Source organism: Streptomyces sp. G7(2002), assembly GCF_028870195.1.
GTDB lineage: Bacteria > Actinomycetota > Actinomycetes > Streptomycetales > Streptomycetaceae > Streptomyces > Streptomyces nigrescens.
In genome coordinates this window covers 9211236-9268110 of sequence record NZ_CP102609.1, presented here as the reverse complement: position 1 = coordinate 9268110, position 56875 = coordinate 9211236, and the positions used below count along the sequence as shown (strand labels likewise).

Genomic DNA, 56875 nt, shown 5'->3' with positions numbered 1-56875 from the left:
CCGCATCGCCCTGGCCGGCGGACCGTACACCCCCAGCGAGCGCCAAACCCTGGCCGCGGTCGGCCGGGCCCTGCTCCTCAGCCACGAGGACACCGAACGACTGCTGGCCATCGCGGCCCGTACGCCGTCGTAAGGCGCCGTATGTGTCCTCTCCCTGATAGCGAGTGCGACGAACAGTGCGGCCGGCCTCAGAGTAAGGAAGGAAGACGGCGTCAGGAAAACAACGCCGTCGCGACGGGAGAAGGGCCTCCCCATGCACCACGCGCACGCCCGTCCCTCCGCGACTGTCCCCCCCCCCGGGGCCCCAAGGACGCGCCCCCGCCGGCACATCGACACCGGCGCCGCTTCCGCTTCTGCTTCCTGAACCGGGATGCCGGCGCGCCGTGATCGCCCTGCCCGCCGAGAAGAACCACGTGCGCACCGTACGCCGCTTCGTCCTGGCTCACCTGAACCGCTGGGGTGTGACCGAAGAAGACCGGGACCGCATCGACGCCGGCGTGTGGCGGGCTGAGGGAGAGGGCCGGGTGACCCGGCCCTCCTACCCGGCTGTTACGACCAGCCCTGCTTCACCTCGGCGGGGGCGGTGTTCCAGCTCTTGGGTATGAACGTGATGACGTAGGTTCCGCGGTCGAAATCCGCGTACCCGGCAGACCAGTTCCGGAACTTGCTCTCATATACGTTCATGGGGCCCAGGCCGCCGTTGGGCGCGTGATAGTGGTTGGCGTGGGTCCATATGGTTTTGTCGGCGTCCGATTCCGTCTGAGCCCCAAACCAGCCGTAGTCGAAATTGACCCAACTTTCGCCAGGTTGGGCGGGACTGCGCGGAATATTCCTGTCCTTCGACATGTCTACCAGGCCTGTGCCCTGGTCGGGGCGGAAGGCATCCGGGTCGCCGTACTTCCTCTTGTCAGAGGAGCCCCGCTGGTCCTGCCCGCTCCAGAAGTGTTTCGAGTAGACCACCGCCTTCATCTTGGATGGGTCGTAGTTACCTCCATCCCTTTCCTTGAAGGACGGCGTATTCCTCAGCGCCGAGTAAAAGTTCGAGCGACCGTCCTCGTAGCGCAGAGCGTCATTTTTGTTCGCGAGCTCCGTCTTGAGGTTGTCGATGTAAGTCCCCTCGTCGTGCGCACTATCCAGGGCCTTGTTCATGACGGACGCCACATCACGCGCCCGCTTGAAACCCTTCCCCTCGTCGAAACTGTCCTTGACGATGCGCCCCTCAAACTCGGCTTGCGTCTCATTGGGGCGTGGCCTGCTGTTTTCCAGGTCACTCTTGTACTTGTTCTCGTCGAAGAACGCGAACGCCAATTTATTCGTCGGGTAGGGGCCCGAATTGACCCAGGTGATGCCGACGCAGCCGTAGGACAGCTTTTCTCGCTGCTCTTCGGTCATTTGCTGTTGGATGCCGTCGCGGTGACTGTAGACCTGCTGCCACTTGCGTATGTAGTTGTTGACGACCGTAGTGGCCCTACCTCCGTAGGCCCGGTACGCGTCAGGCATCCGGTTGAGCGGCTCGGCAGGAGGGGTCACCCTCTCGTCGGCAGCGTCGGGGGCCCGGAAGAGCGCACTGACGCTCGGCGGCAATTCCGCCAGAGAATTGCCAGGTTGACCCGCAGTCAGGGCCCTTTTGTTCAGTGCGTTGATGTTCTTGACGTCCTCCGCCGTCAGGCCGTGCGTTTCGGCGTAGGACCCCTCCCTTTCCCCGTCGCCGCCGCTGGCGGCATGGCTGACCGACGGCATGACTCCAGCGGTGAATATCGCCGCACTCACAGTGGCGAAGGCGAGTAAGCTCCGACGCTTGTACATGAAAATCAGTGACTCCCTTGTTGTGGATTCTCGCGAAACGGGGCATGCGAGCGAACGACGCAATGAGGGGTTGCGGTAAGCAGCCGCTCCGTGACCTCAGCCGCGCTGCCCTGGGTCGCTGCGCCGGCGACAGGAAGGAACGCCGCCACGAGGCGGAAGGAGATGCGGCAAAGGCGGGAGACGGCGGTGGCGGCGTGGCCGTCGCCGGTCATGACCTGGTGGCCGGCGGGCCCCCCGGGTCGGGCGGCACCGGCGCCTCGCTACATCAGCGTCGCCGCCGAGGCGACGACGCGGGCCCGGTCCGGGGGGCCGAGGTTGCCGTAGCGGACCTCGACGCGCGGGTGGGAGTGCATGAAGTCGGTGTCGCCCCGGCGGACCTGGCCGGGATGGCCGACAGCGGCGGCCGCCTGGGCGACGGGGGCCGGGCGACCGCCTGGGCTCCCTGGGCGAGGGGCAGGACGGGGGCGCCGGTCACGGCGACGGCAGGGAGAGCACGCAAAGCCATGGTGCGTATCACGTTCGACTCCTGAGTGAGTGATCAGGTGGATACGAGCAGTGATCATGCCCCGGGCGCCAACTCCCCGGCAACGTCGCCGTCTTACAATCGGCCAATCTGTCACGTAGGACGTATCTGTCCACAGTCCGCGGACCCTGACCGGTTGCGCCATCCCACCTCCCCACGCTGGTTGGAAGCGTCGTCCTTGCAACCCGGCAAAGGTTCGCGGTCAGGGCACTAGGTACGGAGACTCATCTACCGGCGACCCTTGTCCTGCACGCTTCGGGTGTATCTGCTGTTGTGCGACGGTGTCGCGCCGCCCAGAACGAAGAGTGACGCGCGGGACCGGGAGCGCGCGGCGCAAACAGAGCCGAAGCCAGAACCACGAAGTCCTGGGGCTGTTGTGTGGCTGCAGATCGTGCAGAACGCTGACGAACGGCTGAAACCCAGTCCATGCTGGAGGCACACTGCGACACCGACCAAATTGCGCATGTCACATTTCGACGTGATGGAGCGACCTCGGAGGGCAGTTGTCTCATCTGACCAGGAGAAAATGAAGCAGGAGACCGAAGGAGTGCCCGATGAGCGACATGACTGATGAGGAGATCGTCCGCGCCGTACGCGGGTTCGCGGCGATGCAAGCCGAGCGCGAGAAGCTGGCCGAGCGGGTAGCGGGGCTTCGTACCGCGGTGTCCCCAGAGGACTTGGCCGAGCGCAATCGTTTCGGCGAAGCCATGGCGAAGATGGACGCGAAGCTCCTTCTGGAGTCCGTTGAGGTGCTGGACCGCATGGGTATGACAATGGCCGCACAGGCTTGCTTCTACGTTGCCAAGAAAGAGGGTCTCGCCACGCAGCTTTGACGATGAGGCCGCCTCAACTGAGCTTGCGCTTCCTCGCCCAGCTGCCAACAGCTCCAGCCCCTCATCTGGTCCAGAGCCACTGTGTGGAGCCGCCTCCACGAGACAAACCCCGACAGCCTCGCGGAGCAGGACCTGCTCGATCAGCACCCCAGCCCCCGTACCGGCAGTGCCGCGCATGGCCGCGGGGGCCATGCGTGCCCCACTCCGTCAGCTGCCCGGGGTGTTCTTGGTCTCTGCTCCCGAGCCTTCTTGACCTTGCGGGAGGGGCCTTGACCTCGCTCGACCCGGGTGCAGCCAGGGCGGCTATCGACACGGCCTGCCGGCGGTGCCGATCGTCGCCCTTGGCGAACACCCCGTCGGCAGCATTGTGCAGGCCCGCAGGTCTGCGGACGGCACTGGACAGAGACGAGGACGTCGAGAACTGCAGCCGAGCCCGGCCACGTTTCCGTTCCTGCAGTGGCTGAGGGTGCCACCCGCGACTGGGGCAGCCGTCAGGGTGGGCTGCGAGCCCTTCTGTTCCACAGGCGCACGGTGCGGTGGACGCAGCCGATGTCCACCATGAAGGGCGCCGGCTCAACGCCCCCCAGGGTCTCGCCGTAGTGCAAGACGGTGGCGGGGCTGGCGAACCCGCAAACACGCGCGGCTTCGGCCGCCACACCTCCTCTTTCGGGTCGCCGTCGAGCCGCGCCGACTTCGGCGTCCTCTACGGCCTGTCCGGCGGATCTTGTGACCGTCGTGGCCTCGGGTCGTTGCCATGGGTCATGGGCCACTCCCGCCGCAACGGGCCTACCTGCGAAGACGCGGGATCAAAGGCGGCCGTTCCCGTCCCGGCGGACCGGGCCCGCAACCGCCCGCAACTCGGCTCCCAAGGCGGTCGGCCACCACGTTTCGACCCGGTCGACTACCGCGACCGCCATGCCGTCAGTGCGGGAGCAACCGCCTCAGCGCCACCGGGCCGTGACCACGACGTACGACAAGCTTGCCGTCCGCTACGAGGCAACCGTGTTGGCCGCAGTCCCCAACGGGTGACAGCCTCCCCGGACGAACATGTGGCATCGCCAGGAGGGTTGGCCTACAGGTCGAGCTGGTACTCGTGGGCCGTGTGCGTCGGCAGGTAGCCGAGCTCGTCGTTGACGCGCCGCATGTGCGGGTTGTTGTCGGCGGTGTCGGTCAGCAGGCCGCCGAGGCGGGGGTGGCATTCGCGGGCCTGGACGATCGAGGTGGCCTTCATCCAGCGGGCGAGGCCGCGGCCGCGGTGCTCGGGCAGCACCGCCGTGCCGTAGTGCTGGGCGTCGCCCGTCCCGCTGCCGGGGACAACCAGTTCGGTGAAGCCGGCGACGGCCCCGTCCGAACGGTCGATGGCCGCCACGGTGTGGAGGATATCGCCGCGTGCGGAGACGGCAGTCGCCGCCGCCCGTACCCGATCGAGGTCCCAGACCACCGTGCCGTAGTCGACGGCGCCCATCGGCATGTCGTCCATGGCCCGGCGCGACGCCACGAAGGTGTCGGCGAGTTCGTTGGGCACCGTCCCCTCCCATGCCGTCAGCCGGTAGCCGGCGTGCGGCGTCTCGGAGATGGCGGTGAGTGCGGGGAGGTCCGCCTCGGCCAGCGGCAGCCGGGCGTAGGTGAGGGCCAGTGCGGCGCGAAAGCCTCTGGCGGTGAGGAAGGCGGCGCCGGGGGATCCGGCCGCGGCCTGGGCGATGACGGTGCTCCGGCCGTCCCGGCGGGCAGCGGCGACGGCCGCGTCGAGCAGCAGGGTGCCTGCCCGCCGGCGCCGTTCGGCAGGGTGGACCTGAACGTCCACTTCGGCGAGGTGGCGCTGGCCCTCCCTGGTGAACAGGCGCAGGAAGGCGTACCCGGCGGGGCTGCCGTCGGGGCCGGAGGCCAGCCAGGCCAGGCGGCGGCCCGCGGAGGTCTCCTCGGGGTCGGTCAGGGCGGTGATGCGTACGGACAAGCTGTCTCCGTCAGGGGAAGGAGTGGGAGGGTTTGGATCCGGCCCTGGGCCGGGGCTGTCACTGGGCCCAGGGCAGGATGCGGGTGCCCTCGGTGCCGGGCACGGAGGCCACACCGTCCGCACGCATGGCGACATGGGCCTCGGCCGCCCGCGGGGCGTGGACCTGGCGGAGCACGTCCGGCGGGAGAACAAAAGTCTGCCCGGCCGAGATCTTCTCGGTGCGGCCGTCGCAGGTGACGTCGAGGACGCCGGCGGTCACCATCCAGACCTGTTCGCGGCTGATGACGTGCTCGGGGCCGGTCTGTCCGGCCTCCATCGCGACGGTCCAGGTACTGAGTTCCATGCTGCCCCGGCTGGGGGCGGCCAGACCTGTCATGCGGGCGTTCGGAGACTCGGTGACGTTCTCGGCGGTCGGGGTGATCACGAGCATGGCGGACTCCTCCGGCTCCTCGGTCTGCGTGGGCTCGTCCGGCGCGGCCCATTCGACGAACTGGACGATGATGCCGTTCGGGTCGGTCAGCTGGAACAGCCGCTCGCCCCAGGGCTCTTCGCGCAGCGGCATGGTGATCGGGGCACCGGCCTCGCGCAGGCGGCGCTCCTCGGCCTCGATACCGGTGACGGTGAGCGCAAAGATCAGACCCGTGGCCCGCTGGTCGCGCTGCTCGGGCGGGAGCACCTCGCTGCCGCTACGGAGCAGCACGATGTCGGCGGCGGCATCGCCGCGGGTCAGGGAAGCGAAACCGTCGGCGGCCATGGCGACCTGGTAGCCGAGGTGCGTGCAGAAGAACTCACGCGAGGCGTCTACGTCGGCGACGGTGAGGGACAGGGTGGAGGTGGTGACGTTCAAGGCAACTCCTGGCAGGTACGGGCGTGGCAGGTTCGGGCGGTGAATCGCGTGCGGGGTCCTGGGCGGGTGCGGTTCTAGTCGGACGCCTTGGCGTAGGTGAGGACGACGTTGCCGCCCTCGAACACGCGGCTGTCCGCGAGCCGGAAGGTGTACGGCGAGAAGTCGGCACGGAAGAGCGGGATGCCGGTGCCGGCCACGATCGGGTACTGCTTGACGATCAGCTCGTCGATCTCGGGCAGCAGTTGACCCGCCAGATCGGCGCCGCCGCAGAGCCAGATGCCGAGCCCGTCCTCCTGCTTGAGCTTGCGAACCAGGGGTGAGCGGATCCTCGTCGGTGACCTCGACGGCCGGGTCCGGGCCGGTGGCGAGCGAGCCGGAGAAGACGATCTGTCGCAGCTGGGCGTACGGACTGGTGAGGCCCATGGCCAAGCCCGGGTCGTACGTGCCGCGCCCCATCACGACTGTGTCGAAGCGCGTGTTCGGCGTGTCCGCGATGCCGAGCGCCGCGCGGCCCGGGGTGGGGAGGGCGTCCGCGAACTCGGTGGTCAGGAAGGGCAGGTAGTCCTCCGTGATGTGCGGGGTGAAGAAGTCGAAGTCGCCGCCGGGGGCGGCGATGTAGCCGTCGATGGTGGTGCCGATGAAGTAAGTGAGCTTGCGCATCCACATCCGTTCACTCGGGATAATTTTGCAACGGACGTAACTTTAGGCAGAGGCGCCTACTCCGTCAAGAGTATTTTTACGACCGATGTAAGATTGCTCCATGACTACCGAGATGGGGCTCCGTGAGTCCAAGAAGCAGGAGACCAGGCAGCTGATCTCCGACTGCGCCACCAGGCTCTTCATCGAGCAGGGCTTCGAGCAGACCACCATCGCCGAGATCGCCGCCGCGGCCCGCGTGTCCAAGAAGACGGTGACCAACTACTTCCCCCGCAAGGAAGACCTGGCCCTCGACCACCACGAGGCGTTCACCGAGGGCCTGGCCCGGACCGTCGCCGAGCGCGGGTCCGGCGAAGAGCCGCTCACCGCCCTGGGGCGGACCTTCCGCACCGCCCTGCAGGAACACAGCCCCGTCGTCGGCTTCACCGGCCCTGCGTTCGCCCGCATGGTCGCCGACAGCCCCACCCTCACCGCCCGGCTGCGCGAACTGCACGACCAGCGAGAGGAGGCACTTGCCGCAGCACTGACCGCCGCCGCCCCTGACCCCGACCCGGCCATCGCGCCTCGGGCCGGCGCCGCCCTGATCGCCGCGGCGGACCGTCTGCTGTTCCGGCGCATCCAGGAACTCACTCTGGCCGGCCACACCGACGACCAGATCGAGGCCACGCTGATTCCGGAAGCCGACCACCTCCGCACTCTTCTCGCCGCCGCCCTCGGCAACCACCCCACCGGCAGATGGCAGTCCGACACCCGCGGCCCGACCGCCTCAGCCGGCCGGAGCCCCGCGTAGTACAGGACGGCGTACAAGGCCACCAGGCGCCGCCCACGACAGCGATCCGATATAGGGGACGGCGGTGAGCAACTGTCGGACCGTACGGCGTTCATAAGGACGCGCCGGTCGACCAATCGTTGGAGCCGACGCGCTTGCGGCAGGCGCGCTGTAGCGGGTTCTCCGGGACCCCTCTCCCCGCGACCACGGCGTGTTCAAGGGCGGTGTTCAGGACACGGCGCCGTCGCTTGGACGAATCACCCGCCGATGGGGCGCCGTCGAGCTTGTAGCTGACGCGCTACAGCACCTCCTCGAACACCGCGGCGTCAGCCATGTCGCCCAACGGTCGGTCGTCGTGACCCACTCGTGCGCGGCCTTGCGTTCCGCCCGGCGGGTCCTCCCCCTCGTTCGCGGGCACGATCCCCCACCGGAAGGCCAGTCGGGAGCGTCGCCCCCACGCGCAACCATGGCAAGGGTCACGGCCGCGAGACCGTCGGCCATGTCTTCACGGTTCTCGGCCGCAGCCGTGCGCCACCGCCCGGCCATGCACTTCCGGCAGAACTCGCTGCCTCGAAACGGATTGATGGCTGTGGGGCCCCGGGCCATGCTCACTCGGACCGCGCTGCCCAGGTCAGGCGGTTTGCGGGCTGCTGGAGGGGTTCATGGCGAGAAGCAGGCCTCGGGCACGGCAGATCTGGGGGCACGGCACCACGCCAACGTCGGGGACACCTCTCGCTCGGCGTCGGTCAGTTGGTGGTCGCGGGTGGCTCTGCGCCGGGGATGACCACAAGGTTGTCTTCGGGGTCGTCGTCCAGGCCCACGACCCCGAGGTCGGCCAGGGCGCCGAGCCCGGCCTCACGCAGATAGCCGGTGAGCTTGTTGTCGCCCCGGTGATGATCTCACTGGAGCGTCCGGGCGGGCCGCGGCGATCCAGATCAGGTTGCCCGTCTCGTCGTTCAGGGTGAGAAAAGGCAGGCCATGGGGGTTGCCTTCCCGGAGAAGTTCTTGCGGTTGTCCATCCCGGTGCGGCGGCGGGTGCGGATCCGGGTGCCGCCAGGCGGGTGCGGCCCCCACCGGCTTCGGGGAACTGGTCCTTGCCCGGGCCCGGCCCATCCTCCGGGCGTCGACGGCCCGCTCGCCGACACCGCCCGCGCCGCCCGCCGCGTGGCGCCCCCGGAACGCGTCCGCCTGGGTCCGCCGACGCTCCCTTGCGGAGTTCATCTCATCCTGCTGTACGGGAGTTCATGCCCCGCACCGAAGTGACATCCCGCTCCCTGCACTCCCCCGTACCGCTCCTGGACGACCGGACGGGGGCCGCCTGGAAGCCGCTGTCCTCGGCGACAACCCCGATCAGGAGCTCCAGTCGCAGGGCGGCGTGGCCCTCGCCCCGCTCGTCACCGAGCCGGGCTGCACCCTGCCCCCACGGCCCGTCGCCGGCTTCCCAGAAGGAGGTGGCCTCGGCCAGGTCCCGGAGGAGCCTCCACGTTTTCAGGGGATTGACAGATGAACCGGGACAGTTGAGTAGCCTGGTGTCCCGCGCACGAACGATGCGCGGGACACCAGGCTCTCAGACGCCGGGCGAGGAGGACGGATCGACGCTGGGTGCGGCGGACTGCTCGATCCCGTCCGCCGCGGACACCCCGTCCCCGGACACCGCCGGCCACGACCGGGTCCGGCGCTTCTGGTCGGCCCGCCGGGTGCCGGCCGCCCTGGTCGCGCTGGTGCTGCTGGCCGCCGCGGGATTGCTGCTCTACGACGTGGCCGCGGTGCGCGCCGACCGCCCCGCGATGGCCTGGCGCCGTCGGCTCGCCCGTGAACTGGCCACCCGTCACCTCGACAACCCCTGGGTGCTGGGCGCCGCCGCGGTCGTCCTGGTGCTCGGCATCTGGCTGTTCGTGCTGGCCGTCACCCCCGGACTGCGCCAGGTGCTGCCGATGCGGCCGGCGGCGCCGGACCTGCGGGCCGGGCTGGACCGGGCGGCCGCCGCGCTGGTGCTGCGCGACCGTGCCATGGAGGTCGCCGGCGTCCAGTCCGTACGGATGGCCGTCAGCCGCCGCAAGGCGAAAGCGCACTGCGTCTCGCACTTCCGCGAACTGGACGAGGTCCGCGCCGACCTCGACACCTCGCTCGGCGAGGGCCTGCGGCAGCTGGGACTGGCACACGAGCTCCGCCTGACCGTGGACATCCGGCGCCCGAAGAAGAGGTGAGCGAGCGATGCGCAGGGTCCGCCGGGACAGTCAACCGGGTGCTGCTCGGCCTGACCGGTGTGCTGCTGTTCGGCGCGGGCGGCCAGGTGCTGCTCGGCGGCCTCGACCTGCCCGCGAAAAATGCTCGGCCTGCGCTCGCACTGGCAAGGCACGGCTCAGATCACCCAGGGCATCCTCGCCCGGGCGTGTAAACGGATGCGTCGCCGGGATCGGCCCCGCCACCGAGTGGTGGGGCCGATCCGGGCGACCGCGAGCTGCGCGGCCAGTTCCCCTCGAGCGTGCGTGCCCCCCACCCGGCACCCGGTGGGGTGATACCGATATGTGCGACAGATGGGCGGCAACACAGAGTTTCGGAACGTGACCTACCGTTCCATGCAATTAGCCTCTGTTCTTGAAAGTGTCCTTTGCTTTCTCCTTGGCCTCACGAGCGGCACCCTTGCTCTGCTGCGCTTGACCTTTGACGGTCATACCCTCGTTACCGACGGATCGACCGGCTTCTTTCTTCACTGTGCCTTTGACCTGCTCGGCCTTCGCCTTCGCCTTTTCACTCGCACTCACGATTCGCCTCTTTCTCGCACCCAGCTACTAGAAGCAATAATCGCACACAGCGCATTCGAACAGTTCGAGTCGACAGGGAAAGGGGCCGATGTTATGCCCATGCCATATGGCCCCACGAAATCCGCAGCAGGCTCTGTGCTGCGTTCGGCGCGCGTGACCCGCCTGCCCCCAGCCGACACGTAGAGGGCGATTCGCAAGCCTGAAGCCCGCGGCCGCCCGGGGCCGTGACCGCCACCTGCGCTATCCGAGGCTCCACCGACAAGCCAGGCGACGGCACGGAGAAGGGGTGACAACAGTTAGCGACGGCGCCGCCGATAGCCCTCAATACGTCTGCAATGGTCTTGAGGATGGTGATCCTCCCCGTGGCTGCCCGACAAGCGCCGGCGGCGTGCCGCTCGACGCTTGTCGCGGGGGACACAGGGGCACTCTCTGCGCATGCCGTGCTGACAGCGAGCTTGGAGGCCGACTCGGCCATCTCGGCGAGTGGCTCACGGCTCGTGCGCGATGATGCCGGGCTGGTTCACCTACCGCTGGGCAGGCCGATGTCCGAATAGGTGTCGCCTATGACGGCGTCCATCACCGTCGGGTCGGCCATCCCGAGGAGAGGTGCTGTCCTGCCGTGCCGCTGTTCCCAGGTCGCTCCTCGCGTCAGGACGGTCGACGCGGTCGTTGTGGTCCGTGCCGCGTGCAGCGGCCGCATCGTGGCGCTCTCCCTTGAGCGCTCGACGCATTGCGTGCTTCCTCCGGGCGGTTCGGCGCATGCCGCCGAGGAGCAGACTCAGCCCGAGCACTGCCACCGCGCCGACGATGGCGCCGAAGAGGAACAACATGCCGGTGGATCCGGTCATGTGGTACCCGAAAACCTTGAACGCTGCCGTCAGCTCGTGTGCGCTACCCATGTTGGTAACAACGGCGGCGACGCCAACGACTACCGCAGCGATCAAGAGGATGACTCCGAGAATCACAATCATGACGAGCTCCTGACATTTACCCGAAATCGCTATTCTCAGGCTGCACCCATCCGCTCGCAGGCACCACCAGACGCCTTCTTGTTCAGCACGTTGCGCGCGATGCGACAGCCCAGGTACGGATCGCCCTGCTCATGACTGTCACTCCACACCCATCACGGCGCCCGTGACGAAGGAAACTCAGAATCAGGGAAAGGCAGTCCTTTCATCAGCAAGCGGTTGAAGCACGATCGGTACCGTTGAATTTGAGACGCGCAGTTCCTCTGTCGCCAGTTGCTCTCCCTGCTGCCACTTACTTTGGCGACCCTGCTTGTGATCCGAAAAGATCATGGCGAGCGCCTGCATGACTTCAGCAGCCAATTGATCAGCGGTCGGCTTCGGCGGTAGCGCCTGACGGTGGCGACGGCGGGCCCGCCTCCGTCGGCCGCGAGGTGAATGATCCGGTGGTGGCGGGTGCGCCGGTCGCTGCACACACCAGGCCGCGAAGTCTGCGGCGGGCGCTGGGTTCCAAAATGGCTGAGGTCAGGTGATTCACGCTTCGTCTGACGAGCCGGACGATCTTCGTCTCGACCGCACTTCGGGCACCAGTGAAGACTAGTACGTGCCGTACCGCTGCGAGGTCTGCGGGCGTCAGTTCGCGGGCACCCACCCAACCTTCCAGCACAGCAAGGGATGCCTCGTCGCCGTTGGCCGCGGCGCGTTGCGCGGGCCATTGGCTTTATCGAGCAGTAGTTACGTCACTTGTCGAAGTAGTTTGGGTTCTGGCTCAACTTTTGTGGTCGGTCTACGCTGAGTGACAGCTGAGCCTGGGAGCTGAAGGTCAAGCTGTCACTGCGTTGAGGTGCATGCGTATGTAGCTGGAGTGGTCTGGTCCCTGGCGCCGATGTCCAGTTGGGCGCCACCCATGCCGGAGGTAGAAGGCTTGCGCGCGGTGATTCCGATCCCACGCCTCCACCTGCCCTATGAGCAGAGCTGCTTCGTCTAGATACTGGATGAAGATCGCGTGTAGTCGGCTGCCGATTCCTTGTCCCCAGTGGGTTGGCAGGACGTGGATCTGATAGAGCTCGCCGACAGTTGCTGTGTCCGCCTCCGTGTTCGAGGACAGAGGCGGCCCCATAGCTACGACGCCCGCCACCTCGCCGGCGTGAAGGGCATAGAGGACCCTCTTGTCACCCGATTCAATGGAACGTGCCCATCCCCTTTGTCGATGCGCCGCTCCGTCGGCGGTATCTATGTTCGCTTCGGGCAGCCCGCCGGCTCGGTAGTAGGCGGTACGGGCTTGTGTGTGCACGTCAACGATCTTGCCCAGGTCGCTCAGTTCTGCTGGGCGTATCGATAGGTTCGCCATGACCATGTACGACGCACTCACTGTGATGCACGGTTCTGTGTTCTTGCAAGCTAACCGAGTTGCCTGCATGGGTCGGCGTAATTGCCTCTTCGCCACGAACAGCGATGGCTCCGCATCAGACATCCGCGACGCGGTGATGACTGTCAACCCAGGAGAACGCGCTTGCGAAGAAGTTGGAAGCCGGCTCGGCCGTACATCTGACGCTTGATCATTTTGATCCGACTGGCATGGCCTTCCACGATTCCCGAGTTCCAGGGGAGGGTGAGGCCCGCGATGACAGCGTCGATGTCACGTTCAAGTCCGTTGACGAAGGTGTGCATGCTGGGCAAGTTGTCGGCGCGGACCGCGGCGATCCATTCGAGGAGCCGGTCACCCTGGAGCTGGGTGAGAATCTGTGCGAAGTCACGGACGTGCCTGGTCAGGGCTTCCAGTTCAGAGCAGTGCACCAGGACGGACTTGAGTTTGAGCCGGTCATTTTCCTGGAGAGTATCGGGGTGGGTCAGGATCCATTTGGTGACCGTCCGAGGGGTTGGTGGGCGAGCGTCTGTGGGTGTGGATCCGCGGAACGGGCGGAGGTAGGCGCGCACGGCTCCGTATCCGCCGGCGTATCCGTGAGCTTTGATCTCCTCCCAGAGGGTCCAGGCGTTCGTGCAGCCCTCGGCCCAACGTTCGTGCAGATAGGGCTTGAAGTCGTCGAGCTTCGTGGGGCGGTTCTGCCATTGACCTTGAAAGAGGTCTTCCGGGGATGCGGCGTCGGCGAGGCGTTTGACGGTCCGGTGGGTCATGCGGAGTTGGCGGCCGATGGCTCGTCTGCTGTGGTCTTTGGCCAGTAGCGCGTGGACGATTGCGTGTTTCTCACGGGTGCGGTCGGCGAACCGGTGTCCTGTTGGCCACGGTGATGTGGTCGATCCATCGGCCGCGTCAGGGGCCTTGACCGGCTCCTGACGCGGCAGGGTGAACGGCGCCCGTAGGCAGGCTCGATGCCTCGATACGCACCGCTCAGCAGCCTCGCCGAGGTTGCGCCAAAGGTGAAAACGGTCGGCGACCTACAGAGCCGTAGGTGCCCCGGCTCGGGCGCCTTCGGCGAAGAACGGGGCACCGTCGCGACAGATCACCTCGATCCCCGGACGTTCGCCGAGCCTGGCTGCGAGCGTTTCTGCTTCGCGGTCAGGCAGCAGGTCCACGGGTCGGCCGGTCTCGACGTCGACCAGCACGGTCCCGTAGACCCGGCCCTTGCGCATCGCGTATTCGCCGACCAACTACCCGCGGAGTCCGTGGACGTGGCTCCGGGAGGGCATCGACCAGCCGCAGCACGGTGCTGCGGCTGACACGGATCCCGAAAACGTCCGCGATACGGGCACCGGCACGGCCGGCGAGCGCGAGACCGACCTCGGCCAGTGCCGACCGCAGCCGTTCGGTCCACCGACCGTAGCGGCGAGTCAGCCCCGGGACCTGCTCGGCGAACGTCCGCCGTCCGCACGAGGCATCCGCGCAGGCGAACCGCCGGACGTGCAGACACAACACCACCCGCCGCCCCGCACTAGGAAGATCGGCGGGAAACCGCAGATAAGAGCCATGCGCGCGGCTCGACCAGGCTCCACAGCCCGGGCACAGGGCGCCAGCTGACCGGCATCTGATCCCAATACGGATCCGCATCGCCATGGACTTCCGCAGACTCCACCGCGGCTTCTGGAGTCGACAGGAACAACAGCTCCTCCAGCCGGAGCATGACCTCGTTCACGGTCCAGAACTGTCAACCACGACATGCTCTAGGACAGCTGTTTTCAGGCGACCTCCTCAGAGCCATGGCCAAGATCAACCGTCACGCAGAGTGGGCGCTTCACAGGAATTGATCCAGAACCGGAACCCGTCGACAAACGCCGTTCCAGAAGTGGAGGCTTCCGGTCTGCCCGGGGTCACCGAAGGCGCCGTGGAGATCATCGCGGAGCAGGAGGCCGACGTCGATCCTGCCGTGGCCGGCGCCGATGACGCGCAGACCGCGAATGCCCCGTAGATCGTCCTTGCCGTCGGTCGAGAAGAGCCCCCACGCGATCAGGTCAGCGAGGCGATCGGGATCGGCGTCGGCCGCGAACCGGATGACAGGTCGGGTCTCGTAGGGGATGACACGCATGATGCGCAGTGGCCTGACGGTGTAGGTGGTGGGGTGCTCCAGCAGGGCACTGTCGGCGAGGGCACAGCATGGCCGCGGAGCTCAGACACTGGAACAGCGGTCACCCCCACATCGGTGGGGAGGACAGCGACGTCGCGTTCGTCCATGGGGTGGGCTCCGGATCACCCCCGCGGGCGCGGGAAGCAGAGACCTCGTCCGGGAGACGGCGAAGCGCATGGGACCACCCCGCTTCCGGGACAGGCCCACCAAGAACGTGACGGCCAACCGACCACGGTGTTGCAACAACCTCTGGAATCCGCCCTCCTCTTGGCGAGGCCTCGTCGCGTGCGGCATGGGAGCAGCAGCCCCGAGGTCCTGTTCGTCACCCACTCTGCTCTGCTGTACTGCCCTGCGGCTAATTTGTGTGCAGGAGAGGTACGCAGGCCCGTGGTGGCAAAGGTGCACGAGGGACAGGAGGTCGGGAAGAGTGTCGCTGCGCGCAGGTGATCCAGCCGAGATCGGCGGTTATCCGCTTGAGGCGCGACTCGGCTCGGGCGGCATGGGCACGGTCTTTCTGGCCCGTACGAGTTCGGGGCGTCGTGTCGCGATCAAACTGATCCACCCTCAGTTCGCGGCGGACGACGAGTTCCGCATCCGCTTTCGGCAGGAGGTGGCGGCGGCGAGGCAGGTGAGTGGCGCGTTCACCGCCGCCGTGGTCGACGCTGCCCCTGAGGCCGAGCAGCCGTGGATGGCGACGACCTATATCCAGGGGCACACGCTCGCGCGGCACATCGCCACGAAGGGCCCGCTGAGCGGAGCGGAGCTGAGGAGGCTCGCCATCGGGCTGGCGGAGGCACTGCGGGACATCCACCGGGTGGGGGTCGTCCACCGTGACCTGAAGCCCTCGAACGTCGTACTCTCGCCCGAGGGCCCACGCGTCATCGACTTCGGTATTTCGCGCGCCGTGGACCAGCAGACGCTGACGATTACAGGGCGGGTCATCGGTACGCCGCCCTTCATGTCGCCGGAGCAGTTGCAGGCGCCGCGCGATGTGGGGCCGCGGTCCGATGTCTTCTCGCTGGGGACTCTGCTGGCCTACTCAGCGACGGGCCACGGGCCCTTCGACGCGGAGAGCCCATACCTAGCGGCGTATCAGGTGGTGCACAGCGAGCCGTCGCTGGAGGATGTGCCGGCGGCCTTGCGCACGGTCGTCGAGTCGTGCCTGGCCAAGGAGCCCAACGGGCGGCCCTCGGCGGACGAACTCCTCGTGCTGCTACGGGACCTGCCGGCCGACCTCGGCCAGATCGATGCGAGGGGAGTTGGCGCGGGCCGCACCCGCGACATGGTCACCGAGCATCACTTCGCCACGCCGGCCACCCCGGCGCCGGCGACCCCGACCATCACCCCGGCCGCTCCCGATACGGGGAGCGCCGACACCCCCATCGGCCGGCGACTGCGCCGCCGATGGCGTCCCGTGTTCACGGCCGCGGTCGCGGTCACGGTGGCAGCGATCGGTGGAGGAGTCGCCGCACTGACGGCGGGCGGCTTTGGGGGGAACAGCGGCGGCGACAAGGGCAACAGCCTTGCGGTGCAGCGTGCCGCACTTCCGGACGGCTTCAAGCCGTGGCACGAGACCGTGCCGGGCGGTCGCGAGGACATCCCCGACGAGCTGCGTTGCCTCGCGCACGGCGACGCGCTGTTCTGCGGGGGCGGCAGTGTCGTCGCGACCCGTATCAGGGCCAGGGACGGCTCGCGGGTGTGGACGGCGAAGAGCCCCGGCGTCCCCGTCAACGGCATGCACCTGGTGGGCGCCACCGACGACACGGTGCTCGGTTACCGTTTCGCCGCCCAGAACGCCCCGCAGGACCCTCCCACCGAGGTGGTGGCCCTCGACGCGAAGACCGGACGGGAGCTGTGGTCCGTGCCGTCCGGCGCCCAATCGACGGCCGTCACGGGGCGGACTCAGGACGCCATCGTGACCGGCTCCGTCGTCGTGACGGTCGACGCTTCCAACTCCCGCTTCGAGGCCCGCAACGCGCACAGCGGTCAGGTCACCTGGACATCGTCATTCCCTGCGGGTACGCAGTGTGCTCCCATCCCGGTGGGGCCGCAGCTCGTCGCGATGTGCGCGACGGATGCGGAGGTGAATGCCTTTGCAGTGCGCCACCCCACCCTGTACCCGGTCGACCGCGCCTCGGGGGCACTGGGCAGGCCCATCGAGGTCAACGGCCCCGCCGTGCCGGTGGGCGTCGCCAATGGCAGGCTCGTACTCCTCCAAGTGCACATGGAGGGAACGGATCCGGCCGGCTACAACGGGGGGACGCGGGTCGACCCGGCTTCCCGGAAGGTCACGTACTCCCGATGGGCCAAGACATACGCGGGGACGCCCGGCATGGCGGACGGCACCGTCTACGTGAGCGGGCAGACCGGTCTCGTCACAGCACTCGACCCGGCGACCGGCCGGAAGAAGTGGTCGCGGCAGACTGGCGTGGAGGGCGCGGCGGGTCCTGTTGCGGGAGCCGGCGCACTGTATTTCAGCTCGGCCACCGGCCGGGTGGTCGCGCTGTCGCCGGACGATGGCAAACCCCTATGGACAACAGATCCGCAGGTCGATGGTTTGACGGGCCAGCAGGGCGCAAGCCCACGGGTGACTCTTGCAGGGCGTGCGGTGATCGTGGCCGCGGCCAAGAACACTCTCTTCGCTTTCGACACGCAGAAGCCGCCGAAGTCGGGCTGACACGGGTGGCTGGACGGCGGCTGCAACATTGCCAGGGAGTACCGCGAGACGCTCCGCCGCTGGCACCACATACCAAAAATCCGGGCCAGGTGCGGACCAACCGGGCTTCGTATCGGGCATTTCCATCCGTCGCTGCAGGTCAGACTGATCGGCGACAGCCGCTTCGTCGCGCTGGCCCCCGCAGATGGATCCCGCCCCACCGGCGCTGATCCGCCCGCGCGAAGGGCTCGAACATCTCCGCCGCGAAGTCCTCCAGATCACACCGGACCGGGCCACTCCCCACCCCACACAACCGATCAACGACACAACCGATCGAATGCGGGGCGATTTGACCACCGAAACCTCATCAGGGTGGGATTCCGAATCCGCAAAGCTCACCACAGCGACTCCCAGCACAGTGCATTGCAGGACCGCTTGCGAGGATGCAGCGCCAGCGCCGGCCCGGATGGTTGACGACGCGGACATCCCGCCGACGTCAACACCCCAAAAAACGGGGCAAGTTGGCACAAGGTAAGCCTTGTGCGCCAGTACGCCGCCATCAGCACCCTGTCGCCCAACGCCAGGCTCCACGGACCGCCTTCGCGCACGAGGTCCGTGCACTGCCGCCGCGGCGCTGGGACCCGGCGCATCGCAGACGCCGGGATGTCGTCCCTGCGCGCCATGGAAAGGCAGGCCGCCGGCGACCTGCCCCGCAGAACGCTGACCCTGGCCCTGCGCAAGGCCGTTCGCCTTCCGCCTGGCTGCTGTCCGCGTTCCTGGCCGGCCGCCTGCCACGCCACCGGGGAGGTCACCGTGGAATTAACCGCCGCCCGCGACCACCTTGACGCATCGTCCCACTCCCGGCGGGGCGGCGGGTCAAGGCGGCCTTCTACCCGTGCGCCGACGCCGACCTCGCCGTCCGAGACGCACTCGAACGCGCCGAACGTGCCGAGCGCGCCCTGGCAGGCCCTCAACGGCGAGGTCCGCCACGCAAGGCCGACTGCAACAAGCCGCGGCACACCGGCATGCCGCCTACTTCGCGCCTGGAAGACTGCCCATCACAAGCTCCTCACCGCGGCATGCGAGGTCTCACTACCGAAAAACGGCCCCGAAGCGACCCTGCAGAACTGCCGCGGCAGCAACAGACAGCCGAAAGGCCATCAGCAGCCCGAGGTGTCCGACGCCGTTGCCGCCGCCAGACATCCCTTCGGCGGCGGGAGCATTGTCAGCCCGCTGCATGGAACCGAAGTGGACTGCTGAGCGTTACTCACTTTGCACCATGTGTAATGTCGACCGAGGGCTACAGCGCTCTCAACGAATGGTTCAGGTGCAAGGAGCGGCCTGGACCGGTCGAGCAGTTCAAGGGGGATCCGAATGGGGCACCGAAGCCGGCATTTGGCTCGTGATACGGCGATCGTCGCCGTGATGATCGCGGCGATGGGGTGCACTCGCGCCGCGCCCAGCGGGACTGGCGAGGCACCCGCCCACAGACAACGGGATACCTCTTCCAGCGCCCCGCCCCCCACCCCCACCAAGCCAGGGTTGGCGAAGCCCGCCCCATCAGGCCGTGGATCGGCAGAACCTGCCCCGTCGGGCCATGGAACAGCAGAACCACCGGCCCCCGGTAGCACCGCTCCGGGCGAACAGGGAGATCCCGCAGGAGGCGGTCCCTCTTACGGCGGCGATCCCATCGATCCGGTCACTCCTCCACCCGTCGATCACGGCGCGCCCCCGGCGGACGGCGGCGGTCTGGATCCCTCGGGCGGTACCGACGGCGGTAACGGCCACGAGCCCGGCGATCCGGACGACGGCCCGGCGCCCGGCAACGATGAAGAGCCCCCGACCGGCGAAACATGCCCTCGGCCCGAAGGGTCCCCGTCCCCCTCGCCTCGCCCGGCAGGATCGGCAACACCATCATCCCCGCCTGACACAAGTCCTTCACCGCACGAAACCTGCCCTCACCCCTCCGGAACCTGAGCAATGAACGGACGAAGGACGCACGGCCTTGACCGGTAGAAGGGACCAGAGAGTGCCCAGGACAGGGCGGGTGGGCCCCCAACCGCCAGCCAACGCCCCTCCACGGCGGCCATCGCCAACCCGCGTGGCGCAGACCGGAGGCCGTCGCACAGCCCGCACCGTCCCACGGCCACGAAGCCGCGTCCGAGTGAGGCCAGCGCCGCCGGCTTCCGCAGCTTCGGCACAACAGGCCACCGGGACCCATACGGCAACCGGGCTGCTCGGCGTGGTGACAGCGCAGACATCCTTCCTGGTAGCGGTCATGTACTACCTGGGGGCGGTCTATATGACGTCCTACTACCGCTACTTCCGCCTGGATGCATTCAGCCTGGGATTCAGCTTCGCTGAGCTGTCAATCCAGAGCCTGAGCGTAGTGACAGTGCCTGTAGCGATCTTCTTGACTGTGGCTGTGCTGGTCGCACGTCACCTCGCCACCAGGGGAACGGCACCTGTTCAAGGGCGCGCCGCGCTCGTGATGGAGAGGTGGGCCCGACGTGCGGCCCGAGCCCACCTGTGGTTCGTCTTGGCCGGCTTGCTTCTCCTGCCTTGGTGGTCACTCATCCAGCCCTACGGCTGGACCGCTCCCCTACTGATGGGGTTCGGCATATTCCTGGGCCAGACCCCTTGGTCCGGTGCAGCTCCCGCGTCTGCCACATTGTGGAGCAAAGCGGTTCCCGTTTTCTCAGCTGGTCTGCTGGTGATGTGGGCGTTCAGCCTCGCTACCGACCAAATGGGCGAACAAGAGGCAGGACAAGTCGCCGACAACCTCGTGCGACGCACCGCCGTGGTGGTCCTGAGCACCGACCGCCTCAGCCTGGCCGGACCGGGGGTGAACGTAGAGGACCTGGGCGCGAAAGCGCACTATCGGTACCGCTACACCGGGCTCCGCCGGCTCATCGAACGCAACGGGCGTTACTACCTGTTGCCCCTCGGCTGGAGCCATTCGGTCGGAACCACGTACGTCATCCAGGAAGGCAACGATGTTCGAATCGACCTGATGCCCGGAATGCAAGGCATTCGGAGCTGGTGAGCTCGCATGTGGCCAGTTGCGAAAGTGGCTCAGCGGTAGTGGTGTTTTCAGGGGCTGATGGTGCGTTCGATGAACTGGCCGCAGTCACGGAAGCCCAGGCGTTGGTAGACGGGTTGGCCGTCCGCTGATGCTTGCGGGGTCGAGGCGGGGCCGACCCACCACGAGAACGGGTTGTTCTACCTCACTCATGGTGGTTGATTCCATCACGCGGGAGTTGGGGGGTCTCGTGATTTAGCGGTCGGCCCGGCCCCCGTGATGACGGTTACCGCCACTCGTTGATAGCGGCGACCAGCACCGTTGCCTCATAGCGGACGGCAAGCTTGTCGTACCGGGTCGCGACGGCAGCAACCCCGTCGCGCGACGCACGACGGGACTGTGCACTACATGACGCGGCGTTGACGACCAGCCGGGTGCCTGGCTGATTGGACACCACAAGGAGAGCGGTGGCCTAGGGGGTGTCCGGTGGGTCACGTGATGGGCACTTAGCTGGCCGAGCGCAGACAGCCGCAGGGTAATCACGACCTGCGCGGCGGTCACACCGACCGCCGGCTTGTCGTCCCCCTGTGGGGCACGATCCGCGTCCATAGTCTCGCTGGACGCATCGCCGTGACGTACTGACGCGTCCGCGCCCCCGCACTCGCGTAAACAGTTGTCACCGTGGGTAGTTGACGTGGCATGCACGACGTACGCACAGTAAGGACGCCCTCTATGCTGCGGCTCGCGGCCGCCTCACTCGCCGGGACGACCGTCGAGTTCTACGACTTCTTCGTCTACGGGACCGCTGCGGCGCTGGTCCTGGGACCGTTGTTCTTCCCCACGTTCTCATCGGTCGCCGGGACGCTGGCCGCCTTCGGAACCTTCGGCGTGGGCTTCGTCGCCCGGCCACTCGGCTCGGTGCTGTTCGGACACATCGGGGACCGACGTGGCAGACGCCCGGTTCTCGTCGCGTCATTGCTCCTTACCGGTGCCTCCACGGTCGCGGTCGGCTGCGTGCCGACGTACGACACGATCGGGGTGACCGCTCCCGTGCTGCTGCTCGTCCTGCGGTTTCTGCAGGGACTCGGGCTCGGCGGGGAGTGGGGCGGGGCCGTGCTGCTGACCGCGGAGCACGCGCCCGCCGAACGGCGCGCACTGTGGACAAGCGTTCCGCAGGTCGGACCGTCACTTGGGTTCCTGCTCGCCAACGGCGTGATGCTGGCGCTTTCGGCGACGCTGTCCGACGCGCAGTTCGCGTCCTGGGGGTGGCGCGTGCCCTTCTGGGCGGCCGGGCTGCTGGCCGTGGCGGGGCTGTGGCTACGGTCATCACTCGCCGAGAGTCCGCGTTTCCGTGAAATCGAGGATCACGCGCGCGTGCCGATCGCCAACGTGGTGCGCGACCACTGGCGGCTCGTTCTGCTGACCGCCGGCGCGCTCGCGGTGGGATACGCGATCTTCTACGCCGTGACGACCTGGTCTCTCGCCTACGCGACGGAACGACTGGGCGTGAGCCGTACTGTCATACTGACCTGCATCATGGCCGCGGTGGTGGTGAAGGGCGCATGCACACCGCTGGCGGCGCTGCTGAGCGACCGCTTCGGCCGGCGGCCCCTGTGCCTGGCGGGCTGCGCGGCCTCGGCCCTGTGGATGTTTCCGATGGTCGCGCTGCTCGCCACGGGGGCGCCGCTGTTGATGTTCCTCGGCTTCCTGGGGGCGATGCTGTCGTTCATCACGATGTTTGCTGTGATCGCCGCGTATCTGCCGGAGCTGTACGAGCCGCGCGTGCGTTGCACGGGGGCCGCGGTCGGCTACAACCTCGGCGGGGTCCTCGGCGGGGCGCTGACGCCGATCGTGGCGACGGCACTCGCCCAGCGGGGCGGCCCGGTGCCCTGGGGCGTGGCCGCGTATCTGACGGGGATCGCTCTGTTCAGTCTTGGCTGCTTCGCGCTGCTGCCGGAGACGCGCCCGGTGCGGGTGATGGCGACGGAGCCCGCAGCGGGGTGACCGATCAGGCGTGTTCCCGTCACACGACCCATCGGACAAGCCCACGCTCTTGACGGTCGACCAGCAGACATAACTGCGCCCCGTAGTCCGCGTACCGGCGGCGTTTCACCACGCGGTCGGTTTCCGCATTCGACTCGCTTGTGGCCTCGACGACGAGAAGTGTGTCCGAGGGCAGCAGTGCGCCAGCGCCCTTTGCGGCCGGAGCGGGTACCAACGCGATATCTGATACATACCAGTTGCTGGACCCGGGCAGGTCGAGGTTGCCGGAGCCGGTGACGCAGTCGAGTTCGCGGGGGCGGGCTCGAATGTGGTCGCGGATTGTCCCCGCGGTCGTTTCGTAGTCCCAGGGGGGACACCGGCTCGATGACTCCCTCGACGATCTCGGCGCGATCGCCACTGATGTGTTGGATGGCGTACTTGAGGGCGCGTTCAGGGTCGACGCCGTGGTTGTAGTCGGCGGACTCGATGCTCTTGCTGTCCGTCCTTCTGCTGGCCGCGGGGCGGCCGGGGTACTCACGGGCTATTCAACGCCACCATCAGGCACTGTGGCACGAGAACGCCCCCGGCCTGCCGACGGCGGCGGGAATTTGGTGCGTCAGAAGGCGCTGGCCACCAGCCACATCACGCACACGTACGCGCCGCCGCCCACGCCGAGGATGATGCCGAGCCACAGCAGCGCCCCGAGCGGCCATGGCACGGGCGTCTCAGGCTTGGGCGGTTCGACGGGGCAGCAGTTGTTGCAGTGCGGATCAGGCATGGCAGCATCTTCGCGGGGCGCAGGCCGGGGCGGGAGGGCGTGAAAGGGGCGCACACGGCCGGCGGTCGACCTGCTGACCTAGGCGCACGCACAGATGGACCGAGCACTCCCCGCCGGGCCGGAACCGGCGCCCCTGCCACATCACCTGCCATCGTGCTCCGAGGCCACCTTGCTACCCCCACGCTTGGGTCAAGAAGGTCGATCACGGCCCTGGCCAGCGCCACGCGGTGGTCGGACAGAGAGTGATCCGTCATGGAGACCCGATGTTCGAGACGGGGAACTGCGTACATCCGGTATGCGGCGACCACGGGTTCATGATGGATCTGGACCGGGGCCACCTCATCCCGACCTGTGCCGACCAGGAGTACGGGACGGTCGCCGAGCCGTGGGGCCAGCCGGGCAAGGCTCCACTCCGGTGCTCTCCAACTCCGATACCAGCGCCTCACCGCTCGTGGTCCGCCGCGGAAGCAACTCCCCTTCAATCGCAGTCACGATCCCTCCGGCGGCATACGTTTCCCGTCCCATTAGGCCCGGCCGCCAACTGCGGCCATGTCCCTATGAATTGGTGTAGCAGCGGGCACTGACAGAGACCGCCGGATGATTACGGGATGCGGGTGTGGGCCCAAACCCAATCCAGCCACCAAACGCCGGGGGCGGTCCCTCTGTTCGAGTTCCGCCTTCTCGGTCCTGCAGTGCAAGGCCTCGCCGTCGTCTGCGGTGCCGCGATGAATCAGGACGGGATTCCGCGAGCCACCGTGCGTCGGTCCCGCTGCAGAACGGGGCCTATCCGTCCTGGAGCAGGCGGAGTCAAATGGCGAAAAGAGAACCGTGTTCGGATCTGCTCAGGCCAGCAGTACACACGCGAGCAGGCCTGGGCGAAATTGTGGTTCTCCGCAGGTCCAAGCCCGGTGTGTTGGTTCGTGAGCGCGGCCCTACGACAGAAGTCTCGACAGCAGGTAGAGCACCGCCAAGACCGCCAAAACTGCTCCGGCAATCTGCCAAGTCCGCTGCGACGAGGGCAGGATGAAGACCCGCAGCTTGGACTGGCCGGGATAGACGTAGTAGACCCGGTGCCGGTGCTCGGGCACGACCACTCGGGCCAGCGGCAGGTACTGCAGGTCGGCCTTTCGCGCGATCTCACCGTCACGCGGCTTGAGGCGAGGCTTTAGCAGAGCCTTGAACTCGGCCTCGAGGCCGTCAGGGACAGAATCCTTGTGGGTGAGGGAGGTCTTGCGCCAGTCGCCGTCCTGGCGTGCATGCTGCCGCGCCACGTATGGCAGGCCCGACTCGGGCCACTTGATCTCCTCGGTTCGTGGCTGCCGGCTGATGATGCCCTCGGTCCACGCCACAGTGAGGCCGGTGCCACCACATCGCTTGTGTGGTTCGGTTCCCTCGCCATCACAATCGGGACACTCTCGTACTCCCCTCCCCCGGCAGGTCGAACAGGTGACGTGTCCACGACCTCGGCATGTGGAACATGCGGCCTCGAACGCCCCACACTTCTTGCAGGTGACGCGCTCTTCCGCTACCTGCCGGGCTTCTTCGGGAGCCTTGTGGGTTCGGTGGCCTGTGCCGTCGCAGCGTAAGCAGGCGTCGATGCCACGGCAGTCGCTGCAGGTAGTGGTCGACGCGCAGGACAGGTCTCCTCGCCCCTGGCAGCGCGAGCAGGCCACTTTCCCGTTGCCGCACGGGCAAGGGTCCTCGTTGACCGAGCCTCGTTGCACCAGCTCCAACGTCAACGCGGCGGCAGGGTTCTTTGGTGGGGCGAGGGGATACTGCTCCAGCCTGTCGTACCGCGGACGGTCGGACAGGTCGATTCGGCCGCGGTGAAGCTGCTTGTTCTCGGTGCGGGTCTCTATGCAGCGCACGATCGTTCCCTCGAGGAGCGAGTGCCAGGTGATCTCACCGGAAGTTGGCTGGCCCATCTTTGGTGCTTCCCCGCGCTCGGCGATGTGCTGTCGCACCGCTTGCAGGATGTCCCTCTCGCTGAGCATGAGCCTCCCCTGTTTCGGCTGCGGTCCCTTCCCGAGGCCGTGGTTGGCACCGTAGCCAAAACGCACTGCTGGCAGGGCCCGAACCAGGCAACCGGTACCGGCGCCGACGACTCGTCGCCAGCGACCACATGATGGGTCAACTCGCTGCATGCGTACGGACCACGGTGCTGGAATAGCTCCATGGCCGACACACCGTCCCGCGCCGGTTCGCCCGCGAGCCCCGACACCGACCTGATCGTCATCGGCGGCGGCCCCGTCGGCCGAGCCCCGCCGGCTGCTCGGCCGTCCGTATGGCGGCCAACGTCGGTATGGGATCGATCCTGATCGAGCCGGACCGCCTGTGCCACAACCTGTACCGCATCCCTACGCTGAAAAACGTCCTCGGCGGCTACACCAACGGCCCCGAACTCGCCGACACCATCGCCACGGAGCTGAAGAGCACAAAGCTGTGCCACCTCGAACTCGGCCGCCGGGCCACCCAACTGAGCACCGACGACGACCACGTCACCGTCACCCTGGCAAACGGCGGGGCTTAGCGTCGGATGCCGTCTTCCTCAGCATCGGTAACGCACCTACTGCCCCGTCCGGCGACATCGTCCGCGATACACGCAATACAACTGGCTACTGCCTTCCCTCCGCCCAGCACCCACGCGTCCTCGTCACCGGCGACCTGCGCTCCGCCCGCTACCAGCGCATCATGACCACCCTTGGATCGGGCAACGAAGCCGCCCTGCATGCCTACTACGCGGCAAAGAAGTGGTTGGACAGAGACGCGAACTGAACACGCAGCCGAAGCAGGGGCTGTATCGACCACCGTTCCGCTGTTCGTGGCAAGAACGGCTCAAAGATCCATTCGTTCACCGAGCGCACCATGCCTGGCTCGGCTGCTTTCGCAGACGGCACCGCCGCTCCGAGCGCAAGGCCGAACATTTCCCGGCCTAGCCGGCCTTCACCGTCCTCACCTGCACCCTCGTCTGCTACCGCTGCCTAGTGGTGGCGAAGCCGTAAACCATTTCTCTCACCAGTCGCGGTGGGAGAAACTCACCAAGGGGTAACGACATCGCCGGTCGTCGCACATGCCGCACCGGCGAAGGCGGAAGGATGGTCATGGCGAGACCTGTGGTCGGGGCGGCTTTACGCCGCTGTGCGGAATGCAGCGGATACCAATACAGCGGTGCGCCTGCCTGTGCCGCTTGCCGCGAACTGGTGGACGGCATCGTGGAAGAGGAATGGTCTGCCTTTCTGCACCACTGGGACGTAGGCGGCGACCAGGAACTCGCGCTTGCCGAGCTGGTGGCGGCCGAACCCGACCGGCACGACTGGCGGGTGGTCGACGCCGCGTTCGACAGACTGGTCTGCTCCGAATGCAGTGACCGGCTCAGCCGCGGCCCCGCCGGCTGCTCCGCCTGCGACCTGGCTCATGGCTTCCGCTATGCCGCGATCGAGACGGACCGGCCGAGTGTCCCGCCGGGCAATGAACACGCCATCCGCGTCAACGTGTCGGTCGTGCGTCGGCCGCAGGGCATCTCCGAGAACGAAGTCCTTGTCCGGCGCCTTCTGCTACCAGCGCTCCTGGTGGGACTCCTGCCGACCACCGAAGAGGCCCAGCGAGTGAGCGCCGCGCTCAAGAGGAGCTCCCGGGCGCACAAGACCTACCTCATTGAGCAGACCATCGAGGAAATGCTCCAGCACCAAGACGCCAGAAGCCGCCCTTCGAAATGAGATGACCTCTTCATCGAGTCACCCGGCCCCCAGCGACGCCGAGGCTGTCGCCATGGCGAAGACTCGCAGGCCGGACCGCGCACAGCTGCCGGTCTGCGAAGCGGGCGTCAGGCTGACTGGGCGCTCGCCAGGCCTCAGCCACGCCCGGTGTTCCCTATTGGACGGGGCCGGCCCAAGGCCGGTGAAGGCACGGACGTAGTCGGCAACGAGCCCAAGTGAGCCGATTGTCCATTTTCGACTGGGGTAGGCGCCATGCATGGTTGCCACACATAACTTCGTGCCGAGAGCCTTACTGCAGGGCCTTCCTCGCCGCCGACGTCCACGGCACACGCGCCCGGACCGCCGACGGGGCAAGCTCCACCGGAGGCTGCTCGCCTACCGGGATGTGGTGATCTACCACTCCCCCGCACCGGCGAGTGAGCGCGCACAAAGTCTGCTGCTGGTTTACATCCGCCGCGTCGTCGGCGAAGTCACCTACGAAGTGTGCGAACACTGCGGGAGCGGCGTGATCACCCAGGTCCACGTCACTACGCCTTTGCAGGACAGCGGCCTGGGCACGCGCGCCGTTTCCCATCTCCGCGCGTGCTACCCCGACGTCGCCTGGCACAGCTGCCTCACCCAGCGCATGACGCGTGACCTGGCCCATCGCATGCGCCTGCCCCACGGCCGCGCCCGCCTGTCCTGTCCGCACCTCCTACGCGATGCCGCTGAGAACCACGGGAGCCGAGCCCAGCGAACGATTTAGGCCGCGCGGATGGAGGTTCGAGCGGACCACGTCCTGGCCGCCTGCCCCCTCCCCCCTCCGAGAGAGGACCCGCCGGAGGCAGGCCTCCGCCCCTGCGGCGCCGGCCGCCCAGCGGCTTCAGATGCGAGCGTGATGTACCCAGCTCGTCGGCTCTGCGCTCTGTCGTGGCCGATGCCGGTGTGGACACGGATCTGACTGTGGCCGTTGAGGCGGAGGCTGCCGAAGCGGTAGCTGTGGCGCGCAGTAGGTGCCAGTACCACAGCCCGCGCCGTACGCCTTGCGTCTCCATGCGCCCGTGCAAGGGCGTCGGTGAGACAGGTCGCTACCTCACCACTTCACGTGCCCACGCTGCCACGACAAGAAGTGCCTGAATCGGGTTGTACTGGGCGTTGACCTGCTCGCCTTCGGCCACCCTGACCTTGGGGAACGCGCAGAGCAGCGTACGGCGGCTGATCGGCGTAGCCAATCGGGGTAGCGGGAGCCGCTGGAGGTCGGGCCTCGGCCAGTTGACGGTCGTCATGGACTGTCGAACCGGGCTGCCAGATCCTCGGGGAGGGCGTCCCGGTTCGCCCGGTTCACCTGGACGAGTTCGATGTCGGCGCGCCGCTTGAGGGCATCGGTGAACGGGTCGCTCTTCGCGTGGACGGTGGCGACGATGTCGATCTCGGACGTGAACAGGCACCGGACCACGTCCTGAAACGCGGTGCATGCCAACTCCATACGCCCGAGCTCGTCGATCAGCACGAGCTCGCCGCGAGCCGGATCCGCTGACCTGAGCGGTGGCAGGGCGAGCCGTTCCATGACGTCCAGGTCGACGCCGTACCGGCCCACCCGCGGTGGACCTGGGAGGTCGACGCCGGCGAGGACGCCCCGTAGACCGCTGTCCAGTGTTTCCAGCGCGAAGCCGGTCCGGGTGCCGCCTTGCCGGATCTCCTCCGTGGTGAAGCCGACGGCCCTCCGGTTCAGCAGCAGCGCGGCCAGTCGGCGGACTACGGTCGTTTTGCCCACGCCGGGGCGTCCTTCAAGCAGGATTCTCGTCGGCATCGTGTGCTCCGTATCGGGTGCGTCGTACAGGATTCCCGGCGCGCTGGTCGGCGTACGCGGCCAATCGGGTGTTCTGCCCGCCTGGACCGGTGCCGACCGGGCCGATCAGGGTAGGGCCGCGCGCATGACGGAAATTGAGCTCAGAAGTGTGGCGTTCAACGACCATGCGGCGATCCCTCGACGCCACAGCGGTGAGGGCGACGACGTCTCACCACCGCTGACCTGGTCGGCGGTGCCGGACGGTACGTCGGAGTTGGTTCTGCTCTGCGAGGACCCTGACGCACCGGGCGGGTCATTCCTGCACTGGCTGGTCACGGGTATCGATCCGGGGAGTTCCGGTGTAGCAGAGGGAGAATCACCTCACGGCGGCCAGGAATGGCCCAACGGATTCGGCCGGGTGGGCTGGGGCGGTCCGATGCCTCCGCCAGGGCACGGGGTGCACCGCTACTTCTTCCGCCTGTGGGCCGTTTCGGAGTCGTTTTCCCTACACGGCAAACCGACGGTCGACGCTGTGCATCGTGCTGTGAGAGGCCATGAATTGGCCGGCGGCACGCTCGTGGGCACTTACCAACGTTGATCACTATGGCGGGCGTTGTCCGTGGGAGCGACGCGCCGGCCGCCAATCGACACGCCGTTTCGTCGCCCCTATACCGGGGGTTCCGCGGATACGGGCCGGACCAGGTTGAAGACCTCCCGGGCGGCAGAGCGTTTGAGTCAGCGTTTGAGTCAGCAGATGATCTCGCGTCGGGCCTTGCCCTCCTTGATGCGGCGCGCGTAGTAGTCCTGGGTGCGCAGGTCTTGGCGCAGGCGGGTCTGCACGATCCGGTGCAGGCGGCATTGGCCTGCCGGTCGCCCCCCCCCCCCGGGTTGAGCCGACGGCAATGATGGCGACGCGAGAAGTGCTCGACGGGGCTGACCCCGCACAGTGTGACAAAAGACGCCTCGTTGCCCAGGCGTTCAGGGCTGTCACCCATGATGATCAGCAGGGTGACGGAACTCTCCTGACTGTTACCACCGAGGTGAGCAGCTGCGAGAAGTGGCACTTCACGAGCCGGGCCAGACGGCGTTCCAGATCATGGATCTGCCCACTCAGCTGCTCGATCCGCTGGGCCGGCACATGGGGGCCACCCTCGCCGGTGGCGGCACCTCGATGCAGACGGCGGAGCCGACGAAGATGCTCAGCAGGGCCTCGCGGCGCCATAGATGCAGTCCGATGGTGACCGCCAGGCCCGGCGCGACCGCCCGCCCCTCGGTCGAGGGCAGCGAGGGCAGGGCCCGCGGGGTGTAGATGCTCAGGATGACCATCGCACCGGCGGGCATGCGGGTGCTGGGGTACTGCACGGCCAGAGATGTTGGGGACGGCCGCGCAGCGCTCCGCGGCGACGGCGCTGCAGCAACTGTGCACCGGTCTGGGCGACGAGGTATGTAAAACCGCTGGACGTCGTCGGGATACTGCCGTCATGGCCGTCACTCAGCAACTTGCCCGCATCTCGGTGAAGTATCTCGCCGACTGCCGCAGGTCAGCCGGCGAATCGCCGGATGGAAATCCTCGCTGGGATCCACAGCCGGCGGACGTCTTGGACCTGGACTGGGCGCCAATCTTGCTGGAACGGGTCTGCGAACTGGCGGGTCTTGACGACGTCCGCCTGGACGCCCTACGGCAGGCCATCGACGGTGACTCGGCGATCGACCTGGGCTTCCTCAACACGCACCCGCATGCCATCGGCCCCTTCGGGCCTGCTCCCACGGCCCTTTCCGCAGCTCAAACCGCCCGCGTCTCCGAACTGCTGGTGCAAATGAACATGCCGGCCATGCTGGCCGCCCTGCCGGCCGACGACACACAAGCCGCTTCCTTAATCGGTTACGGAGCTGACAAGATCGTCGGAGACCCGAGGAAGTACCTCCTGAAGCACTTCAATGCCCTGCGTGAGTTCTACCTCGGCGCATCCCAAAGACACCTTCTCATCGTGCTCTGGTGGGACTGACCCAGGACCTCACCCCAGTCCGCCACTCCTGGCGTCGAGCGGCGGCCAACGCGCCTCCGCCCCGACGGCATCGTCACCCGGGCCTCCGCCCCGGGCCTGCCCACGGACACCGCAGCTCTGGCGACCGCACTGCGCACCTGGCTCGGCGAACCGCACACACGTATGGCGAACGGCCAACAAGGTGAACCTGGTCAAGCTGAAGGCAGGAATAGCACCGGCCAACGCAGAGGGGAGGTCTGATGGTGTGCGATCCACTTGGCGGTCGGTTCGGCACAGAGCTGCCCTGATGCTGCCGAAAGGCCGTCCCGCCTCCGCACCGGCAAAACATCCGAGGAGCAGGAACGACGATGGCACCCGATCCGACAATCGCCCAGGTGACCATGACCCTGGCTGCCTTTGCAGCCACCGGGGCCACCCCGCGTCCGTCCGGGGAAACCCTGGAACAGCAGACCAAACGAATCATCACCGGCATCAACGCGCAACTGAGCGATCCCCGTCTTGCGACGCAGGGCGCGTGGAAGCTGGTGTGGCTCGCCCTGAGCCCGGCCAACGCCAATATGGCCTATATCGCACAGAGCACCAACGGCTCGAACGAGTTCGCCGTGGTCGCTCGCGGAACGGACGCCGATCTGACCGACATCCTTGAGGACCTCGACGTCGGCACGGTCGTCCCGTTCCCCGAAAGCGGATCGCCGAAGCCCATCGCCGTATCCAAGGGGGCAAAGGACGCGTTCACACGAGTGGTCAACGCCCGCTCGATCGCCTCTCCCTCCCCGAACGCCACGCTCGCTCAGGCGCTCTCCGTCGCGCTCAAGGCGGCGCCCTCCTCGCCGCAGCCGACCGTCTATCTGACCGGTCACAGCCTGGGCGGTTGCATCGCCACCATGCTCGCGCCGTACCTGCAGGCACAGACGTGGCCGAAACAGCCGAAGTTCGCGGTGATCACCTATGCCGCTCCCACCGCCGGCGTGCAGAGCTTCGTCGACTACTTCAACTCCGTGCCGTGGGTCATCGACGAGCGCCAGAACAACGCCTACGACCTGGTACCGCACGCGTGGGCCGATCTCGACACCACCGCCGGCTGGTACCCGAGCCCGGGACCGCAGGCGACCGACGAAGTGAAGCTGCTCATCGGGACGATCTCCAAGCGCACCAAGGGCAACGTCTACGTCCAGCCCGGCACGCTCCGCCCGATGAACACCGGATACACGAGCCTCGCCAAGAACCTGGTCAACAAGACCACCCAGGACTTCCTCGGCCAGGTCGCCTTCCAACACGCCAACTCCACCTACCTGGACCTGGTGGGGGCACCTCCCGTCCCTTCCCCGCCGGTGGTGACCGACGTGACCCCCACCTTCGGTGCGGCAGGCGCCACGGTGACCATCAACGGCAACGGTTTCAGTCAGGACAGCATGGTCGACTTCGGCCACTTCGCCTGCACCGAGCGGCCCACCATCGACTCCTCCGGCCTCAAGATCACCGCCAAGGTCCCCAACGGAACCGGCGTCGTCCACGTCCGCGTCACCAACACCCTCGGCACCTCCCCGGCCGTCGCGATGGCGCAGTTCGCCTATGGCGGACCCGCACCTGTGGTGGTCAGTGCGGTCAGCCCGACCAGCGGAAAGGTCGGCACCCCGGTCACCATCGGCGGCTCGGGCTTCGCCAATGGCGCCACCGTGCACTTCAAGGACAAGGCATCCGGTTCGGTCAGGTTCATTTCCACCAACCAGATCACCGCAACCGCGCCCGATCAGCTCGACGTCCACCAGACGGTGAACATCACCGTGACGGTCGGCAAGGCCACCTCTCCCACCAGCCCGGCCGACGAGTTCACCTACACCGGACGCTAGCGTCCGCACAACCCGTTCCCGGGGTGGCCTTCGAGCAGCCCCGGGCCCTCGCCGCCGACCGGTCGAACCGTGCCCGGGCGAGGGATCGCCGCAGGACCGTTCGCCCGGCGGTGAGCAGGCCACGGAGCTGCGCAGCACGGCCGAGCAGCTGCCGGGTGCAGGCTGGACTGCTGCATCAGGCAACGTTCGCCTTGTACGGGGCTACGGTGAAAGTCGAGTGCGATACGTCCTGCTCCATGGCCATGATGTGGATCATGACTGTGTACGTCGACGATCCTGTCCGGCTCGGTGAGAGTCGTCTTTCTGATGGACGGTTGCTTGGGTGGGCCGAGTGGGGGCCGCTGGACGGGGTGCCCGTTTTGCTGTGTCCGGGTGCGGCTACGAGCCGGTGGCTCGGTTTCGGTGCAGGCGTCCTTGAGGCGCTTGGAGTGCGTCTGGTCTCGGTGGACCGCCCGGGGCTCGGTGCCTCAACACCTGCACCCGGCCGGACCTTCTCCGACTTCGCTGGTGATATTCGTCAACTCCGTGTGCTGCGAGGGCTGGAGCGCCCTGCTGTCATCGGGAACTCGCAAGGTGCGCCGTTCGCTCTCGCCTGTGCTGAGGAGGGCGTCGCTTCCGCACTGGCTGTCGTCTCTGGCGCGGATGAGGTTGCCGCGCCGGAGTTCGCTTCCGCTCTGGCGGCGGATCTGCGTGGCTTCGTCGAGCGGACTCAGGACGACCCGGTCGGCGCCGAAGAGATCTTCGCGGGCTTCAGCGCGGATGCGATGTGGGACATGGTCATCTCCGGGAGTCCGGAGTGCGACCTTGCTGTGTATCAGGATCCCGATTTCGCGGTTGCCTACCGCAGGGCCTTGGACGAGGGCTTTGTTCAAGGTGCGGCTGGTTACGCCCGCGACACGGTCCTGGCCATGGGGCGGTGGCCGTTCGTCCTGGACAAGATCGATGTCCCCGTCGACATCTGGTACGGCGAGCGGGACACCAGCCACTCTCCCGATCACGGAGCACTGCTCGCTACCCGTATGCCCAGTGCTCATCGCCGTGTCGTACCCGGGATCGGCGGCGCGCTGCTGTGGACACATGCCGAGTCGATCCTCACCTCCCTCCTTGGGATAATGAGGTGAGCGCAGTGGGCGGCAACCGCGCTGACCAAAGTTCACAAGCGGCTGGGCGGAGCGCTGTTTCAGCAGGTCACGCGAGCGGAAGCGCCGACGAACCGCGCACATATCCACGGCCGTCCCGGGCCCCGGTGGTTCGCGCCCGTGCGTCCCATCCGCACGGTGCCGCGAGCTTCTTGCGCGCCCACCAACGCCACGGCGCCCACCCTCTGGACGCCGCAGGCTGCGAGGCCTACGTGACCGAGACCGCCCTCGTAGCCGGCGCTCTGGGCGTCATCGCCCCACCCCGCAGTCGCATCGAGGTCGGCGACGGCAGCACCTTCCCGACCGCCGGCCACCTGGCCGCCTACGCGGGTCTCGCCCCGGCGACCCGGAGTTCGGGCTCATCGATCCGCGGCGAACAGCCTTCCCAGAGAGGAAACAAGCAGCTCAAGCGGGCCTTCTTCCTATCGGCGTTCGCGGCGCTCGGTGACCCGTTCTCCTGGGTCTACTACGACAAGAAAATCGCCCAGGGCAAGCACCACACCCGAGCCCTGCTCTGCCTCACGAGACGCAGGTCCGACGACATCTTCGCGATGCTCCGCGACGGCACCTTCTACGAGCCCCAGCCGTCAGCCTCAGTCACCTGACCTGCGGTTCTGCAAGGAGAACGACTCGATCAGCCTCGACGTCGAAACCGAGCACCGGATGGCCGTACTCGCCCTCCGGGTCCATCAGCACCGGCTTGCCCAACCGCCGCCCGACCTCCCGAAGGAAGCCGCAGAACACATCAAGTCGATCCTGGCCCTGCAACTCCCGCAGGTCGACGTCGAAGTCGACTTCATCGTCGGCAAGGAAACGGAAGATCGCCAACACATCGGCCGTCAGCCAGACCCGCAGGTCCGGGCACTCGGCATCCGCCGGGCGGGACAGCACAACCCCCGCCGGGGGCACCGGAAGCACCCTCTCTCCCTCGGAGTACTGGAACTTCCAGCCCTTCTCCACGACAAGATCCAGCACCGCCTGCCAGTCCTCCACCGAGGCATTCGGGACCCGCACGTCCGGCAACGCCCCCATCAAGTCCAGATCGAAGAAGCACTTCACGTCATCCCACAGCAGGTCACTCACCCCGCCATGCTGCCCAGATCGCGCCCCCATCGCCCCCCTTTTCCCTTGACCAAAGAGATAGGGGCCCCTGCCACAGTCGCCGTAACGCCGCCGAGGACCACCGGACGCCCTCCCCTGCTGACAGGCGGACAGATACGGAGAGGAGGATGTTCCCCGGTGTGACAGAACCGGTCACGACTGCGATGCACCGACGGACTGCAGTTCGCCCGGCGGAGCCAGGGGGCAATACGTGCTTGCGGCGTGGTCAGACGGCTTCAGTGCCCCAAACGTGGGGTCCGCCCCCGTGCCATTTGATCGCTGGGTCGTTCAGCCGTACTTCTTCAGGGTCGTCCACTCCTGCGCGGGGTAGGTTTTCCAGCAGATCCACTACGCCGTAGGCGACACCGAGGTCCACATCAGCGACGCGTACCCAATGGCGCCGAAGGGGCTGGGCCGGTGCACCACGATTGGGGGCAGAGGGGCAGGCATGTCCTCGGCCTGCCCAAACGCGGCCGGATACGCCTGAGATCCTGCTGAGCCTGCTCACCCCTGACGACAAACTGTGGCTGCTGGATGGCGACTAGGGCTTCTGGCCCGGGCTGGCCGAGATGAGCGCCGGCTACCACCTCAATCCGATCGTCATGGGTGCGAACTCCCGTCATACAACTCTGTGATCGGCGAATGGGCCGGGCAGAACGAGCAGTTGCTGGAAGGCCCATCACGCATTCGACTTGGAGGACGAACCCGGCCCCGATGTCGTCATCTCAGCCGAGCGCCGGGCCCTCCCCTCGCCCGCGAGGTATTCCGCGCATCGACCGTGCTGCTCGAAACGACAGGGCTCTTCTCCCTCTAGACGCCGGGAGGCAGGAATACGCCTTGCCGGCGGATAACCGGGCAGTGGTGCGCGACCTCGCGGGGCTGCGGATCGGCCTCCCGCTGTACATCACTGCCGGGGCGAGCAACGGCTGGAGGCAGCTCGACGCGACCCTTCATGCATTTCCTTGCCCCATGCACCCAATTCCCCCTACCGCACCTTTGGGCGCGCTCCGGTGCAGGTGTAAGGTCTACGTAAAAGGTACCTAGGCGACATATCCGACCCTGTCCATGGCATGACCGTCAGGAGTCGGTTTACCCAGGGGCAGCTCCCGAACTTCCCGTCCCCTGCGGAGACTCATCGTCAGGTGGCGGGACGCAAGATTCCTAGCCTGAAGAAGGTGTGGACCTATGTCCACCAATCGTTTGACGCGAGCCATCGCTCTGACCGCAGGAGGCCTCCTGCTGGCAGGTGGCGCCGCGGTTGCCACAGCCGGGACGGCGTCCGCCACCCCGACACACGCACCGGTCAGCTACTCCAGCCACGACGACGGGCATGACTGGGGCTACTACCACGACGATGGTCGTGGTTACGGCGACTACTACGACTACGGTTACGGCCTTGGTGGTTACGTGATCATCATTGGCCTTGGCGGCTACTGACGACCGTCGCCTCCTGTCCGTCCAAGCGCGCCGGTGCCCGGGATTCCCTGTCCCGGGCATCCCTCATGCCAGCAGAGGCACCGCCGGGCGCCGCCCCTGGCAGTCGGCACGTTCGGTGGCAGGGGCGGCACAGCGAGTTCTGCTACGACGTCCGGGATCGCTACCCGCCTCCAGAGGTGCCGCATCGTGGCAGGTCACGCATGATCGCGCGTGCTCTGGACGCTCCCGTTCGCCTGTTTACGACCGCGCCTACTACGCGGCGCCCGACGGGGCGGCCGCGGACCGCCCGTACGTGTTGCTGACCGAGGCCCTCGCGCACCGGCTACGTGGGCCTCTGCAAAATCGCCCTCCGCCAGCGCGAAAGACTCGCGGTGCTGCGCCCCCGACACGGAGTGATCGTGCTGCAGACCCTGATGTGGCGCGACGAGGTGCGCGAGCCCGGAGACCTGGGCCCGTCGGCACCCTTCACCGATAGGGAGCTGCAGCTCGCAGCTGCTCCTGTCCGAACTCACCGGCGTCGAGATGCAGCAGATGGAGGGCGTATACCGGCACACGCTGGAGCAACTGGTGGCTGCCAAGATTGTGGGAAGCGAAGTGCCGGAGCTGCCGACGCCGCAGCCTGCCGTCGACCTCATGGCCGCCCCTGAGCGGAGCGTCCGGACCGCGCGCCGCTCCCGCAGTAGGCCGGTCCGGCTCGCGCCCCGTCAGTGGAAGCCCAGCATGCCGGGTGGGCCGATATCGACGGTGGCCACGCCGGGCGCGGGCGGGTAGGCGTCTTCGTTGCCGGTCGGCAGGGTCGATATCCCGGTTCGGTGCACTCCGGACGTGGCAGTGCGCAGTACAGGGCATGGCAGGAGTCCGGGCCACCTTAGCCGTCGCGGATCATGGTGCCGACGCTGATTCTTCCGCGACCACCACCCCGAGGACCTGGCAGCCGCTGTCAACCTCGTCGAACTCTTCCAACAGATCAAGGGCGTCGGCCCCTACACAGCAGCCGCCATGGCCTCCACGCCGCACGTGACCCTGCCGTCTTCGGGGTCGACGTGTGGGACCGCGAGATCCTCGCCCGACGGCTCCTCGACGCCGAGGACGCCGCCCCCGATGACATCCACGAACGCCTCACCCGCCTCGTCCCCGGCCACGCCGGAACCGCCGCGCTCTACCTCGTCGAGCACGAATACCTCCACCCCCCGTCGCCCCGCTCCTGCCCCCGACGCGATCAAGACCTGGAACCAGGAACTGCACCGTGAGGAGCTGCACCGTGAGGAGCTGCCCGCGGTGCTGCACGGCGGCGAGAGCGTGCTGATTCAGCACGACGGGGAATCCTTGGTGGGCCGGCCGGGGCCCGTTCCGGCGGGGCGATCACATCCATGTCCACCAAGATGGACCTGACCGCATCCGTACTGGAAGAGCTGGACCTGCGGTCCGGGCGGAGGGTGCTCGATGTCGGCACCGGTGCGGGGGTGACCGCGGCGGTGGCCTGTCACGTCTGCGGAGACACGACGGTAGTCACCCTGGACCGGGACCCGAACGTCGCGGTCGCCGCCCAGGCGCGGATCGACGCTCTCGGGTTCCGGCCCGCTGTGGTGAGCGGCAACGGAGAGTCCGGCTGGCTGGAAGCCGCACCGTACGACCGGATCTTTGTCTCCTTCGTCCTCCCGTCCGTGCCAGAGGCGCTGGTCGATCAACTCGCGCCTGGGGGCGTGCTGTTGATGCACATCACGACGGACTCGCCTTCGTGGCCCGCGCTGGCAGTGGTCTCCAGGGGCCCGGACGGGCGGATCTCCTCGCACCTGCGGGCGGTGGAGTTCGCCCACCGGACGGCGCACGGCCGCAAGCAGATCTTCCTCTCCCCCGCGTTCCGCGAGCGCATCGCGGCCCGGCGCACCGACGGCGGCGCGGAGGTCCGACGGTTCCGGTCTTCTGAAGTGCCGCCACCGGAGGAGGCCCGCGGTTTCTGGCGCGCGCTGGACGCGTTGCACTCGGGCTTGGTGCAGCACAGGGGCGTCGACAAGCTGGTGATCGGCGCGCCAAACTGCGCTTCCTGGATGGCTGCCAGCCCGGACGGCTCCGGCGCATGGGCGGTCATGCCCGCTGGCCCGCGAAACATCTGGACCGAGATCCACCAGACAGCCCTGCGCTGAGGGACGCCGGCGAGCCGGAGGCCTACCGGCTCGATCTTGAGCCCGACGGCACGCAGCGAGTGAGCGCCGGCCACGGGGAGAGCGCACTGGCCTGGCGACTCCCTGCGCCCCGCGATACCGCCACGCAGGCAACGCCACGAGCACACCACCACGAGAGAAGGACGCATTGAGTGCGAGCCCTGACGGTTCCCTGCGGTCGGGCGGCTGCCTGCGCCGGAGGATCCGGTTCACCGTCACCGGCAGCCCCGACTATCGCTACACCTGCAGCTGCACGCACCACCAGCGGCTGGACCACGAGCGAGATCGTGTGGCAGGCCGAGTTCCAGCCGTCGGGAATCCCTGCCGCGGACGCGGAAGGCGTCGTCGCTGGAGTCTTTGGCGGCGGACTGGATAACCTGGCCAGCCTGATTGCAAAGGAGACGGTGCCGGCCGACTGTCAGGAAATGCAACGCTGGCGCCTACGGCCACGCGGGCGCCGGCCACCGCGTCTAGCTGGACAGGGTATGCAGCGCCCGCATCGGCCGACCTGCACCGCCCACCCCTGACCGGCGACAGCTTTGCCACCGGCACCTACTGAACACCCGTCGCAAACGGTCCTCAGGGGCGGGCAGCTAGCAGCTACCGCATCGGCTCCGGCTCCGGCTCCACGCAGCTTGGGGGCGAGATTCTCCATCGCGGGCAGCGTGCCCGAGTAAGCACGACGACCACCGCCCGGCGAGACCAAGTACTTCGCGACCATTCCCGCCTTCTCCCCCTTGCGGCTGGCTTGGAGCCGCCGATGCTGACTGAGCAGCTGAACGGCGTCGGCTACTAAGCACGTTGACGTCCGCCGTGGCCTCTGGAAGCTGAAACCCCGCCGTCGGGAGCCTGTCCGGGCCGACCGTTGCTGTCTTCTTGCACGGCGGGGCAGGGGGCGGGGCGGCGGGCGGGGCGACAGAGCTCCGGCGCGCAGGAAGGCTCGTACGGATGCGGATGCCGATGCGATTGCGGCTCGGCTGACGGGAAGGGGGCTGCGGTCTCTGCATCATTCCCGTCCCGCAGCCGATGCCAGCGCGGCAGGCAGACCCGCACCGACAGACCTGGCCCGGAAACCCCACACCGACAGACCCACACCGGCAGGCCCTCACAGCGCATGTGCCCCCTGGCGCCACCTAGCTGCCGGCCCCGCGTCGCAGTTGGGCCGAAAGGTGGTGTTGCAACGGCTGACCGACCGCCGCGAGATCGTGGACGAAGGTGAGCGTGTCCTCGTCGGTCAGGGTGTAGCGGCGGTGGGTGGCGTTGACCTCCTTGGCGGTGGGGGCGAGAGCCACCTCATGGGTGGTGAGGTCGACCACTCCCTCGCCGGCACGGCCGACCGAGATCTCCGCGATGCCGGTGGGCTGGGTGATCAATGCCTCCACCCGCCCATCGGGCTGTAGCCGCCACCAGCCGCTCTCCCGGGCCGACGGCCGCAGCGGGGTGTCGTCCGCATCGAGCAGCCAGGCGCGCGCCTCGTAGTGGAGGAAGGGGCGCCCGTCGTGGCTGAAGGTGACCTCCTGCGCGTACGTGAACTCCTCGGCCAGCGTGGGGTACCCGCCACGGCCCCGGCCGAACCAGGTGCCCAGGAGCCCGATCACCGGCGTGAGCAGTGCGTGCGGTGCAGGTGCTTCGTCGGGTCGCAAGGCGTCGGGATACGGGTGCTTCGGGGCGTGGTCGGACATGATGTGCGCTCCTGGGTTGAGGCGGGTGCCGGGTGGCAGCCTAGGGCGTCGATCCACCGACGCCGGGCAGTGGAGGGCGCGCCGCCCGGTTACTGCCCTACGGGCACGGTGGAGCCGGTGCCGCCGCATCCTCCGTACGCGCTCCCGGGGCGAGGGAGCAAGGGGGCCGGCTGACCGAGTGGCTCCCTGGCGTCAACCCGCCTCGACACCAGGGGTGTTGGGCGAGGTACTGGCTCGTCTCCTTGTCGGAGTGGCACTCGTTCGTCACCTGTCCGGTCCGGCAACCGTGAGGCGCCCGACCCGCCTCCCTATCCGTTCAGCAGGCTGCGGAGGTGGTTGGAGACGGCCATCGGCTGCTCCGTCGGCGCATCGTGCCCGGAGCTCACCTGTGTCAGACGGGCTCCTGTGATGCCCTGTGCGAGAGCGGCGGAGTGGTCCGGGGTGACGAGGATGTCGTTGGCCGCGGCGATCACGAGGGTGGGGACGCTGAGCTCTCGTAGTTCGGCCCGGACGTCGATGCGCAGGGCGAGGTCGATGTGCTGCCGCGTGCCGGGCGGCAGAGCGGCAGCTGTCTCCCTCGCCAGACGGTCGAGGTCCGCGGTGTCCAACTGGTCGAGCGCGGCCGGGCCGCAGGAGAGCTGAAGGAGGTACCGGCCCAGCAAGGCGGGCTCGGCGTCCATCAGTTGTTGCCAGTTGTGCAGGGCCAGACGCAGCCGGGTGTCGGGGCGGGCGAAGCCGGTCAGCAGGGCCAGCGCGGTGACCTCGCCAGGATGGCGGACGGCATGACGTACGGCGATGGCGCTGCCCATGGAGTATCCGACGACCGCATAGCGTTCGAGTCCGGCCTGTGCGGCTGTCAGGGCAATGCTGTCGGCGAGGGTGTCCAGCTGGAGGGGGCCCTCGGGCAGGGCGCTGCCGCCCGAACCCGGATTGTCGACCAGGAGGACCCGGTGGTGCGAGGCCAGGTGTTCGGGGAGGCTGCCCCAACTGGTGGCGCCGCTCCCTCCTGCACCATGGACCAGAACCACGGGGCTTCCCTGGCCGTGCTCGGTGTAGTGCAGAACGGCAGGGCGCTCGGCGGGGACGGCGACGTCGGGCACGGGTGTCTCCTTTGTCCGGGGCGGGCCGGGCAGGCCAGTTACACCGTAGGTGTCGACCGCTCTGCACTAGCTGCCAGGTCAGGGGCCGGCTGAACACTTCCAGGCGGCCGCATCTCCACTACGCTCCTCCTCCCCCCCCGAGCGGCGCCCGGCTGCCCTACGAGCCCTCGTTGACGACCGCCCGCTCCACCGCGCCGTCCTCGACGTGCCACTTCTTGAGGATCTTCGCGTATTCGCCGTTCCTGATGAGGCGGTCGAGAGCTTCCCGTACGGCGTCGCGCAGAGCCGTGTTCGTCTTGGCGACCGCTACACCGTAGAGAAGGGGTTCTAGCCGCTCACCACTGAGTTCGAGGGCGGTGCCGCCTGCGCGGGTCGCGGCGTTGTGGGCCGCGACAGGGAAGTCGTCGAGGCAGGCCGTGGACCGGCCCTTGGCGACATCGTCGTAGACGTCCTCCGGTGAGTCGAACTCCCGGATCTTCAACTTCTGGGGGACCTGCCGGTTCAGCTGGTCCAGGAGGTCACGGGCGACCGTGCCGCGCTGGACGGCGACCTTCCTGCCGGACAGGTCTCGGGGGGCCTTGATGTCCTCCGGGTTGCCCTTACGGACGACGAGCACCAGCCCGGACTGGAAATAGTCGACCAGGTCGACGCCGCCGCTGCCGGTCTTCGTGCCGTCCGTGCGCCCTTCCTGACGGTCCTTGGTGTCGGTCATCGCCGACATGACCAGGTCGAAGCGGTTCGCATGCAGGCCGGTGAGGAGGGTGTCGAAGACGGCGTTCACGAACTTGACGCGCAGGCCCAGCTCACGGCAGAGGGCGTTCGCGAGGTCGACATCGAGACCGGCGGGCTTGCCGTCCCTGACGAACTCCATGGGCTCGTAGGCGATGTCCGAGCCGATGGTGACGATGCCCTTATCGCGTATCTCCTTCGGCAACCGGTTGGACGGGGTCCCGATGGCCGAAGGGTTCCCGCCCGGCTTGGAGTCGCCGGACGGCTTCCCGCTGCCGCCGGGCTTGCCCCCGGCGCCCGTGCTGCCGCCGTCCCCGCCGTCCGCCTGAAGCACCCAGGCCAGTGCCCCGCCACCTACTCCGACCCCGACGACGGACAGCGCGGCGAGCACACGGCGCCGGCTCGGCCCCGGGGACTCGGGCCGGCCAGGGGACCCGGTCTGCCCAGGAGGCCAATCCGACGGGACGGCGTGCGGCCCCGGTGACGAAGCGGGGCCGTGGCGCTCCTGCGGCGGAGTGGCGAGGGCTGGGCCGTACTGGCCCGGGGGCGCAGTGGCGGGCTGCGGAGGCGTGGGGGTGCCTGCGGGCGGCGGCACGTCGTACGACGGCGGGGGCGGTGCGCCGTCCGCCGTCGTACGGGTCGGCAGCCGGTCGTAGGGGACGTCGGCGGGCCCCTCGGCCGGGGTCCGCGGCGCGAACATGTCCGGGGACCTGGGGTCGCTGAGCTGCGCGGACAGACTGCGCAGCTGTACGGCGACGGGCTCCGGCAGCCAGTCGCCGTAGGGGCCCGGTGCGCCCACCCCTGCCATGAGAGCGGGCAGAGCGGGCCGTCGCTCCGGATCCTTCGCCAGGCATGTCGCTGCCAACTCGCGTAGGAAGTCCGCGAGTTCGTCGAGCCGAGGCTCCTCGTGCACGGTGCGGTACATGAGGACCTGCGGATCGGCGTTCCCGTAGGGGCCGCCGCCCGTCGCCGCGTACACGATCACCCCGCCCAGCGCGAACACGTCCGCCGCGCCCGTGACCTTGGGGCCGGTCATGACGAGTTGCTCGGGCGCCATGAACCCCGGGGTGCCGAGGGCGGTGCCGGTCGTCGTCAGGGCGGTGTCCGCGGCGGAGTGCGCGATGCCGAAGTCGATCACGCGCGGGCCCTCGGCGGTGAGCAGGATGTTCGACGGCTTGAGGTCGCGGTGCACCAGCCCGTGCGCGTGTACCGCCGTCAGGGCGTGCAGCAGGCCGGCCGTCAGCAGCCGCACCGCGTGCTCGGGCAGCGGCCCGCAGTCGTGCACGGCATCGGTGAGCGAGACACCCGGCACGTACTCGGTCGCCATCCAGGGCACGTCGTCGTGTGGCGCGGCATCGACCACCGGCGCCACGAACGGTCCGCCCACCTGCTGGGCCGCGGATACCTCACGGGCGAAACGAGCGCGGAAGCCCCGGTCGTCGGCGAGTTCGGAGCGCGCGGTCTTCACCGCCACCGGCCGCCCGTCCGCCGCGCGGCCGAGATAGACCCGTCCCATACCGCCGCCACCGAGCAGCCCGATGATCCGGAACGGACCGATCTGCTGCGGATCGTTCTTCGCCAGCGGTCGCACCAATACCCCCACCCGTGCCAGCAGTTGTCCGACACTATTCTCCCCCACGGCCCGGTCGTCGGGGCAGCGGACGGCCGTCCCTCCGGCCCCGCCCCGCCCCGCCCCGCTCTCGGGACGGTGCACGGCCGGGATTCCGCGCAAAGGCTGCTCGTGCGGTCTGTAAGGGGGCTCTCTGTGGGTCGTGTGGGTCGGTGTGTCCCGCTCAGGGGCTGGGGTGGTCGCTGCCGGCCCGCCCGCGCCCCGCCGGAATGGGCGTGTATGACACTGACGTGATGGATCAGCTTGGGCGGACCGTCGAACTCGTCCGCGACACGGTGGGGCCCGACCTTGTCGGCATGTACCTGCACGGGTCTGCCGTGCTCGGGGGCCTTGCCCCGGCCAGCGACTTGGACGTCCTGGCCGTGACACGCAGGAGTCTGGGAGACCGTCAGCGGCATTCACTGCTGGAGGGGCTCCTGCAGATCTCCGGCTTGACCTCCGGAGTCCGGCCGGTCGAACTCCTCGTCGCTGTCCAGTCCGAGGTCCGGCCCTGGAGGTTCCCGCCGACGGGGGACTTCCTCTTTGGCGAGTGGCTGCGTGAGGAGTTCGTGGCGGGCGGGATTCCGCAGCCTGGTCCGATGCCGGACCTGGCCCTGGTGATCACAATGGTCCTGGCGGGTGACCGCCCCCTGACGGGCCCGCGGCCCGCCGAGGTGCTCGACCTGGTGCCGCATTCCGACCTCGTCCAGGCGAGCGTCGCGGGCGTCCCCGAACTCCTGGCCGAGCTGGATACGGACACCCGCAATGTCCTGCTGACCCTCGCACGCATGTGGACCACTCTCGCCACCGGCGAGCTCAAACCGAAGGATGCCGCTGCCGACTGGGCTCTCGCCCTTCTGCCCCCGCAGCACCGCCCTGTCCTGGAGCACGCGAGGAACCTGTATCTCACGTGCCATTACCAGGACGAGACGTGGAGCGATGAGCTGAAGTCCCAGGTCCGACCGCATGTCGAGTACGTGCTGGCCCGAATCAACAGTCTCCGCCGCAGACAGGAGTGAACGGGTGGGACGGCTCCCCGCACCGTGGTTGAGCTCAGCGTGGGATCCGGTCCGTCTTTGAGGCGGGGCTGCCGAAGCGGGTCAGTGCTTCTTCGACCAGTCCTAGCGTGGACCGCGGCGGGTGAGCCTGCGGGTCATGAGGGTAGTGAGGGTCATGAGGGTGATGAGTGCCCAGGTCAGATGCGCTTCGGAGTGCTGCGGGAGGCGTTCGTGGTCGCGGACGTTGCGCCGGGCCTTCGTGATCCAACCCAGTGTCCGTTCGACGGGTTGCTCACCCGCGCAGTCTCCTGTGCCTGCGGTCTGAGGGCCGCCCCCGGGGCCTTGTGTCCGGCCGTCATCCGCAGCGCGTATGTCCGGGTCAGAAGGATCGGTGGATGTCGCCTTCGGCGATCATCGCCCGACGGGACGGCGGACTACCGTCGTGAGGGCCCGCTCCGCTGCTGACGCCCCAGGGCTGCTCCCCCGCCCCGGGAGCGGCCCTGCTCCGTTCGACAGCCATGGCCCGCCGCCGGAGAATCGGAAGTGTGCAAGGAGGGGCCATGAGCATCCGCATAGCCACTTTCAACTGCGAAAACCTCTTCCGGAGGCCCATCGTCTTCGGTAGCGGAAACGACCCTATACGCGACGCCGTGCTCGAGGACTTCAGGAAACTTGTCGGAATCCTCGATCACGACACGTATACGGCCAACGACAGAACAAAGATCATCGAGCTTCTCAAGAAGCACAGCGTCGATGTCTCCCAGGAAATCTCCACCCAGACGATCCTGATGAACGAGCCGCGCGGACGGGCCCGGCTGCTCCAGGGCGAGGGCAGGAACATCGAGGTCAGGGCCGAGGCCACGGGACGGTCCGCCTGGGTCGGCTGGGCCGAACTGGTCAAGGACGACCTCAGCTGGGACGCCGTCAAAAACACCGCCAGGGTGATCGCCGAGGTGAACGCCGACATACTGCTGACGGTCGAAGTCGAGGACCGGCTCACCCTGCACCGCTTCAACAAACAGGTGATGGCGGGCCAGTTCGAAGCGGAACCGTATCCGTTCAACATGCTGATCGACGGCAACGACATTCGCGGCATCGACGTGGGGCTGTTCAGCCGGCACCCGATCACCTCCGTACGCTCGCACATCTTCGACAAGAAGAATTCCCGGGACATCTTCAGCCGGGACTGCCCGGAATTCGAGATCGACATCGATGGCGAACCGCTCTGGCTCCTCGGGAACCACTTCAAGAGCAAGCGCGGCGGCGGAGGCGGCGACAAACGCAAGCTCCAGGGCGAGCGCGTCGCCCAGCTCTACCAGGCCGCGCTCGAGCGCTCGGCCCATGTCGTAGTCGCCGGGGACCTCAACGACACCCCGGGCAGCCCGCCGCTCATGTTCCTCGAGGCCACCGGCCTGAAGGACGCGATGACCCACGACAGTTACGAGGGACCGCCCGGCACCCACGGGAAGTGCACGAACCCCAGCGACAAGATCGACTACCTGATGTTCTCGCCGGAGCTGTTCGCCAAGGTGGACAAGGTCGAGGTGGAGCGGCGTGGGATCTTCGAGTTCGGCACCCCGTTCGACACCGTGACCGGACCCGGCGACCAGGCTTCCGACCACGCTGCCATCGTCGCCGAACTCGACCTGTAATGGCAGCCCGGCGGCGCCGCGGGGCTGCCGGGCGAGGCGAGGGCTGGTCGATCGACCCGGAAATAGCCCTGCCCCCATCCGCTGCACCGCTCGCCGAACGGATCGTCACCCTGCCCTCGCCGTCCGACCGCACGGTCCGCACGGTCCGCACCATGCTGGATGCGATCACGCTGGCCGGCAGACCCGTGATCCTCCGGTCGCTGATGGTCGCTGCACGAGACGCGTTCCCCCACCACACCACGTGATCGACGATCAGGAGCTCGACGCCTTACCGCCAGCCATGCGCGCACTCGCTAGCCCACCGGTACGTCCTTACGAACTCGCTAGCCCACCGGTACGTCCTTGCCGGTCAGCTGCGCCCGAATACCGTTCTTCGTCACGGAGATGTCGCGCAGCCGAATGTCGCCCGGCAGGTTGTCCGGCAGCTGAGCGGAGAACTCCATCTTCTGTGCGACCTTCGGCTCCCGGAGCTTTTGCAGGCCCTGGATGAGCGAGGGATCGATGCCGGTGGGCTTGAGCAGCGACGGATGGTCCACGAGGGTGTCCAGCACGTGGCCCTTCATCATCTGCTGCGGAAGGACGTGCTTCCCGGTCGTCTGTTGCAGCTCGCCCTTGTCCATCTTGTCGGCGACGGGTGCAGTCAGCTGCAAGCCACCGCCCTTTCCCGGTACGTACGTGAGCAGGCCGGGCACCACCACGCGCGTGTCCTGCACGGTCATGCGCAGGCCGCGGTCCCCGGTGCGCTGCAACTGCGCACGCCCCCGGATCTGGGCCTGCTTGTCGCCCACCGGCACGTCGCCGCCGGCCAGCACGGTGTTCTTCTCGGGGCCGGGCATCAAGTGGATCTGCGACGCGCCGACTTCGCGGTTCAGGTCCTTGAAGTCCAGCAGGACGTCACCGCGCACCCGGCTCAGCACCGCACCCTTCACCGAGGACGGCAGGCTGCCGACGATCCGGATGTCGTCCACCGTCCCCTTCACCTGAGCGACGGAGACCGGCCCGGCTTCGACATCGGGGACGTTGACCTCGACATGGTCGATGTTGCCCGCGAGCACCTCCCCGATCAACGGGAAGCTGTCGATGTGCACCTCGGGCTCGGCACGCAGCTTCAGCGCCTTCTGCACCTGCTGCGCCGCCAGGTTCTCCGCGTAGAGCACGGCCCACCGGTCCCCAAGCGCGAGAAACGCAAGAACGACGGCCAGCGCGACGACCACCTTCGCGGTCCTCCGCACGATCCGCCGCGGCTTGCGCTCGGTCCGCGGGTGCTCCTTCTCGTCGACGGTGCTCGTGTTGTCAGTGCCTGCGTTGGCTGCGGTTGTGTCTCCAGCCGGGTCGTCCTGGGCAGCACGGCTCGCCGGTACCCGCGCCTTGGAATCTGCGGAAGGTTCGTTGGAGGGCATCGCCACCATGCGACCACAGCCCAGGCACTGGAGCCAAGTTGTGCACAGTCTTCGAGATACCTACGCGGAGGGCGCCGAAGCCGGAGTCGGTGCCGTGCCCGAGACCAGGCCGCTCCCCCTCGCCGCCGGCGATGTGGTCCGCAGCCCACCGAGTGGCTGCGGACCGTCTGCACTACTCGCCGAGGGCGTGTCTGAGTGCTTCGTCGAGTAGCTCCCGCAGGGCCGAGGAGGTCGGTGCGATGGCGGTGGCGAGCAGGGCCGGGCCGCCGGCCAGCGGCGCGAGGACCGCACGGCCGTCCTTGGTCGCTTCGCGGAGCAGGGTGGGGGCACGTGTGACGTCCAGCTCTGGGTCCACGACGAGGAGTTGGCCGACGGCGCGGTGTCCGTCCAGGACCGCGGGGCCGTCCCAGCCGGGCGCTGGGTCTCCGTAGGCGGTGTGTTGGTCGAGCAGCGGGCGGCCGGCTTGGTGGACCCGGATGCGGCTGACGAGGTGGCCCGGTTTCTCGTTGGCTCTGCCCAGGATTTGCTCCTCGCGCAGCAGCAGTCGTGAGGTGGCGGCGAGGCTGACGGTGTAGGTCTGTTGCAGGTTGCTGTCGGCGGCGCTGATCAGCGGCTGTGGCAGCCAGCGCAGACGGGCGTGCTCCCCGGCGGTCAGCCGTACGTCGTAGGTGGCCGGCGCGGTGGTGGGACCGCGGAGGGCGAGTGTGGCGGCGGCCGTGGTGACGTCCAGTTCGGCCCGGTCTTCTGCGGTGATGTCGAGGGCGAGTCGGTCGCCGCCGAGCGGGGCGCTCATCGCGCCGATGATTCCCACCCTGGCGGCCTTCCCGCTGGTGCGCATGCGTCGTAGATGGAACGGGCCGTCGCTGCGCAGTTGCGGAAGCGTGGTGACGCGGCCGTTGTACGTGGCGCGGATGCGGGCGGTGGCACGCACGCCGTCCGGGTGGCCGCAGGTTTCCTCGGTGCCGGCGGCGGGACCGGCGGCATCGAACCGGGACCTGAGTTCGGAGAGTTGGGCGCCGGAGTTCATGCCGACGCCTTCGCGCGCCACCGGGTGAGGTGCCCGGTGACCCAGTCGGCGATCTCGCGGATGCCGTCGTCGGAGGTCAGGCTGGTGAAGACGACGGGACGGTCGCCACGTTGCCGTTTGGCGTCGGCGGCCATGGTCCCGAGGTCGGCACCGACGTGCGGAGCAAGGTCGGTCTTGTTGACGACGAGGAGGTCGGCGGTGGTGATGCCGGGGCCTCCCTTGCGAGGGATGTCGTCGCCGCTGGAGACGTCGATGACGAAGATCTGCGCATCGACGAGGCCCTTGGAGAAGGTGGCGGTGAGGTTGTCGCCACCGGACTCGATGAGCACGAGATCGAGGGGGTCAAGGGTCTCGTCGAAGTGCTCGACGGCCTCCAGGTTGGCGGAGATGTCGTCCCGGATCGCGGTGTGCGGGCAAGCTCCGGTCTCCACCGCGGTGATCCGCTCGGGCGGCAGCACGGCCTCGCGCAGCAGGAACTCGGCGTCCTCGCGGGTGTAGATGTCGTTGGTGACGACGGCGAGGGAGAGTTCGTCGCGCAGGGTGCGGCAGAGTGCGGCGACACTGGCGGTCTTGCCGGAACCGACGGGGCCGCCCAGGCCGACGCGGAAGGCGCGGAGGCTGCCGTCCGTGCGCTGCGGCTCGGCGCTGTAGGTGTGGCGGTGGGGCATGGTCACGGGGTGATCGAGGTGCATGGGAACTCCAGGAGGCAGGGGTGGGTTCAGGAGGCGAAGAGCCGCACGGTCCAGGCGGCGTGCTGCTCTCCCGTGATGTCCAGCAGCGGGGAGGACGCCGACGGCAGGGCGTCAAGGCCCTCGGTCGCCACGCGGGCCGCCGCGTCGGCGGCGGATGCGGCGACGGTGTCGATCTCCGCGCTGAGGCGTGCCAGCAGCCGCGAGGCGTCGAGCGGATCGAGGCTGAGCAGGCGCACCGCCGCGGTGGCCGGGCCGCCGGTGCTCTCGTAGGCTGCGGCACAGGCGGCGTCCTGCGGGGTGAGCCCGGCGGCCCGGGCGGCGAGACCCTGGACGATGGGCTGATGGGCACCCTGGGGTCGCTCGGCGGCCAGGCGGTCGAGTTCGGCGGACGGGAAGGTGGCGCGTGCCGCGCGCATCATCTGCCGGCCGAGCCTGCGGGCCACCGCGCGCAGTGCGGGGACGGGGGTGCGTGCGTCGGCGGCATCGTCCAGCAGCAGCGGATCGCATCCGGCGGCGGCCGCGGCAGCCAGGCCGGCCGTGGTCAGACCGGTGGTGTGCAGGCGCCCGCGGCAGAAGGCTTCGAGGCTGTCGATGTCGTGTACGGCTTTGTGGGCGACCGCGGCTTCGACGCCGCCGGAGTGGGCGTGCCCGCCGGCGGGGAAGCGGCCGTCGGCCAGCAGGAGCAGTGCGGCACGGCTCATGGGCGAGCGGCTGCCTTTCGCAGGGTCGGAAGGTGTGCCGTGGTCCTGGCGGGCACAGGTGCCTGCCAGGACCACGACCGCGGTGACGGCGTCGTCGGCCGGGCAAGGGCCGGTCAGAAGAGGAAGTACCTCTGGGCCATGGGAACTTCACTGACATAGGTGCGCGGTACGGTCACTCCGTTGAGTTCCGTGCGGGCGTCCCCTGTGGTCGCACCGCCGATGGTGACCTCGAAGCTGTTGTGGTCGACCTTGAGACTCTCCGGCACCGTGTCGTTCAGCTTCATATCGGCCTTGGTGACATCCCGGATACTCGTCGAGATGTCCACGAACTTCTTGGCGAGGCCGAGCCCACCGATCTTCATCTCGGTGACGTTCCCGCTGCTGTCCTGGACGGTGACGACTCGCGAGTTCAACGCGTCGGCCACGCCCGGTGCCACGAAGTTGTACGAATTGCTCAGGGAGGATCGGCCGGTGGAGCCCCAGACCGCCCGCGGCAGGAAGGGCTGCGGTGTCGTGATCGACGCGTTGGCGTCGCCCACCTGCGCATACGCGAGCTGCCCGCCCTTGAGGACCATGTGCATCTTGACGCCGAAGAACTTCGGCTCCCAGAGCACCAGGTCGGCGAGCTTCCCGGTCTCCACGGAACCGACGTGACCGTCGATGCCGTGCGTGATGGCCGGGTTGATCGTGTACTTGGCGACATAGCGGCGCGCCCGGTAGTTGTCGTTCGGGGTCAGCCTGTCCGCGTTGTGCGAGTGGTCGGTGTCGTCAGCGATCGGGCGGACCTTCGCGCTCTCGAGGTCCTCCTTCAGTGGGCCGTAGCGGGATTTCATGACGTGCGCGGTCTGCCAGGTGCGCATGATCATCTCGCCGATGCGTCCCATCGCCTGGGCGTCGGAGGACATCATCGAAATGGCGCCCATGTCGTGGAGGAGGTCCTCAGCGGCCATGGTGGACGGCCGGATGCGGGAGTCGGCGAAGGCCATGTCCGCTGGAATATCCGGGTTGAGGTGGTGGCAGACCACCATCATGTCGACATGCTCCTTGACGGTGTTCACCGTCAGGGGGCGGGTCGGGTTGGTCGAAGCGGGCAGCACGTTCTCCTCTTTGACCAGCTCGATCATGTCCGGGGCGTGGCCACCGCCGGCGCCCTCGACGTGGAAGATGTGGACCGGGCGCTTCTTACCGTCCTTTGTGAAGGCGTCGCGGGTGCTGTCCAGGAAACCGGATTCGTTCAGCGAGTCGGCGTGCAGGGCAAGTTGGACCTGACGGCTCTCGCAGACGTCCAGTGCCGCGTTGATCACGGCGGGCGTGGCTCCCCAGTCCTCGTGGACCTTGAAGCCGATGACTCCTGCGTCGACCTGTTCGTTGAGGGCGTCGGTGTTCACCGTGCTGCCCTTGCCGAGCAGGCCGATGTTGACCGGGTACGCGTCCAGGCTCTCGAAGACCCGGGTGATGTGCCATTCGCCCGGGGTCACCGTGGTGGCCGTGCTGCCCTCAGCGGGGCCGGTGCCGCCGCCGATGAGCGTGGTCACCCCCGAAGCCAGGGCCTCGTGGATCTGTTCCGGGCAGATGAAGTGCACGTGGGTGTCCACGCCGCCCGCGGTGAGGATCCGCCCGTTGCCGGAAATGACCTCGGTGCTCGGACCCACCACGAAGTTCGTCGGCTGCACCGGCAGCTTGTCGCTCGGGGATGTACGGTCCGGCATCTCGAACTCGTCGTCCGGGATCGGGTCCATCGTCTCGGGGTTGTACGCCTTGCCGATGGCGGCGATCTCACCGCCGCGGATACCCACGTCTGCCTTGACGACCCCCCACCAGTCGAGGATCAGCGCACCTGTGATGACCGTGTCCACGGGCTTGCGGCCTTCGGCATCCCCGTCTCTGGGGATGTGGGACATTCCCATCGACTCGCGGATCACCTTGCCGCCGCCGAAGATCATCTCGTTGCCGCTGTGCTTCGGACCGCCGCTCCAGTCGGCCTCGACCTCGACGGTCAGAGCGGTGTCGGCCAGGCGGACGCGGTCCTTGGTGGTGGGCCCGTACAGAGTGGCGTACTCGGCCCGCTTCAGCAGGTTGCTCGACGCCGGGTTCCCCGGTGAGCTCGCCGACCTGCTGTTCGACGGGGTGGTCCGGTTGTTGCTCACTGGTACGTCTCCTCGCGCAGTCCCTTGACCTGTCGGTCTCCCCGGATCTCCACCAACTCGACGCAGCACTCGTCACCCGGCTCGAAGCGCACGGACGTACCCGCGGCAATGTTCAGCCGCCGCATCCGCGCCGCCTCGCAGTTTTTGAGCTCCTCGGGCGGCTCCAGCTCCGGACCGGAAGGGACCTCGACCTTGAGGACCTTCAGCCCCGGGTTGACCTCGGCGAAGTGATAGTGGGAACCGACCTGGATGGGTCGGTCCGACATGTTCTTCACCCTGATCCTCGTCCTGCCCTCACCCGGCAGCGTGGTGGCGTCTTCCTGCAGGTCTGCGTTGAACTCGATCGCCTTGTACCAAGACACCGCCTCCGCCTCTCGGCACTTGTCGCAGCACGGGGACGAGTCGTCGCCGCTGCCGCCGTCGCAGTCGACCGGGCAGCCCGGCTTGCGGGGCGGCCGGGGGTGCTCGACCTTGCCCGGGTAGACCTCGGGTTCCTCCGCGGCTTCCGGGAAGGGATCGTGGATGGTGACCAGCTTGGTGCCGTCCGGGAACGTGGCCTCCACCTGAACGTTCTTGATCATCTCTGGAACGCCGTCCATCACCTCGCCCCGGCTCAACAACTGCCGGCCCGAGTCCATGATGTCGCTGACCGTCTTGCCGGCACGCGCCTGCTCAAAGACGTGCACGGTCAACAGGGCCATCACCTCGGGGTAATTGAGGAGCAGGCCACTGCCACGGCGCCGCTGCGCCACGTCAGCCGCCACATGGATCAGCAGGCGCTCCTGCTCGTGCGGAGTCAAATGCACGATGAGCCGTTTCTCTTGAGCGGACAGTGCATGCGGCCGGGCATGCCGAAGGACACAGACACAGAAGACGTCTTCGGACGGCCCAGTCGCGCTTCGATCATCAGCGGGAGAAGTCATCGAGAAGTCCACGTCACGGATCGTGTACACGATCAGGTGATTCGAGTCGGAGAGTGCGCAGTCCCTGCCCCGCCCTACAGCAAGGATTGGGCAATCAAAGTCACCCGCCGCCGACGTGACCTGGACAGCGGGAAAATCCAGATCGAGCACGTCTGTGACGTCACCGGCCTCGACGCGTTCTCTGCGATCGATGCCCAGCTCGCCACGCCTCATGTAAATCGCAACCCTAACGTCCAGCGGACGACAAGGTGGGCAGGAAGAATCGGACGTTAAGTGTCTCCTGGGTTCAATGAAGGAAGTGGAGTCATGCCCGAAAAGGTCGTGTTCGTCGTCGGCGACAATTTGGCCACCAGGTCGAACTCGGTCGACCTGGTTTCCTTGTCCGAGTTTACGGCGTCCCTCAAGGGGGAACTGATTTCCGAGCCTTTCCCGGTCATCATCCCGGGACAGGGCATCGAGGATTACGAAAGGGAAATCGTCCGTAGCGAGCTGCGCCAGCATGGCTTACCGGAGTCGATACTCAAGGACATTCCCCTACCGGAACTTCTCTACCATTCCGAGGTGCACAAGCGTAAGCCGGAGAACGTCCTCATCGCCGGGTTGCGGAAAGTCGAGGACGACCTCTTCAAGGCGACTCTGCGCATTTCGGACCGGCAGGAGATGGTCCTCGACCACACCACTGGTTCCCATGTGACCGCGATGGTGATAACCGAGGCGGTGCGGCAGATCTCGCTCGCCGTTGGGGAGCGGTATCTGCTGACCCCGTCCGGGAGGGCTCGCCGGTTCATCCTCAATTCTCTCCAGACGACGTTCCACAAGTTCCTGCTCCCGCTGCCGGCCCAGCTGGAGTACTCCGTGCAGGAGGTCAGCCAGAAGGGGCCGAACCGGCTGCGGTTCCGGGGCCGCTGCGACCTGGTGCAGGCGGGCGTCGTCGCCGCGTCGGGCTCCATGGACATGGTGGTGATGGAGGAAGAGCGGGCCGACCGGATCGAGGCGGAGCGCATCCGCGAGACGACACGCGCCCTGGCCGAACTCTAGGAGGAGGGCGCGGCGCGCATGGTCCTCAGCCGGCCGGCCGCGTCCTGATCACGGGTTGTCAGCGACGGGCGACACCAGCTCGGCGCGGGCCCCTCGTTGCCTGCGGGCTGTTTTGTGGAGGTGCTTATGGTGTGGGTTCTGCGCAAGTTTCCGCTGTTCGTGCTCGCCGTCTGCGTGGCGGCGACCGCAACGGCGCTGGTCCGTGGGGCGCTCGACTTCTCCGACCCGTGGCAGCGGGTGGCAACGCTGCTCGCCGGGCTCCACCTGCTGTGGCTGCTGCTGGAGACCTGGACGACCGTCCGCAGTTCGACGTCGACCGAGACGGCCACCGACCGCGGCACGATCTACGTGTACGCCGCCGCACGCGCGGCCACCGTCGCCGCGGCCTGTCTGCCATCGGCCGACCAGCAGACGTATCACCCGTGGATGCTTGCGGTCCCAGTGGTCTTCGCGGCGGCGGTCGGCGTGCGGCTGTCAGCGATCCGCACTCTCGGGCGTTTCTACTCGCACCGGGTGCGTGTGCTCAGCGACCACCAGATCGTCCGGACCGGACCGTACCGGTGGATTCGACATCCGGCGTACTTCGGCATGGCGCTGGCTCATATCGCCTTCGTGGTCTTCTTCCTCAACACCTACAGCGCGGCGGCCTTGATGATTCTGCTGCCGACGCTCGTCGTGCGCATTCTCGTGGAGGAGAGAACACTGCTCACCCTTCCCGGCTACTCCGAATATGCGGCGACCCACCGCCGCGTCATTCCCTGGATATGGTGAAATGCTCTATGAATATACTCCTTTCGCTGCGCATATCGAAGCCTTCACCGAGTGCCGGTCGGCGGCCGGTGCTGCGCGGACGCGCACTGCTGAATGAGGCGGAGGTCGGGCCGAAATTCGCCCGGCAGGCGCGGATGGCGGCGGCCGGTCTGCCGGTGCCCCGGTTCTTCTGCCTGTCGGCCGCCGTGTTCACCCAGGTGTTGAGCCCCGTGCGCGCCGACGTGGACGCCGTGCTCGTCGACGTCGACGCCGGGGATTCCGAGGCCCTGGAGAAAAAGGCTTCGATCCTGCGGGAGATGGTGCTGAGGGCACCGGTGCCGGCGGCGGCCGAACGGCAGCTATATGAGGCGTTCGACCAGGAGTTCGGGCCCGGCGCGGTGGTCTCGGTGCGCTCGTCGGTCGTCGGGTCCGGTGCCCAGGCCGGCGAGGACTCGGCGCACGACGCGTTCGCCGGAATCAGCGACAGCTTCCTCTACGTGACGCGGGACCAACTGCTGGACAAGGTACGCCAGTGCTGGGCCTCCGCATTCGGCCCGCAGGCGCTGCTGTACCGCGCCGCCCGCGGGGGCACGCAGCACGGGTTCGAGGTTGCCGTCGGCGTCCAGCGCATGGAGTTCGGCCGCCGCTCCTTCGTCCTGTTCACCTGCGATCCGCTGACCGGTGCCCGCGACCGGGTTCTCGCCGCCGGTCTCGGCATCGGTGAGGGCGTGGTCCAGGAGAAGGTGCCGGTCGACCACTACTTCATCAGCCGGCGCGACGACGCTGTGCGGTCGGTGCTCGCGCACAAGACGCAGCTGATGGAGGAGAACCCCGAGCGGCTCGCCGATGGACCGCGGACGGCACCGGTGCCTGAAGAACTGTGCGACACGGCCGTACTGACGGAGGAGCAGATCCGGAAGGTAGTGGCGACCGGGGACCGGATCGAGAGACTCTTCGGCTGCCCGCAGGACATCGAGGGGACCTTCACCGCCGACGGAACCCTGCATATCCTGCAGGCCCGGCCGGTGGTGCTGGAGCTCGACCGCCAGCGCTTGTGGAGCAACGCCAACATCACCGAGAGCTACCCGGACGTCACCACCGCGCTGACCTACTCCTTCGCCCAGCGCTTCTACCGCGAGGACTTTCACGACTTCTACCGCAGGCTCGGCGTCCGCCGCACGGTGCTCGACCGGCACGAGGGCGAATTACGAGGAATGATCGGGCTGTTGCGCGGCAGGGTCTACTACTCGCTGAGCGTCTGGTACACCCTGCACGGACTCAGCAGGACCTTCCCGCTGTGGCGCGGCAGCTTCGAACGGATGATGGGGATGTCGCCGTCGGTCACCCACGTCCGGCCCACCCCGCCCCTCACCTGTCCCGGCCAACTGCCCGCCACCTCGGCGGCCTTGGTGCGGCTGGCCGTGAGCCTGCTGACGCATGGCGCGGCGGCCCGGAACTTCGAGGCGTGGTGGCAGCGGACCCTCGCCGAGCACCGGACCGCGGCCACGACGGCCGATCCGCTGCAACTGGTCCAGCTGATGCGGTCGTTGTGGCGGGAAGCCGGCAGCCGCTGGGGCATCACGTTGGTCAACGACATCCTGCTCCAGATGCACGAGACGCTGGCCATGCGGCTGTTCGAGCGGTGGCTGCCGCAGGCCGACCCCGGGCTCCACAGCGACCTGCTGTGCGGCGGGGAGGAGAACCGCAGCGTCGTCATCCTGATGTCGGTCATCGACATCGCCGAACGGGTTCGCGGCATACCGGCGGTGCTCGACGCGCTCGCCGTCAAGACCGCCGAGGAGGTGTGGGAGGAGGTCGACGACGGCGCCTACGGAGCCGATCTCGCCGACCGGCTGCGGACGCATGTGGAACTCCACGGCGACCGGGGCCTGCAAGAACTGAAGCTGGAGGTGCTGCTACCGCGCGACCAACCGTCCCAGCTCCTGCGCACGGCCGCGGAGTACGCCCGGGGCGACCTCACGCGGCAACTGCTGCGCACCCGCGAGGCCGAAGCCCGGCGGGCCGGCGAACACCGACTGGCCGGCCTGCTCACCGGACACCCGCTGCGCCGCCGGGTGCTGCGCGCGGTGGTGGCCGCGCAGCGCCGGCACATCAACATCCGGGAGAACACCCGCTACAACCGCAGCGAGTTGTTCGGCTTCGCCCGCC

Annotated in this window: 48 protein-coding genes and 8 pseudogenes (2 of these 56 only partly in view); 26 read left to right on the top strand and 30 right to left on the bottom strand. The window is 67.9% G+C overall.

The window, feature by feature from the left end; genetic code table 11:
* On the top strand, window positions 1–133 hold the end of the coding sequence (locus tag NUT86_RS40020; protein ID WP_274740280.1) for a TerB family tellurite resistance protein. It extends 395 nt beyond the left edge of the window; the window shows 133 of its 528 coding nt (coding positions 396–528); the start codon falls outside the window, past its left edge; the stop codon is at window positions 131–133.
* Window positions 134–549: 416 nt separating this feature from the next.
* Here the strand turns inward: NUT86_RS40020 and NUT86_RS40015 are convergent, their stop codons facing one another.
* Window positions 550–1806 carry a protein-glutamine gamma-glutamyltransferase gene (locus tag NUT86_RS40015; RefSeq protein ID WP_159483516.1) on the bottom strand — a complete coding sequence of 419 codons (1257 nt, stop codon included), beginning with the start codon at window positions 1804–1806 and terminating at the stop codon, window positions 550–552.
* 1077 nt (window positions 1807–2883) lie between these two features.
* Between NUT86_RS40015 and NUT86_RS40010 the strand changes: the two genes are divergently transcribed.
* On the top strand, window positions 2884–3162 hold the full coding sequence (locus tag NUT86_RS40010; protein ID WP_159483518.1) for a hypothetical protein: 279 nt from the start codon (window positions 2884–2886) through the stop codon (window positions 3160–3162).
* Window positions 3163–4234: 1072 nt separating this feature from the next.
* Here the strand turns inward: NUT86_RS40010 and NUT86_RS40005 are convergent.
* The 3 genes and pseudogenes from NUT86_RS40005 to NUT86_RS40785 form a co-directional block, all read right to left on the bottom strand.
* Window positions 4235–5116 (bottom strand): GNAT family N-acetyltransferase, encoded by an 882-nt coding sequence (locus NUT86_RS40005; RefSeq protein WP_274740278.1) that lies wholly within the window; start codon window positions 5114–5116, stop codon window positions 4235–4237.
* 58 nt (window positions 5117–5174) lie between these two features.
* Window positions 5175–5963 carry a VOC family protein gene (locus NUT86_RS40540; protein ID WP_342456277.1) on the bottom strand — a complete coding sequence of 263 codons (789 nt, stop codon included), beginning with the start codon at window positions 5961–5963 and terminating at the stop codon, window positions 5175–5177.
* A 74-nt stretch (window positions 5964–6037) separates the two neighbouring features.
* A pseudogene (locus NUT86_RS40785) lies at window positions 6038–6623 on the bottom strand (dihydrofolate reductase family protein).
* A 112-nt stretch (window positions 6624–6735) separates the two neighbouring features.
* On the opposite strand from NUT86_RS40785, the gene NUT86_RS39985 reads away from it, so the two are divergent.
* The 3 genes from NUT86_RS39985 (at window position 6736) to NUT86_RS39975 (ending at window position 9787) form a co-directional block, all read left to right on the top strand.
* The gene (locus tag NUT86_RS39985) at window positions 6736–7410 is read left to right on the top strand and encodes a TetR/AcrR family transcriptional regulator (RefSeq protein ID WP_018093671.1); all 675 of its coding nucleotides are present in this window, start codon (window positions 6736–6738) and stop codon (window positions 7408–7410) included.
* A gap of 1526 nt (window positions 7411–8936) precedes the next feature.
* Entirely contained in the window at window positions 8937–9596 is a 660-nt protein-coding gene (locus NUT86_RS39980; RefSeq protein WP_446750851.1) for a DUF6286 domain-containing protein, read from the top strand.
* 38 nt (window positions 9597–9634) lie between these two features.
* Window positions 9635–9787 carry a hypothetical protein gene (locus NUT86_RS39975; protein ID WP_274740274.1) on the top strand — a complete coding sequence of 51 codons (153 nt, stop codon included), beginning with the start codon at window positions 9635–9637 and terminating at the stop codon, window positions 9785–9787.
* 187 nt (window positions 9788–9974) lie between these two features.
* Here the strand turns inward: NUT86_RS39975 and NUT86_RS39970 are convergent, their stop codons facing one another.
* Window positions 9975–10154, bottom strand: coding sequence for a CsbD family protein (locus NUT86_RS39970; protein ID WP_078886116.1), 180 nt, complete (start codon window positions 10152–10154; stop codon window positions 9975–9977).
* A gap of 563 nt (window positions 10155–10717) precedes the next feature.
* On the opposite strand from NUT86_RS39970, the gene NUT86_RS39965 reads away from it, so the two are divergent.
* The gene (locus NUT86_RS39965) at window positions 10718–11260 is read left to right on the top strand and encodes a hypothetical protein (RefSeq protein ID WP_274740272.1); all 543 of its coding nucleotides are present in this window, start codon (window positions 10718–10720) and stop codon (window positions 11258–11260) included.
* Between the two features lie 682 nt (window positions 11261–11942).
* Here NUT86_RS39965 and NUT86_RS39960 read toward each other — a convergent pair.
* The 6 genes from NUT86_RS39960 to NUT86_RS39935 all read right to left on the bottom strand — a co-directional run bounded on the left by NUT86_RS39960 (window position 11943) and on the right by NUT86_RS39935 (window position 14601).
* The gene (locus NUT86_RS39960) at window positions 11943–12470 is read right to left on the bottom strand and encodes a GNAT family N-acetyltransferase (RefSeq protein WP_274740764.1); all 528 of its coding nucleotides are present in this window, start codon (window positions 12468–12470) and stop codon (window positions 11943–11945) included.
* 143 nt (window positions 12471–12613) lie between these two features.
* Entirely contained in the window at window positions 12614–13255 is a 642-nt protein-coding gene (locus NUT86_RS39955; RefSeq protein WP_274740270.1) for a transposase, read from the bottom strand.
* Between the two features lie 261 nt (window positions 13256–13516).
* Window positions 13517–13729 (bottom strand): transposase, encoded by a 213-nt coding sequence (locus NUT86_RS39950; protein ID WP_274740269.1) that lies wholly within the window; start codon window positions 13727–13729, stop codon window positions 13517–13519.
* The gene (locus NUT86_RS39945) at window positions 13638–14036 is read right to left on the bottom strand and encodes a hypothetical protein (protein WP_274740763.1); all 399 of its coding nucleotides are present in this window, start codon (window positions 14034–14036) and stop codon (window positions 13638–13640) included. The genes NUT86_RS39950 and NUT86_RS39945 overlap by 92 nt, the downstream gene beginning before the upstream one ends.
* On the bottom strand, window positions 14011–14211 hold the full coding sequence (locus NUT86_RS39940) for a hypothetical protein (RefSeq protein WP_274740798.1): 201 nt from the start codon (window positions 14209–14211) through the stop codon (window positions 14011–14013). The genes NUT86_RS39945 and NUT86_RS39940 overlap by 26 nt, the downstream gene beginning before the upstream one ends.
* A gap of 99 nt (window positions 14212–14310) precedes the next feature.
* Window positions 14311–14601 carry a hypothetical protein gene (locus NUT86_RS39935; RefSeq protein ID WP_274740267.1) on the bottom strand — a complete coding sequence of 97 codons (291 nt, stop codon included), beginning with the start codon at window positions 14599–14601 and terminating at the stop codon, window positions 14311–14313.
* A 466-nt stretch (window positions 14602–15067) separates the two neighbouring features.
* Here NUT86_RS39935 and NUT86_RS39930 point away from each other — a divergent pair, with 466 nt between their 5' ends.
* The gene (locus tag NUT86_RS39930) at window positions 15068–17317 is read left to right on the top strand and encodes a serine/threonine-protein kinase (RefSeq protein ID WP_274740265.1); all 2250 of its coding nucleotides are present in this window, start codon (window positions 15068–15070) and stop codon (window positions 17315–17317) included.
* Window positions 17318–17459: 142 nt separating this feature from the next.
* Here the strand turns inward: NUT86_RS39930 and NUT86_RS40780 are convergent.
* A pseudogene (locus NUT86_RS40780) lies at window positions 17460–17609 on the bottom strand (IS701 family transposase); the annotation flags it as partial.
* Between the two features lie 1932 nt (window positions 17610–19541).
* On the opposite strand from NUT86_RS40780, the gene NUT86_RS39920 reads away from it, so the two are divergent.
* The gene (locus NUT86_RS39920) at window positions 19542–20342 is read left to right on the top strand and encodes a hypothetical protein (protein ID WP_274740263.1); all 801 of its coding nucleotides are present in this window, start codon (window positions 19542–19544) and stop codon (window positions 20340–20342) included.
* Between the two features lie 47 nt (window positions 20343–20389).
* On the opposite strand, the pseudogene NUT86_RS39915 reads toward NUT86_RS39920, so the two are convergent.
* A pseudogene (locus tag NUT86_RS39915) lies at window positions 20390–20476 on the bottom strand (GNAT family N-acetyltransferase); the annotation flags it as partial.
* 574 nt (window positions 20477–21050) lie between these two features.
* On the opposite strand from NUT86_RS39915, the gene NUT86_RS39910 reads away from it, so the two are divergent.
* On the top strand, window positions 21051–22322 hold the full coding sequence (locus NUT86_RS39910) for an MFS transporter (protein WP_274740261.1): 1272 nt from the start codon (window positions 21051–21053) through the stop codon (window positions 22320–22322).
* A gap of 43 nt (window positions 22323–22365) precedes the next feature.
* On the opposite strand, the pseudogene NUT86_RS39905 reads toward NUT86_RS39910, so the two are convergent.
* From NUT86_RS39905 to NUT86_RS39895, 3 genes and pseudogenes are all read right to left on the bottom strand, one after another.
* Window positions 22366–22789 (bottom strand): annotated as a pseudogene (locus NUT86_RS39905) (Uma2 family endonuclease); the annotation flags it as partial.
* Between the two features lie 128 nt (window positions 22790–22917).
* Entirely contained in the window at window positions 22918–23079 is a 162-nt protein-coding gene (locus tag NUT86_RS39900) for a hypothetical protein (protein ID WP_158686087.1), read from the bottom strand.
* Window positions 23080–24011: 932 nt separating this feature from the next.
* Window positions 24012–24428, bottom strand: coding sequence for a hypothetical protein (locus NUT86_RS39895; protein ID WP_148587867.1), 417 nt, complete (start codon window positions 24426–24428; stop codon window positions 24012–24014).
* Between the two features lie 825 nt (window positions 24429–25253).
* Here NUT86_RS39895 and NUT86_RS39890 point away from each other — a divergent pair.
* The 3 genes and pseudogenes from NUT86_RS39890 to NUT86_RS39880 all read left to right on the top strand — a co-directional run bounded on the left by NUT86_RS39890 (window position 25254) and on the right by NUT86_RS39880 (window position 27540).
* Window positions 25254–25854, top strand: a pseudogene (locus NUT86_RS39890) (hypothetical protein).
* A 326-nt stretch (window positions 25855–26180) separates the two neighbouring features.
* Window positions 26181–26795: a hypothetical protein gene (locus tag NUT86_RS39885; RefSeq protein ID WP_274740259.1), complete on the top strand. Its 615-nt coding sequence runs from the start codon at window positions 26181–26183 to the stop codon at window positions 26793–26795.
* Between the two features lie 385 nt (window positions 26796–27180).
* Window positions 27181–27540, top strand: a complete 360-nt coding sequence (locus tag NUT86_RS39880; protein WP_018093590.1) for a hypothetical protein — start codon at window positions 27181–27183, stop codon at window positions 27538–27540.
* Between the two features lie 516 nt (window positions 27541–28056).
* Here NUT86_RS39880 and NUT86_RS39875 read toward each other — a convergent pair.
* Window positions 28057–28584 carry an NTPase gene (locus tag NUT86_RS39875; RefSeq protein WP_274740256.1) on the bottom strand — a complete coding sequence of 176 codons (528 nt, stop codon included), beginning with the start codon at window positions 28582–28584 and terminating at the stop codon, window positions 28057–28059.
* A 124-nt stretch (window positions 28585–28708) separates the two neighbouring features.
* Here NUT86_RS39875 and NUT86_RS39870 point away from each other — a divergent pair, with 124 nt between their 5' ends.
* Window positions 28709–29161: a YbhB/YbcL family Raf kinase inhibitor-like protein gene (locus tag NUT86_RS39870; RefSeq protein ID WP_078518869.1), complete on the top strand. Its 453-nt coding sequence runs from the start codon at window positions 28709–28711 to the stop codon at window positions 29159–29161.
* A 512-nt stretch (window positions 29162–29673) separates the two neighbouring features.
* Here NUT86_RS39870 and NUT86_RS39865 read toward each other — a convergent pair.
* A complete protein-coding gene (locus tag NUT86_RS39865) occupies window positions 29674–29925 on the bottom strand; it encodes a hypothetical protein (RefSeq protein ID WP_342456276.1) in 252 nt (83 codons plus the stop codon).
* A gap of 119 nt (window positions 29926–30044) precedes the next feature.
* Between NUT86_RS39865 and NUT86_RS39860 the strand changes: the two genes are divergently transcribed.
* The 4 genes and pseudogenes from NUT86_RS39860 to NUT86_RS39840 all read left to right on the top strand — a co-directional run.
* Complete coding sequence (locus NUT86_RS39860) at window positions 30045–30569, top strand: DUF1877 domain-containing protein (RefSeq protein WP_274740254.1); 525 nt, start codon at window positions 30045–30047, stop codon at window positions 30567–30569.
* A gap of 380 nt (window positions 30570–30949) precedes the next feature.
* Entirely contained in the window at window positions 30950–32419 is a 1470-nt protein-coding gene (locus NUT86_RS39855) for an IPT/TIG domain-containing protein (protein ID WP_274740762.1), read from the top strand.
* Between the two features lie 254 nt (window positions 32420–32673).
* On the top strand, window positions 32674–33540 hold the full coding sequence (locus tag NUT86_RS39850) for an alpha/beta fold hydrolase (protein WP_274740252.1): 867 nt from the start codon (window positions 32674–32676) through the stop codon (window positions 33538–33540).
* 320 nt (window positions 33541–33860) lie between these two features.
* A pseudogene (locus tag NUT86_RS39840) lies at window positions 33861–34163 on the top strand (transposase); the annotation flags it as partial.
* Here the strand turns inward: NUT86_RS39840 and NUT86_RS39835 are convergent.
* Window positions 34156–34671 (bottom strand): hypothetical protein, encoded by a 516-nt coding sequence (locus NUT86_RS39835; RefSeq protein ID WP_274740250.1) that lies wholly within the window; start codon window positions 34669–34671, stop codon window positions 34156–34158. The pseudogene NUT86_RS39840 and the gene NUT86_RS39835 overlap by 8 nt on opposite strands.
* A gap of 1173 nt (window positions 34672–35844) precedes the next feature.
* On the opposite strand from NUT86_RS39835, the gene NUT86_RS39830 reads away from it, so the two are divergent.
* The gene (locus NUT86_RS39830; protein ID WP_274740248.1) at window positions 35845–36096 is read left to right on the top strand and encodes a hypothetical protein; all 252 of its coding nucleotides are present in this window, start codon (window positions 35845–35847) and stop codon (window positions 36094–36096) included.
* A gap of 326 nt (window positions 36097–36422) precedes the next feature.
* Window positions 36423–36743: a Ku protein gene (locus NUT86_RS40775; protein ID WP_381682183.1), complete on the top strand. Its 321-nt coding sequence runs from the start codon at window positions 36423–36425 to the stop codon at window positions 36741–36743.
* Window positions 36744–37079: 336 nt separating this feature from the next.
* Here NUT86_RS40775 and NUT86_RS39825 read toward each other — a convergent pair whose 3' ends face one another.
* Complete coding sequence (locus NUT86_RS39825) at window positions 37080–37271, bottom strand: hypothetical protein (protein ID WP_274740247.1); 192 nt, start codon at window positions 37269–37271, stop codon at window positions 37080–37082.
* A gap of 195 nt (window positions 37272–37466) precedes the next feature.
* Here NUT86_RS39825 and NUT86_RS39820 point away from each other — a divergent pair, with 195 nt between their 5' ends.
* Complete coding sequence (locus tag NUT86_RS39820; protein WP_274740246.1) at window positions 37467–38240, top strand: protein-L-isoaspartate O-methyltransferase family protein; 774 nt, start codon at window positions 37467–37469, stop codon at window positions 38238–38240.
* A 1151-nt stretch (window positions 38241–39391) separates the two neighbouring features.
* Here NUT86_RS39820 and NUT86_RS39815 read toward each other — a convergent pair.
* From NUT86_RS39815 to NUT86_RS39805, 3 genes are all read right to left on the bottom strand, one after another.
* Complete coding sequence (locus tag NUT86_RS39815) at window positions 39392–39940, bottom strand: FABP family protein (protein WP_274740245.1); 549 nt, start codon at window positions 39938–39940, stop codon at window positions 39392–39394.
* 308 nt (window positions 39941–40248) lie between these two features.
* On the bottom strand, window positions 40249–41040 hold the full coding sequence (locus tag NUT86_RS39810; RefSeq protein WP_274740243.1) for an alpha/beta fold hydrolase: 792 nt from the start codon (window positions 41038–41040) through the stop codon (window positions 40249–40251).
* A gap of 157 nt (window positions 41041–41197) precedes the next feature.
* On the bottom strand, window positions 41198–43408 hold the full coding sequence (locus NUT86_RS39805) for a bifunctional serine/threonine-protein kinase/transporter substrate-binding domain-containing protein (protein WP_274740242.1): 2211 nt from the start codon (window positions 43406–43408) through the stop codon (window positions 41198–41200).
* 224 nt (window positions 43409–43632) lie between these two features.
* On the opposite strand from NUT86_RS39805, the gene NUT86_RS39800 reads away from it, so the two are divergent.
* From NUT86_RS39800 to NUT86_RS39790, 3 genes are all read left to right on the top strand, one after another.
* Entirely contained in the window at window positions 43633–44397 is a 765-nt protein-coding gene (locus NUT86_RS39800; RefSeq protein ID WP_274740241.1) for an aminoglycoside adenylyltransferase domain-containing protein, read from the top strand.
* Between the two features lie 539 nt (window positions 44398–44936).
* Window positions 44937–46028 carry an endonuclease/exonuclease/phosphatase family protein gene (locus tag NUT86_RS39795; protein ID WP_274740239.1) on the top strand — a complete coding sequence of 364 codons (1092 nt, stop codon included), beginning with the start codon at window positions 44937–44939 and terminating at the stop codon, window positions 46026–46028.
* Window positions 46028–46273: a hypothetical protein gene (locus NUT86_RS39790; protein WP_274740237.1), complete on the top strand. Its 246-nt coding sequence runs from the start codon at window positions 46028–46030 to the stop codon at window positions 46271–46273. Before NUT86_RS39795 ends, NUT86_RS39790 begins: the two co-directional genes overlap by 1 nt.
* Window positions 46274–46351: 78 nt before the next feature.
* On the opposite strand, the gene NUT86_RS39785 is transcribed toward NUT86_RS39790, so the two are convergent.
* The 7 genes and pseudogenes from NUT86_RS39785 to NUT86_RS39755 form a co-directional block, all read right to left on the bottom strand.
* Window positions 46352–47428 (bottom strand): LmeA family phospholipid-binding protein, encoded by a 1077-nt coding sequence (locus tag NUT86_RS39785; protein ID WP_274740235.1) that lies wholly within the window; start codon window positions 47426–47428, stop codon window positions 46352–46354.
* Window positions 47429–47600: 172 nt separating this feature from the next.
* Window positions 47601–48455 carry an urease accessory protein UreD gene (locus NUT86_RS39780; RefSeq protein WP_274740233.1) on the bottom strand — a complete coding sequence of 285 codons (855 nt, stop codon included), beginning with the start codon at window positions 48453–48455 and terminating at the stop codon, window positions 47601–47603.
* Complete coding sequence (ureG, locus tag NUT86_RS39775) at window positions 48452–49147, bottom strand: urease accessory protein UreG (RefSeq protein ID WP_159483568.1); 696 nt, start codon at window positions 49145–49147, stop codon at window positions 48452–48454. The genes NUT86_RS39780 and ureG overlap by 4 nt, the downstream gene beginning before the upstream one ends.
* A 26-nt stretch (window positions 49148–49173) precedes the next feature.
* The gene (locus NUT86_RS39770) at window positions 49174–49848 is read right to left on the bottom strand and encodes an urease accessory protein UreF (protein ID WP_266447182.1); all 675 of its coding nucleotides are present in this window, start codon (window positions 49846–49848) and stop codon (window positions 49174–49176) included.
* 113 nt (window positions 49849–49961) lie between these two features.
* The gene (gene ureC / locus NUT86_RS39765; RefSeq protein WP_274740761.1) at window positions 49962–51923 is read right to left on the bottom strand and encodes an urease subunit alpha; all 1962 of its coding nucleotides are present in this window, start codon (window positions 51921–51923) and stop codon (window positions 49962–49964) included.
* Between the two features lie 68 nt (window positions 51924–51991).
* Window positions 51992–52297 (bottom strand): annotated as a pseudogene (locus tag NUT86_RS39760) (urease subunit beta); the annotation flags it as partial.
* Window positions 52298–52507: 210 nt separating this feature from the next.
* Window positions 52508–52801 (bottom strand): annotated as a pseudogene (locus tag NUT86_RS39755) (urease subunit gamma); the annotation flags it as partial.
* Window positions 52802–53224: 423 nt separating this feature from the next.
* Between NUT86_RS39755 and NUT86_RS39750 the strand changes: the two are divergent.
* The 3 genes from NUT86_RS39750 to NUT86_RS39740 all read left to right on the top strand — a co-directional run.
* Entirely contained in the window at window positions 53225–53956 is a 732-nt protein-coding gene (locus tag NUT86_RS39750) for an AfsA-related hotdog domain-containing protein (protein WP_018093172.1), read from the top strand.
* A gap of 126 nt (window positions 53957–54082) precedes the next feature.
* A complete protein-coding gene (locus NUT86_RS39745; protein ID WP_018093173.1) occupies window positions 54083–54727 on the top strand; it encodes a methyltransferase family protein in 645 nt (214 codons plus the stop codon).
* A gap of 8 nt (window positions 54728–54735) precedes the next feature.
* Window positions 54736–56875, top strand: partial view of a PEP/pyruvate-binding domain-containing protein gene (locus NUT86_RS39740; RefSeq protein WP_274740232.1) — the 5' portion only. It continues 587 nt past the right edge of the window; only the first 2140 of its 2727 coding nucleotides appear in the window; it begins with the start codon at window positions 54736–54738; the stop codon falls past the right edge of the window.

Excerpts from the sequence above, each read along its gene's own strand:
- NUT86_RS40015 (WP_159483516.1), bottom strand. The coding sequence starts at position 1,806 with ATGTACAAGCGTCGGAGCTTACTCGCCTTCGCCACTGTGAGTGCGGCG.
- NUT86_RS40010 (WP_159483518.1), top strand. The coding sequence starts at position 2,884 with ATGAGCGACATGACTGATGAGGAGATCGTCCGCGCCGTACGCGGGTTC.
- NUT86_RS39985 (WP_018093671.1), top strand. The coding sequence starts at position 6,736 with ATGGGGCTCCGTGAGTCCAAGAAGCAGGAGACCAGGCAGCTGATCTCC.
- NUT86_RS39980 (WP_446750851.1), top strand. The coding sequence starts at position 8,937 with ATGCGCGGGACACCAGGCTCTCAGACGCCGGGCGAGGAGGACGGATCG.
- NUT86_RS39965 (WP_274740272.1), top strand. The coding sequence starts at position 10,718 with ATGACGGCGTCCATCACCGTCGGGTCGGCCATCCCGAGGAGAGGTGCT.
- NUT86_RS39960 (WP_274740764.1), bottom strand. The coding sequence starts at position 12,470 with ATGGCGAACCTATCGATACGCCCAGCAGAACTGAGCGACCTGGGCAAG.
- NUT86_RS39955 (WP_274740270.1), bottom strand. The coding sequence starts at position 13,255 with ATGACCCACCGGACCGTCAAACGCCTCGCCGACGCCGCATCCCCGGAA.
- NUT86_RS39935 (WP_274740267.1), bottom strand. The coding sequence starts at position 14,601 with ATGCGTGTCATCCCCTACGAGACCCGACCTGTCATCCGGTTCGCGGCC.
- NUT86_RS39910 (WP_274740261.1), top strand. The coding sequence starts at position 21,051 with ATGCTGCGGCTCGCGGCCGCCTCACTCGCCGGGACGACCGTCGAGTTC.
- NUT86_RS39900 (WP_158686087.1), bottom strand. The coding sequence starts at position 23,079 with ATGCCTGATCCGCACTGCAACAACTGCTGCCCCGTCGAACCGCCCAAG.
- NUT86_RS39885 (WP_274740259.1), top strand. The coding sequence starts at position 26,181 with ATGGCGAGACCTGTGGTCGGGGCGGCTTTACGCCGCTGTGCGGAATGC.
- NUT86_RS39875 (WP_274740256.1), bottom strand. The coding sequence starts at position 28,584 with ATGCCGACGAGAATCCTGCTTGAAGGACGCCCCGGCGTGGGCAAAACG.
- NUT86_RS39870 (WP_078518869.1), top strand. The coding sequence starts at position 28,709 with ATGACGGAAATTGAGCTCAGAAGTGTGGCGTTCAACGACCATGCGGCG.
- NUT86_RS39860 (WP_274740254.1), top strand. The coding sequence starts at position 30,045 with ATGGCCGTCACTCAGCAACTTGCCCGCATCTCGGTGAAGTATCTCGCC.
- NUT86_RS39855 (WP_274740762.1), top strand. The coding sequence starts at position 30,950 with ATGACCCTGGCTGCCTTTGCAGCCACCGGGGCCACCCCGCGTCCGTCC.
- NUT86_RS39850 (WP_274740252.1), top strand. The coding sequence starts at position 32,674 with ATGACTGTGTACGTCGACGATCCTGTCCGGCTCGGTGAGAGTCGTCTT.
- NUT86_RS39835 (WP_274740250.1), bottom strand. The coding sequence starts at position 34,671 with ATGGGGGCGCGATCTGGGCAGCATGGCGGGGTGAGTGACCTGCTGTGG.
- NUT86_RS39830 (WP_274740248.1), top strand. The coding sequence starts at position 35,845 with ATGTCCACCAATCGTTTGACGCGAGCCATCGCTCTGACCGCAGGAGGC.
- NUT86_RS39820 (WP_274740246.1), top strand. The coding sequence starts at position 37,467 with ATGTCCACCAAGATGGACCTGACCGCATCCGTACTGGAAGAGCTGGAC.
- NUT86_RS39815 (WP_274740245.1), bottom strand. The coding sequence starts at position 39,940 with ATGTCCGACCACGCCCCGAAGCACCCGTATCCCGACGCCTTGCGACCC.
- NUT86_RS39800 (WP_274740241.1), top strand. The coding sequence starts at position 43,633 with ATGGATCAGCTTGGGCGGACCGTCGAACTCGTCCGCGACACGGTGGGG.
- NUT86_RS39795 (WP_274740239.1), top strand. The coding sequence starts at position 44,937 with ATGAGCATCCGCATAGCCACTTTCAACTGCGAAAACCTCTTCCGGAGG.
- NUT86_RS39790 (WP_274740237.1), top strand. The coding sequence starts at position 46,028 with ATGGCAGCCCGGCGGCGCCGCGGGGCTGCCGGGCGAGGCGAGGGCTGG.
- NUT86_RS39785 (WP_274740235.1), bottom strand. The coding sequence starts at position 47,428 with ATGCCCTCCAACGAACCTTCCGCAGATTCCAAGGCGCGGGTACCGGCG.
- NUT86_RS39780 (WP_274740233.1), bottom strand. The coding sequence starts at position 48,455 with ATGAACTCCGGCGCCCAACTCTCCGAACTCAGGTCCCGGTTCGATGCC.
- ureG (WP_159483568.1), bottom strand. The coding sequence starts at position 49,147 with ATGCACCTCGATCACCCCGTGACCATGCCCCACCGCCACACCTACAGC.
- NUT86_RS39770 (WP_266447182.1), bottom strand. The coding sequence starts at position 49,848 with ATGAGCCGTGCCGCACTGCTCCTGCTGGCCGACGGCCGCTTCCCCGCC.
- NUT86_RS39750 (WP_018093172.1), top strand. The coding sequence starts at position 53,225 with ATGCCCGAAAAGGTCGTGTTCGTCGTCGGCGACAATTTGGCCACCAGG.
- NUT86_RS39745 (WP_018093173.1), top strand. The coding sequence starts at position 54,083 with ATGGTGTGGGTTCTGCGCAAGTTTCCGCTGTTCGTGCTCGCCGTCTGC.